The organism is Shinella daejeonensis, from assembly GCF_024281235.1.
Lineage (GTDB): Bacteria > Pseudomonadota > Alphaproteobacteria > Rhizobiales > Rhizobiaceae > Shinella > Shinella daejeonensis.
This window is the reverse complement of the sequence record NZ_JAHWXY010000016.1, coordinates 1-45,915: the sequence shown is the minus strand read 5'-3', so window position 1 is coordinate 45,915 and position 45,915 is coordinate 1. Positions and strand designations below refer to the sequence as shown.

Annotated in this window: 42 protein-coding genes and 3 pseudogenes; 20 read left to right on the top strand and 25 right to left on the bottom strand. The window is 60.6% G+C overall.

The window, feature by feature from the left end; translation table 11 throughout:
• Positions 1-95: pseudogene (locus KYK29_RS21365) on the bottom strand (electron transfer flavoprotein subunit beta/FixA family protein); the annotation flags it as partial.
• Between the two features lie 249 nt (positions 96-344).
• Between KYK29_RS21365 and KYK29_RS21360 the strand changes: the two are divergent.
• The 3 genes from KYK29_RS21360 to KYK29_RS21350 are packed head-to-tail and all read left to right on the top strand — an operon-like array spanning position 345 to position 4,105.
• A complete protein-coding gene (locus KYK29_RS21360; RefSeq protein ID WP_254692901.1) occupies positions 345-1,457 on the top strand; it encodes an NAD(P)H-dependent flavin oxidoreductase in 1,113 nt (370 codons plus the stop codon).
• Between the two features lie 19 nt (positions 1,458-1,476).
• Entirely contained in the window at positions 1,477-2,919 is a 1,443-nt protein-coding gene (locus KYK29_RS21355; protein ID WP_254692900.1) for an NAD(P)/FAD-dependent oxidoreductase, read from the top strand.
• A gap of 25 nt (positions 2,920-2,944) precedes the next feature.
• The gene (locus tag KYK29_RS21350) at positions 2,945-4,105 is read left to right on the top strand and encodes an NAD(P)/FAD-dependent oxidoreductase (RefSeq protein WP_254692899.1); all 1,161 of its coding nucleotides are present in this window, start codon (positions 2,945-2,947) and stop codon (positions 4,103-4,105) included.
• A 69-nt stretch (positions 4,106-4,174) separates the two neighbouring features.
• Here the strand turns inward: KYK29_RS21350 and KYK29_RS21345 are convergent, their stop codons facing one another.
• The 6 genes from KYK29_RS21345 to KYK29_RS21320 all read right to left on the bottom strand — a co-directional run bounded on the left by KYK29_RS21345 (position 4,175) and on the right by KYK29_RS21320 (position 8,312).
• A complete protein-coding gene (locus KYK29_RS21345; protein ID WP_254692898.1) occupies positions 4,175-4,666 on the bottom strand; it encodes a thioesterase family protein in 492 nt (163 codons plus the stop codon).
• An 81-nt stretch (positions 4,667-4,747) separates the two neighbouring features.
• A complete protein-coding gene (locus KYK29_RS21340; RefSeq protein ID WP_254692897.1) occupies positions 4,748-5,566 on the bottom strand; it encodes a substrate-binding periplasmic protein in 819 nt (272 codons plus the stop codon).
• A gap of 43 nt (positions 5,567-5,609) precedes the next feature.
• Positions 5,610-6,266, bottom strand: coding sequence for an amino acid ABC transporter permease (locus KYK29_RS21335; RefSeq protein WP_254692896.1), 657 nt, complete (start codon positions 6,264-6,266; stop codon positions 5,610-5,612).
• Complete coding sequence (locus KYK29_RS21330) at positions 6,263-6,907, bottom strand: amino acid ABC transporter permease (RefSeq protein ID WP_254692895.1); 645 nt, start codon at positions 6,905-6,907, stop codon at positions 6,263-6,265. The genes KYK29_RS21335 and KYK29_RS21330 overlap by 4 nt, the downstream gene beginning before the upstream one ends.
• Positions 6,904-7,644 (bottom strand): amino acid ABC transporter ATP-binding protein, encoded by a 741-nt coding sequence (locus KYK29_RS21325; RefSeq protein ID WP_254692904.1) that lies wholly within the window; start codon positions 7,642-7,644, stop codon positions 6,904-6,906. The genes KYK29_RS21330 and KYK29_RS21325 overlap by 4 nt, the downstream gene beginning before the upstream one ends.
• Before the next feature lie 167 nt (positions 7,645-7,811).
• Entirely contained in the window at positions 7,812-8,312 is a 501-nt protein-coding gene (locus KYK29_RS21320) for a MaoC/PaaZ C-terminal domain-containing protein (RefSeq protein ID WP_254692894.1), read from the bottom strand.
• A gap of 295 nt (positions 8,313-8,607) precedes the next feature.
• On the opposite strand from KYK29_RS21320, the gene KYK29_RS21315 reads away from it, so the two are divergent.
• Positions 8,608-9,261, top strand: coding sequence for a TetR/AcrR family transcriptional regulator (locus tag KYK29_RS21315; protein WP_254692893.1), 654 nt, complete (start codon positions 8,608-8,610; stop codon positions 9,259-9,261).
• 18 nt (positions 9,262-9,279) lie between these two features.
• Here the strand turns inward: KYK29_RS21315 and KYK29_RS21310 are convergent, their stop codons facing one another.
• The 5 genes from KYK29_RS21310 to KYK29_RS21290 form a co-directional block, all read right to left on the bottom strand.
• Complete coding sequence (locus tag KYK29_RS21310; RefSeq protein WP_254692892.1) at positions 9,280-10,725, bottom strand: amidase; 1,446 nt, start codon at positions 10,723-10,725, stop codon at positions 9,280-9,282.
• The gene (locus KYK29_RS21305) at positions 10,722-12,230 is read right to left on the bottom strand and encodes a class I adenylate-forming enzyme family protein (protein WP_254692891.1); all 1,509 of its coding nucleotides are present in this window, start codon (positions 12,228-12,230) and stop codon (positions 10,722-10,724) included. Before KYK29_RS21305 ends, KYK29_RS21310 begins: the two co-directional genes overlap by 4 nt.
• A 28-nt stretch (positions 12,231-12,258) precedes the next feature.
• Entirely contained in the window at positions 12,259-13,110 is an 852-nt protein-coding gene (locus tag KYK29_RS21300) for a polysaccharide deacetylase family protein (protein WP_254692890.1), read from the bottom strand.
• Positions 13,111-13,156: 46 nt separating this feature from the next.
• Positions 13,157-13,945: an SDR family NAD(P)-dependent oxidoreductase gene (locus KYK29_RS21295; RefSeq protein WP_254692889.1), complete on the bottom strand. Its 789-nt coding sequence runs from the start codon at positions 13,943-13,945 to the stop codon at positions 13,157-13,159.
• A 71-nt stretch (positions 13,946-14,016) separates the two neighbouring features.
• Entirely contained in the window at positions 14,017-14,406 is a 390-nt protein-coding gene (locus KYK29_RS21290) for a RidA family protein (protein WP_254692888.1), read from the bottom strand.
• Between the two features lie 209 nt (positions 14,407-14,615).
• On the opposite strand from KYK29_RS21290, the gene KYK29_RS21285 reads away from it, so the two are divergent.
• The 4 genes from KYK29_RS21285 to KYK29_RS22590 all read left to right on the top strand — a co-directional run bounded on the left by KYK29_RS21285 (position 14,616) and on the right by KYK29_RS22590 (position 18,076).
• Positions 14,616-15,434, top strand: coding sequence for a citryl-CoA lyase (locus KYK29_RS21285; RefSeq protein ID WP_254692887.1), 819 nt, complete (start codon positions 14,616-14,618; stop codon positions 15,432-15,434).
• A 44-nt stretch (positions 15,435-15,478) separates the two neighbouring features.
• Positions 15,479-16,270 (top strand): aspartate/glutamate racemase family protein, encoded by a 792-nt coding sequence (locus KYK29_RS21280; protein ID WP_254692886.1) that lies wholly within the window; start codon positions 15,479-15,481, stop codon positions 16,268-16,270.
• A 54-nt stretch (positions 16,271-16,324) separates the two neighbouring features.
• On the top strand, positions 16,325-17,377 hold the full coding sequence (locus tag KYK29_RS21275) for a tartrate dehydrogenase (protein ID WP_254692885.1): 1,053 nt from the start codon (positions 16,325-16,327) through the stop codon (positions 17,375-17,377).
• A gap of 441 nt (positions 17,378-17,818) precedes the next feature.
• The gene (locus KYK29_RS22590; protein ID WP_367881016.1) at positions 17,819-18,076 is read left to right on the top strand and encodes an ABC transporter permease subunit; all 258 of its coding nucleotides are present in this window, start codon (positions 17,819-17,821) and stop codon (positions 18,074-18,076) included.
• Here KYK29_RS22590 and KYK29_RS21270 read toward each other — a convergent pair.
• The 3 genes and pseudogenes from KYK29_RS21270 to KYK29_RS21260 all read right to left on the bottom strand — a co-directional run bounded on the left by KYK29_RS21270 (position 18,073) and on the right by KYK29_RS21260 (position 19,661).
• Positions 18,073-18,966, bottom strand: coding sequence for a DMT family transporter (locus KYK29_RS21270; RefSeq protein WP_367881015.1), 894 nt, complete (start codon positions 18,964-18,966; stop codon positions 18,073-18,075). The two genes, KYK29_RS22590 and KYK29_RS21270, sit on opposite strands and share 4 nt — an antisense overlap.
• Before the next feature lie 61 nt (positions 18,967-19,027).
• Positions 19,028-19,183, bottom strand: a pseudogene (locus KYK29_RS21265) (pyrroline-5-carboxylate reductase dimerization domain-containing protein); the annotation flags it as partial.
• A 130-nt stretch (positions 19,184-19,313) separates the two neighbouring features.
• A complete protein-coding gene (locus tag KYK29_RS21260) occupies positions 19,314-19,661 on the bottom strand; it encodes a TrbI/VirB10 family protein (protein WP_254692884.1) in 348 nt (115 codons plus the stop codon).
• An 80-nt stretch (positions 19,662-19,741) separates the two neighbouring features.
• On the opposite strand from KYK29_RS21260, the pseudogene tnpA reads away from it, so the two are divergent.
• Positions 19,742-20,157, top strand: a pseudogene (gene tnpA, locus KYK29_RS21255) (IS66-like element accessory protein TnpA).
• A 104-nt stretch (positions 20,158-20,261) separates the two neighbouring features.
• On the opposite strand, the gene KYK29_RS21250 reads toward tnpA, so the two are convergent.
• Both KYK29_RS21250 and KYK29_RS21245 read right to left on the bottom strand, forming a co-directional pair.
• A complete protein-coding gene (locus tag KYK29_RS21250; protein WP_254692883.1) occupies positions 20,262-21,536 on the bottom strand; it encodes an ABC transporter substrate-binding protein in 1,275 nt (424 codons plus the stop codon).
• Positions 21,537-21,585: 49 nt separating this feature from the next.
• Positions 21,586-22,938 carry an aminotransferase family protein gene (locus KYK29_RS21245; RefSeq protein WP_254692882.1) on the bottom strand — a complete coding sequence of 451 codons (1,353 nt, stop codon included), beginning with the start codon at positions 22,936-22,938 and terminating at the stop codon, positions 21,586-21,588.
• Positions 22,939-23,034: 96 nt separating this feature from the next.
• Here KYK29_RS21245 and pdxR point away from each other — a divergent pair, with 96 nt between their 5' ends.
• Positions 23,035-24,573 (top strand): MocR-like pyridoxine biosynthesis transcription factor PdxR, encoded by a 1,539-nt coding sequence (gene pdxR / locus KYK29_RS21240; protein ID WP_254692881.1) that lies wholly within the window; start codon positions 23,035-23,037, stop codon positions 24,571-24,573.
• A gap of 271 nt (positions 24,574-24,844) precedes the next feature.
• Positions 24,845-26,605, top strand: coding sequence for a serine hydrolase (locus KYK29_RS21235; protein WP_254692880.1), 1,761 nt, complete (start codon positions 24,845-24,847; stop codon positions 26,603-26,605).
• A 416-nt stretch (positions 26,606-27,021) separates the two neighbouring features.
• Here KYK29_RS21235 and KYK29_RS21225 read toward each other — a convergent pair whose 3' ends face one another.
• Positions 27,022-27,909: a LysR family transcriptional regulator gene (locus tag KYK29_RS21225; protein WP_254692879.1), complete on the bottom strand. Its 888-nt coding sequence runs from the start codon at positions 27,907-27,909 to the stop codon at positions 27,022-27,024.
• Positions 27,910-28,036: 127 nt separating this feature from the next.
• On the opposite strand from KYK29_RS21225, the gene KYK29_RS21220 reads away from it, so the two are divergent.
• The 5 genes from KYK29_RS21220 to KYK29_RS21200 all read left to right on the top strand — a co-directional run bounded on the left by KYK29_RS21220 (position 28,037) and on the right by KYK29_RS21200 (position 32,200).
• Positions 28,037-29,164 carry an alkene reductase gene (locus KYK29_RS21220; protein ID WP_254692902.1) on the top strand — a complete coding sequence of 376 codons (1,128 nt, stop codon included), beginning with the start codon at positions 28,037-28,039 and terminating at the stop codon, positions 29,162-29,164.
• 27 nt (positions 29,165-29,191) lie between these two features.
• Positions 29,192-30,064 carry an arginase family protein gene (locus KYK29_RS21215; RefSeq protein ID WP_254692878.1) on the top strand — a complete coding sequence of 291 codons (873 nt, stop codon included), beginning with the start codon at positions 29,192-29,194 and terminating at the stop codon, positions 30,062-30,064.
• Between the two features lie 115 nt (positions 30,065-30,179).
• A complete protein-coding gene (locus tag KYK29_RS21210; RefSeq protein ID WP_254692877.1) occupies positions 30,180-31,154 on the top strand; it encodes a quinone oxidoreductase family protein in 975 nt (324 codons plus the stop codon).
• Positions 31,155-31,203: 49 nt separating this feature from the next.
• Positions 31,204-32,094, top strand: coding sequence for an aldo/keto reductase (locus tag KYK29_RS21205; protein ID WP_254692876.1), 891 nt, complete (start codon positions 31,204-31,206; stop codon positions 32,092-32,094).
• On the top strand, positions 32,048-32,200 hold the full coding sequence (locus tag KYK29_RS21200) for a LysR family transcriptional regulator (RefSeq protein ID WP_437437285.1): 153 nt from the start codon (positions 32,048-32,050) through the stop codon (positions 32,198-32,200). Before KYK29_RS21205 ends, KYK29_RS21200 begins: the two co-directional genes overlap by 47 nt.
• Positions 32,201-32,215: 15 nt before the next feature.
• Here the strand turns inward: KYK29_RS21200 and KYK29_RS21195 are convergent, their stop codons facing one another.
• Genes KYK29_RS21195 through KYK29_RS21180 form a run of 4 tightly spaced genes read right to left on the bottom strand, consistent with a single transcriptional unit; the run spans position 32,216 to position 35,160 of the window.
• Positions 32,216-33,319 (bottom strand): NADH:flavin oxidoreductase/NADH oxidase, encoded by a 1,104-nt coding sequence (locus tag KYK29_RS21195; protein WP_254692875.1) that lies wholly within the window; start codon positions 33,317-33,319, stop codon positions 32,216-32,218.
• Entirely contained in the window at positions 33,316-34,173 is an 858-nt protein-coding gene (locus tag KYK29_RS21190) for a siderophore-interacting protein (protein ID WP_254692874.1), read from the bottom strand. Before KYK29_RS21190 ends, KYK29_RS21195 begins: the two co-directional genes overlap by 4 nt.
• 17 nt (positions 34,174-34,190) lie before the next feature.
• Positions 34,191-34,613, bottom strand: a complete 423-nt coding sequence (locus tag KYK29_RS21185; RefSeq protein WP_254692873.1) for a GlcG/HbpS family heme-binding protein — start codon at positions 34,611-34,613, stop codon at positions 34,191-34,193.
• Position 34,614: 1 nt separating this feature from the next.
• Entirely contained in the window at positions 34,615-35,160 is a 546-nt protein-coding gene (locus KYK29_RS21180) for a MarR family winged helix-turn-helix transcriptional regulator (RefSeq protein ID WP_254692872.1), read from the bottom strand.
• A gap of 368 nt (positions 35,161-35,528) precedes the next feature.
• Here KYK29_RS21180 and KYK29_RS21175 point away from each other — a divergent pair, with 368 nt between their 5' ends.
• Positions 35,529-35,945 carry a hypothetical protein gene (locus KYK29_RS21175; RefSeq protein ID WP_254692871.1) on the top strand — a complete coding sequence of 139 codons (417 nt, stop codon included), beginning with the start codon at positions 35,529-35,531 and terminating at the stop codon, positions 35,943-35,945.
• A 47-nt stretch (positions 35,946-35,992) separates the two neighbouring features.
• Positions 35,993-36,577 (top strand): DoxX family protein, encoded by a 585-nt coding sequence (locus KYK29_RS21170; protein ID WP_254692870.1) that lies wholly within the window; start codon positions 35,993-35,995, stop codon positions 36,575-36,577.
• A 237-nt stretch (positions 36,578-36,814) separates the two neighbouring features.
• On the opposite strand, the gene KYK29_RS21165 is transcribed toward KYK29_RS21170, so the two are convergent.
• The 3 genes from KYK29_RS21165 to KYK29_RS21155 all read right to left on the bottom strand — a co-directional run bounded on the left by KYK29_RS21165 (position 36,815) and on the right by KYK29_RS21155 (position 44,042).
• Positions 36,815-39,181 carry a membrane-bound PQQ-dependent dehydrogenase, glucose/quinate/shikimate family gene (locus KYK29_RS21165; RefSeq protein WP_254692869.1) on the bottom strand — a complete coding sequence of 789 codons (2,367 nt, stop codon included), beginning with the start codon at positions 39,179-39,181 and terminating at the stop codon, positions 36,815-36,817.
• Positions 39,182-39,813: 632 nt separating this feature from the next.
• Positions 39,814-42,327, bottom strand: coding sequence for a CoA transferase (locus tag KYK29_RS21160; RefSeq protein ID WP_254692868.1), 2,514 nt, complete (start codon positions 42,325-42,327; stop codon positions 39,814-39,816).
• Entirely contained in the window at positions 42,324-44,042 is a 1,719-nt protein-coding gene (locus KYK29_RS21155; RefSeq protein ID WP_254692867.1) for a GMC family oxidoreductase, read from the bottom strand. Before KYK29_RS21155 ends, KYK29_RS21160 begins: the two co-directional genes overlap by 4 nt.
• 161 nt (positions 44,043-44,203) lie before the next feature.
• On the opposite strand from KYK29_RS21155, the gene KYK29_RS21150 reads away from it, so the two are divergent.
• Together KYK29_RS21150 and KYK29_RS21140 are read left to right on the top strand one after the other, a co-directional pair.
• The gene (locus KYK29_RS21150) at positions 44,204-45,130 is read left to right on the top strand and encodes a LysR family transcriptional regulator (RefSeq protein ID WP_254692866.1); all 927 of its coding nucleotides are present in this window, start codon (positions 44,204-44,206) and stop codon (positions 45,128-45,130) included.
• 314 nt (positions 45,131-45,444) lie between these two features.
• Positions 45,445-45,888, top strand: coding sequence for a hypothetical protein (locus KYK29_RS21140; RefSeq protein WP_254692905.1), 444 nt, complete (start codon positions 45,445-45,447; stop codon positions 45,886-45,888).
• Positions 45,889-45,915: the final 27 nt, after the last annotated feature.

The window sequence follows — 45,915 nt, the reverse complement described above, 5'->3', positions numbered from 1 at the left end:
TTCACGTTGGCAAGCTCAACGCCCGATCCGTCCGTCTTCACCCGGATCTTCACGTTGTAGTCGACCACCCGTTTCACCGGGATCAGGATTTTCATGAGGCTTCCCTTTGACATCTCGCACATGCTGGAGAGCGCCGCAGGCAACTGCAGCAAATTCTTCCCAATACCATATAGTATTATATCATACTTACAAGTATTTTTTTCGCTCAGATGGTTTTCTGCGCGCGCAATCCGGTTGACACCGTACCATCAAGCCTCTTATTCATACTTACCGGTATCTTTTTTCGCCACATGGTATGTTGCGCGGCCGGACACGGCGAACGCTTAGGCACAGGGAGCCCTCAGATGAAGACAGTTACAACGGAAATGTTCGGGATCGACGCCCCCGTCTTCGCCTTCAGCCATTGCCGCGATGTCGTCGTAGCGACGTCCAAGGCAGGTGGAATGGGTGTGCTCGGGGCAGCATGGATGACGCCGGAGCATCTCGAACAGGAACTGAAGTGGATCGACGATCACATCGATGGCCTGCCCTACGGTGTCGATATGGTATTCTCCTCGACGGCGACGAAGGTGGATTTCAAGGAAAGCCCTCGGGAAATCATCCCCGCGGAGAGCCGCGAGTTCATAAACCGTCTTCTTGACGAGGACGGCGTACCGCCTCTCCCGAAAGACGAGGAGAAAGGCTGGTATGCCGAATATGCTCGCAACCTCGCCTTCAGCCCGGAGGCCAGCGAGGCGCTGCTCGATGTCGCCCTGCGGCATCCGGTCAAGTTGGTCGTTTCGGCGCTCGGCGTTGCTCCGGCTCACATCATCGACCGTGTGCACGAACAGGGTATCAAGTTCGGTGCGCTGGTCGGCAGCCCACGCCAGGCACAAAAGCAGATCGAGGCCGGTATCGACATCATTGTCGCTCAGGGCGCCGAGGCCGGCGGCCACACCGGCCAGATCAGCTCGCTTGTCCTCTGGCCGGAGATCATCGATGCCGTCGCCCCGACACCAGTACTCGCAGCCGGCGGCATCGGCCGAGGCCGTCAGATGGCGGCAGCCCTCGCCCTCGGCGCCGAGGGCGTTTGGTGCGGCACGATCTGGCTCGGCACCACCGAGAGTGAGCTGACACCGGACATGCGTGAAGTGCTTTACGAGGCGAAGGCCGAGGACGCCGTCATCACGCTTGGATATACCGGCAAGCCTTGTCGCGCGATCCGGTCCAAATACACCGAAGCCTGGCTCCGCCCCGACGCTCCCGCCACCCTCAAGAACACGCCGATGCAATCCATCGTTTCCGGCGAACCCTTCCGCCGCGTAGAGCGTGCGCGCCGAAAGGACTGGATGACTTATTCCGCCGGCCAGATCGTCGGCCGCGTCAACGAACCGACCACCGTGAAAAGCGTCATGTACGACATGATCCTCGAATATTCCGAGGCCATGGAGCGGCTGACCCAGATAAACGAAGCTTGAGACCGGAAGAACGCCCACCATGTCATCTCGCAAGATCGTCATCGCCGGAGCCAGCGACGCCGGCTTTAAAATCGCCCTTGCAGCGCATGCGGCAGGTCACGACGTCACCCTCGTCGACGAACACCCGCAGGCTCTGAAGGACATGTCCTTCGATGCGCCCTGGTTTTATGGGGCCGGCCTTCCCTCCGCCCTCATGAATGACAACTCGATCGCGCAGTCCGTACTGGAAGCCAGCCCCCAGCTCATGGAATGCATCGAGGCGGGCATCGACGTTCGCGTGTCCACCGTTCTCTGGGGCGCTTTCCGCAACGGCCCGAACTGCCTTCATGTCGGGAGGCCCAAGGTTGGACTGGTCACGCGGGAAGGCAACGAAATCCTCGAACACGATGCCTTGATCATCGCGACCGGAGTGCGGGATTTCGTTCCGTCCTTTAAAGGCTGGGAGCTGCCCGGTGTACTCGGTGGCAAGGCGGGGCTGGCGCTGCTGGACCTCTATCAGGTGTTCGAAGGCAAGCGGGTCGTCGTCCTCGGCTCCGACGAGCTCGCGCTTCGCGTCGTTCGATCGGCGCGCGAGCGCGGCGTCGAGGTGGCAGGCATCGTCGAGCCGGGCGAATCCGTTGTGGCCGGACCTGAGGCAGCCGCCTGGCTCGCCGCGCAAGACATTCCTGTGCATCTCGGACAGGTCATCGCGGAAGCGATCGGCAAGACGGCGGTCACCGGCGTCAAACTGGTCTCGCTCGACAATCGACCAAGCGAGGAGATCGCCTGCGATACGGTTGCAGTGGCCATTGCCACGCTTCCCAACATCGAGTTGCCGGCGGCCATGGGCTGCGAGATGCACTACGTTGCGGATGCCGCATCCTGGATTCCCCGGACTACCGCGCAGGGGGAGACCAGTCTCGAAGGCGTATTCTGGCTATCGGATGCCGGTGGCGGCAATGGCGACCTGCACACGGCAATCCTTGACAGGATCGGGGGCGCGGAGCGCGATAGCCGCGTGACCGCGGCGCCATCACGAAAAGTGTCTGCTACCGGCTATATCACCTCATGGATCGATGCCCTGCACAAGACGGGTGGGGACGACGTCGTCCTCTGCCAATGCGAAACCGTCAGCCGCGCCGAATTCTGCGGTCTCGCGCCGCCACAGTATCTAGGCAAATCCCTGCGCCATCCACAGACACCGCTCAATCATGGCGACGACGCGACCGCACCCCGCATCAATCAGGACTTCATGAAGCGTATGACCCGCGTGTCCATGGGGCACTGTCAGGGCAAGCGTTGCCGGGACGAGGCGATATTCGCACTCTCGCTCCGCTTCGGTATCGGGCTGGAGTCGATCCGCCCCGCAAGTTACCGCTTCCCGCTACGGCCGATCGATCTCACCCTTATCGCGGATGACGATGAAACCGATGACATTCGCCTGAACTGGCAGATGTGGCCCTATGAGACCCGCCAGGGCTGATCATTCCTCGATATTGGATACGAACATGCAAAGCTATGACATCATCGTCGTCGGTGCGGGGATCCTCGGACTTTCCACCGCGTATCGCGCGCAGAAGGCCGGTGCGAAAGTGCTGGTTCTCGACGCAGGCGCTACGGCCTACGAAGCCTCGTCACGCGCAACCGGCTATCTGAGCTTGCGCGGCGAGACGCCCGCTGAAAGTCCGCTCGCACAAGAAGCCGAGAAGCTTTGGGACGGATTGGACGATGAACTGGGTTATCCGACCGAGTGGACCCAAAAAGGCCGGATCTGGGCCGCACTTGACGAACATGAGTTCGCCGATTTGCAGAAGCTCTACCGGACGTTCCAGAAGACGGATGTTCCCTTCGAATTCCTCGATGGCGCGACCATGCGCAAGATGATCCCCTGTCTCAGCGAGCGCTGCCTCGGAGGCATCTGGACGAATCGTTCCGGTCACGCCAACCCGCAGCGGACCTCCCAGGCATTCGGCTGGGCATTCACCGATCTCGGTGGCGAAATCCGGGAATACACTCCGGTTCTGGAAGTTCTCGTTGAAGCTGGCAAGGTCAAGGGCGTGCGCACGCCCCAGGGTGAAATCCATTGCGGAAATGTCGCCCTTTGCGCGGCGGCACACAATCCACTGCTTCTCAAACCGTTCGGTATTCATTTCCCTCTTGCGCCGGTCCGTCTCGAAGCACTGGTAACGACACCGATGCCCCCTCTGTTCGAGCAGGCTTTCATCGGCAACGGTCTCTCCATCCGCCAGACGAAACGGGGCAATATTCATATGAATGGCGGGCCATATGAGTGGATCAACCTCGAAATCGGCAGGGAAGCCGCAAAGCCGACCACCCAGACCGTCCGCAACATCATGCGGCGCGCCATCGAAACGATGCCGGTCCTGAAGGGTGCTCAGTTCCTTCGTTGCTGGGCCGGGATCGTCGACATCGCCCCCGATCAGATGACCACAATCCATCGCTTTGATAGCCCGGAAGGACTGGTGACCGCAGCTTGCTCAGGCCACGGCTTTGGTATGTCCCCTGCCGTCGGTGTTGCAGCATCGGAGCTTCTCATGAACGGCGCAACGCGCATGCCGATCGAGCAGCTTTCGCTGGATCGTTTCAGGGACACGCCAAGCGATTGGCGGGAGCGCCGTAGATGGGAAGCGGGGCAGTACAACACCTGAACCCAACCGCAGAACGTAAAAAAGGCCGCGTGTCCGTTAGGGCGCGCGGCCTTCTCCTTTATCCATCAATCACCGGTGAAACTCCAGATCCTTGCGCAGGACGGCTCCCGTACCCTCCGGCAGCGGTCTATCCGCGGTGACCTGGTAGAGCGAAGCGATCTGTTCCAGCATCGCTGTCGAGGCCGGGCAGGATTTTCCCCGGGCAACATGGATCGACAAGTGCTCCCCTGTCGCCAGCAGGCGCCCCTTACCGTCACGGATGCGATGAAAAAGGTGTAGGCGCTTCTCGTCATAGCCAAGGATCTCCGAGCTCGCCTGCAACGACGCGCCCTGCCGGCATTCGTCGAGGTGAACGAGATGCGTCTGCAACGTATAGAAGGCGCCGTCCTCAGCGCGGGAAAAGTCAACACCGATCGTTTGATACAGTTTGTCGGACGCTTCGCCACAGACTTGAAGATATCGGTGCTCCGTCATGTGGCCATTGTAGTCGAGCCAATCCATGGGAACCTCACCCGTCCATGTGACAAGGGGAAGGAAGTCGGAAGCGTCGGTTTGCGTCATCGCGGGATCCTGGCTTGCAGAAAAAGGAAACCCCGGCCGGAAATCCGGGCCGGGGCAAGTCATATTTCAAGACCGTCGGGCTTACTTGACGAAATAGGGTTCACCGGTGTCGGCCAGGGAGGCATCGAAGCCGGCGGCCGTGACAGCGGCCGTCAGCTTGCCATCCTTGTGCAACCGGTCGATACCGGTATCCAGTGCCTTGCCGAGGCTTTCATTGCCTTTGGTGTAAAGGACGGCGGCCTGCGGCGGGCGAACGGTCGAGCCGACGCGCTCGTCCGCCGCCGGAATCTTGATCTGGATATCCTCGTAGGCACCCGCGTTCTTCTGGCTGTAGACGCCGTAGGTATAGCCGTCCACGGCGGCGTCGATCCGGCCGGCCGCGAGGTCCTGCGCCAGCGCCACACCGTTCGGATAGAGCTTCAGGTTTGCGCCGAGAAGTGCCTGCAGGTCCGGTACGAAGAGATAGCCCGACACCGTCCCGACCGTCTTGCCCTCGAGGCCAGCAATGGTATCGATGCCATCCTTGGAGAAAATCGCCGAGGGGTCGAGATAGGTCGGCGCCGACATGCCGAGAACGTCGACGCGCTTTTCGGTGCGGTTCCAGCCGCCGATGGCAACATCCGCCTTGCCCGACACGACGGCCTGGACGGCGGCCGACGGATCGACCGCCATGGGAACGACTTCCAGGCAATTCTCGTCGGCCACCGCCCTCACGACGTCGAAATCGATGCCGCTTAGCGAACCATCCGGATTGGTCTGCGAGAACGGGGGATAGTCGTAACCCGCGACGACGAGCTTACCCGGCGTGATCGTTACGACCTCGGTCTTGCAGTCCTGTGCAGCCGCGACGGAAATCTGCGTTGCCAGCGCGAATGCGGTCATCATCATAATATTTCGCATGTCAGTTCCCTCTGTTGGACATTGCCGGACCCGAACCCGCCATTCAGGCGTGGCGCGCGAGGCGGCGTTCGAACCAGCCGACAAGAAGCGTCGCTGGAATGCAGATACAGGCGTAGAGAAGGCCCGCGAGGCAAAGGATCGGCATGTAGCGGAAGGTGGTGGTGCCGATGATGTAGGCCTGCGAAAGAAGCTCGGGGAGCGCGATCGTAAAGGCCAGGGAGGATGCCTGCAGCATGAGGACCGCAAAACCAAGCAGTGCCGGCGCCGCCACCCGCAATCCTTGCGGAACGAGGACGAAACGGAGTTGATCGGCAAAACTCAGGCCCAGCGCGTCGGAAGCCTCGATTTGGCCGCGCGGCACGGCCTGCAGCCCGGCCCGGATAATTTCGCTGGTATAGGCTGCCGTGCTCCAGCTCAGCGCGGCGACGGCCGCGGCGAAGGATGTCAGGCTCACCCCGACATTCGGCAGGCCGAAATACGCGAACTGAAGCAGGATCAACGCTGGAGCGCCGCGACCGATTTCGACGACGGCAAGGCAGAACCAGCGCAGGAAGCGTGATTTCGCCTGTACCATCAACGCGAGAGCCAGGCCGGCGGGAATTCCGATTGCAAGTGAGGCACCGGTGACCTTCAGGCTGATTCCGAGGCCGTCCAATATCTGCGGGAGATAGGTTCCCCAAAAAGAGAGAATATCGCTCATTGCGCCACCTTCTGTCTCAGGCGGGCGTCGGCGATGCGCGCCACCAGCGCTATCGGAATGCTGATCAGGATGTAGAGAACCGCCGCGAACGCGAAGGGCGTCAGCCCGTCAAAGCTCTTGCGGGCGACAAAATTCGCCAGGAAAGCGATGTCCATCACGCCGACGGTCGACGCGATCGCTGAATCCTTGAAAAGACCGATCAGGTAGCTGGCGGCGGACGGCAGCGTCACACGGAACAACTGTGGCAGAATAATATCCTTGAAGGACGATACGGGAGGAAGACCCAGTGCACTGATCGCCTCCCATTGCCCCGCATGAATGCTGCTGAGCGACCCGCGGTAGATTTCCGCCATGTTCGCTGCGGTGACCACGCCGAGCGCAATGATCGTCGCCGGAATTGCGCCGATGCTGATGAAACCGGAACCAAGGCCGAAAAACAGCAGGAACACCCAGACAATCGGCGGGATGGAGCGCAGAAAGATGATGATCGCGAGCGCGAGGAAATGAAGGATCGGATTGCGCGAGATATGCATCGCACACAGCGGCGCACCCAGGATGAGCCCCATCGCAAAAGCGCCTATCGTCACCACGATGGTCCATGGCAAGCCGCTCAGGATGAGAATGGCGAAATCCCAGCTCATCTGTTCATAACCGCCTTGAGGAAGCGCTGCGCGCGTTCCGACTTCGGATTGCGCATGACCTCGGCACTTGGCCCCTCTTCGAGGATATGGCCATCGGCCATCAGAAGCACCCGGTCCGAAACGGTTTCCGCAAAATGCATCTCGTGCGTGACGACAACCATCGTCATTCCGCCTTCGGCAAGTTCCTTCATCACTGCAAGCACTTCGAGACCGACCTCGGGATCGAGTGCCGACGTCGGCTCGTCGAAGAGCATGACCTGGGGATCGAGTGCCAGCGCCCGGGCAATGGCGATACGTTGCTGCTGCCCGCCCGAACAGCGCGCGGGATATTGAGACGCCTTGTCGGCGAGGCCCACCCGCTCAAGAAGTGCATGCGCCCGCTTCTCCGCCTCCGCCCGGCTGCGGCCAAGCACGCGCTCCTGGGGCAGGCTGATGTTTCGCAACACCGACAGGTGGGGGAACAGGTTGAACGACTGGAACACCATACCGGCTTTCCTGCGCAGGCCCATCAACTCTGCGCGACGCAGCTGATGGTCGGCCCGGATGGTCAGTCCATCGATGGTAATTTCGCCGCCGGAGGCAGGCTCGAGCTGATTGAGGCAGCGTAGGAGGGTGCTCTTGCCTGACCCGCTTGGGCCGATGACTGCAACAACCTCGCCTTTGCGCATCGCGAAATTGATGTTCTTCAGCACTTCGTGCACACCGAACGACTTGCGCAGATTGCGCACCTCCAGAATGTTCGGAGCTGCTTCGGGAACCCTGGGACCCGCCTGTATTTCCGCGATCAAGACTCACTCCCTCCATAGCCGACCTGCTCAGTCCGCTGAGCCGACGCGATCTCTCACCCACCTGAACGAACAAGGCCGGGCCGACTGGCCGGACCTGCGGTCCGCCGTTATTGCGATCAGGCATCTACAGGCGGCCGCGCATGGAACATCACCTTCCACTCGCCCTGCTGGCAGATCTCATCGTTCTGATTGCGTACCTCGACCCAGAATCCAACGATGCCTCGCGCGGGATTCTTCGTGGGCCGGACAGATTCGACGCGCTGGTAAACGTGGATCGTATCGCCGATCTTTACCGGTGCCTTAAGATCCCAGGTCATACCCAGGAAAGCGATGGCCGTGCCTTCCTTCAGCCCAAGGCGAAATTCGAGGCCGGTGGCAATAGCGAAGACTGCAGGTCCGTGAAGGATCCGCGTGCCGAACGGCGTCTGACGGGCAAAAACCTCGTCCGTGTGGACGGGGTTGTAATCGCCGGTCATTCCCGCGAAGAGCACGATGTCGGCCTCGGTGACGGTACGGCGCGGCGTCTTCCAGTCCTGGCCTACCGTGAACTGCTCGAAGAACAGCGCGTTCGGTCCGATGTTCAGGGAAATGCTTTCCGCCGGATTCGAGGCGTCCATACTGAGCTCCATGTCTTTACGTAAAAGGCTTCGCGGGTATGCCGCTGAAGGTGCCTTGCCTCTCGGTCATACCATTTGGCTTATTTACATACTCATGAGTATTTTTGTCAATATCATTGGTTGACGAAAACTACCTTTAGGCATCTTTAAATTCATATAGGTCCGCGAACATACCGCGGTTGACTAGAGAGTTGGATTTTCCGAATATGCGGAATCCCTTCGGCTGCAGGTTGCGCACCCGAACGCCCTTCCATTTCACGCACGTCGTGCCCAAGAGACAGCCATTGGAATTCTGATGAAGACAACGCGCCGAAACGAACTCAAGGCCCGCAAGCAGGCGTATGTTCAGGATGAGATTTTGGCGGTTGCCGCCGAACTATTCGCGGAACGCGGCTTTCGAGCCGTCACGCTGGATGACGTCTCGGCATCGCTCGGCTACACGAAAGCGGTCGTCTACTATTACTTCAAAAACAAGAACCAGCTGCTCTGGGAGATCTTCAAAAAGATTCACGAAACCTGGTGGGAGGAGATGCAGGCGATCGTCACGCGAGATACGCCTGCCGACGAACAACTTGCCGCGATGATCCGCCAAATGGCGCTCAACGTCATGGACAAGCGCGAATGGACTGCGATCTACTTCCGGGATCAGTCTGAACTGACAGAGGAGCAGAGCGCGATTGTCATCGAGCACAAGAGGGAATTCGACCGGCTCTTTTCCAGCACCTACAGCCGCGGCGTCAAGGCGGGCATCTTCAAGGATATTCCCCCATATGTCGTGGTTACAAGCATCGTCGGCATGTGCACCTTCACGCACACCTGGTACAAACCGAACCGCGCGTTGAAGCCCTCAGATATCGCTGACCACTTCATAACCATGGTGCTCGACGGGTGCCGGAACCGGTCCCATCCGGAAATATCGCTCCAGGACGCCGGTGCTATCGCTCGATAGTGCGATAGAGCGTAGTTTTCAAATCGGAATTGGCGGCAGGAGATGGCCCCAGGGCGCCTCAGACTCGATCTGTGCCGACAGGCGCATGAGATCCGCCTCGCCGCCGAAAGGCGCGATCAGCTGTACACCGATGGGCATCCCCGCTGCATCGCGATGTAACGGGATGTTTGCGGCGGGCTGACCTGATGCGTTTATGATCGCAAGAAAGGTCGTATACAGTCCGGCCTTCCTGCGGAAGCTACGGAAGTCATCGCTCATCGAAAGCTCGCCGAGCCGTAGCGGCGGTTTCGTCAGGGTCGGCGTGAGGATGAAATCGAACCCTGCGATATAGTTTTCCAGCGTACGACCGATGCCATGGAACCGCGTGACCGCAAGAGCGTATCGCTCGGCCGGCATCGTACGGCCCATCTGGTATGCGTCATGGATCGCAGGCTCAAGCAAATCCCGCGGGTCGCCGTCCGGCCTACTGCGGAGGACGCCGCCTACCGTCACCGCGACATTCGTCGCCATGACGTCGATGATGGCTTCGATGAAGCTCGCATACTTAATCTCCGGCAAATCCGCATCGATGACCTCGTGTCCCAGACTGGAGAGGGTCTTCGTTGCCTTGTCGAGCGCCGCGATGCACTCGGCTGCAATGGGAATATCATCCCACGCCTTCGTCCAGCGTGCGATGCGCATGGGACGGTTGAAGGCGCGGTCCAGAAGCGCCAGATATGAATCCGGGCGGCCCGGCGCGGCGTAAGGTTGGCCGCGTTCCATCCCGGCGATCGAGTCCATTGCTGCCGCAGTGTCGCGCACGCTGCGGGAGATTACTCCGTCAACGGCAAGTCCAGCCCAGCCCTCCCCACGAAGCGGGCCGTAGGGCACCAAGCCTCGTGACGGTTTAAGGCCATAGACACCACAGCATGCCGCCGGAATCCGAATTGAGCCGCCGCCGTCACTGCCATGAGCAACAGGAACAATGCCCGCGGCAACGGCCGCCGCGGCTCCGCCGCTCGATCCACCAGGTGAACGCTCGAAGTCCCAGGGATTTCGGGTCGGCCCACCGTAAACCGCCGCCTCCGTTGTCGGCGCCATGCAGAATTCGGGAACCGTTGTGCGTCCATAGGGTAGGAACCCCGCTTCGACAAAGCGGCTGGTCAGGGTCGCATCGATTGCCGAGCCCGACCCCTCGAACAGTCGTGAACCGACGGACCCCTTGAGCGTCCTCGACGCCAATCCGGAATCCTTCAGCAGGAACGGGATGGCGCCAAACGGTCCTTTCCGATTGGCGGCTCGCGCCAGCGAAAGGCCTAGCTCGGGATCGATGTAGCAAAGCGCATTCAGCATCGGCTCGAAACGGGCTCCGATCTCGAGCGCCGCCTGCATCAGTTCGACAGGGGAGACCTCACCCTTTGCAAGCCGGTCAGCCAACACGAGTCCGTCAAGACTACGATATTCCTCAAGGTTGATCACGTTCACTCACTCCCGATCATCGTCTTCAAGGCGGCCTTGTCGACCTTGCCGGTCTTGCCCAGGGGAAAAGTGTCGATAAAGCGCACCGTGCGCGGCACTTTAAAATCGGCAAGCCGGGATTCAGCATGGGCAACGAGTTCGTCCACCGAAACGTCCGCCCCGGCCCGGCGGATCACGAACGCCACGGGGACTTCCCCGAAAATCCTATCTGCGCCGCCCACAACGGATACATCCTGGACAGCCGGATGCGATATCAGGGCCTCCTCAACCTCGCTCGGCGAGATGTTCGCCCCACCACGGATGATGATGTCCTTGATACGGCCGGTGATGAAGAAGAACCCGTTCTCATCGCGATGTCCAAGATCGCCTGAACGGAAATAGTCGTCGACCATTGCTCCGGCTGTCTGCTCCGGTGCCCCATAGTATTCCTTCACGGTCGCCGCCGCACGGACGAGGAATTCGCCCTGCTCGCCCGGTGCGCAATCGCTGCCATCAGGGCGCACGATCCGGTAGCTCAGCCCAGGCGCCGCCTTGCCGACCGATCCTTCCGGCACGATTTCGTCATCGCGGCTATAGTGGCCGAATACCGGGGTCGCTTCCGTCATCGCATAATAATTCTGCAGCGATTTGCCAAATCGCGTGGCAAACCTGCGACGCATTTCGAGAGGCAACGGCGCGCCGGCGCAGATGATCTCCCGCACGTTCGACAGATCGAAATGCTTGTCCTGCTGTTCGCAGAATTCAAGCATCATGGAGTACATCGTCGGTACGCCGTGGTAGATGGTTATCCGATGGGCGACCAAAGCCTCCAGTGCGTCCCGGGGATGGAAGCGCCGCAGGAGGACGACTTTTCCACCTGCTTGCAGCCCTACGGCCGCTCCAGTGGAGAGACCGTAGAGAAATCCGAGGGGGAGCGTCACAAGCGTTACGTCATCCCGTCCGAGGTCCCACATTTCAGCCAGGGCGCGGGCAACGCCCACCTGGGCCGCATGGGTGAGCAGAATCGCCTTGGGTTGCCCCGTGGTTCCGGACGTGTAGATGATCAGGAAATCGTCGTCCGGCATTACCGCTGATGCTGCGGGGAGATCGACGCCGCCGGCAGGTTCGTTGAGCAGATCGATTGGTCGGCGCCGCTCGACGGGAATTGCAGCCGCCACGCCATCTCCGGACACTTCGTCATGGAACAACATTCTCGCCCCGGAATGAGCGAGAGCATATTTCAGTTCGCTCTCCGAGAGGTTCGGGTTCATCGGAACGTAGATCGCTCCGATCCGCGCCGCTGCGTAGTAAAGCAGCAGCATTTCGGGCCTGTTCTGCGCGATTGCGGCCACCCTGTCGCCCTTGGCGATGCCGAGCCTCATCAGGTGGCGAGCGGCGTTCTCGGATAACGCCACGACATCCTCGAATGAAAAGTACTCATTCTCGAACACCAAGGCCGTTCGGCCAGGATCGGGCGACATCCGATCGCGGAGTGCGATGAAAACATTCTGCGGCATCTGGCAATCGGGCATTTGGCGGCTTCCGCTGATGGAACAGTTGCTAATTTTCACGAGGTTTGGAAAGCGAGGCATCTGCCTCCCGGGCTGCTTCGCCGAGGGTCAGGAACCTGACTCCCTCGCAATCCCGCATGTGGTCAATGAGCGTCGCCAGCATGCGGATGCGCGGCCCTCGCCCAATGAACTGGGGATGCATCGTCAACGTGAAAACGCCGTCCTCCACTTCCTCGTTGCAGTAGTCGAATTCGCCGCGCCAGATGGCACCGACCTCCGCCGGATCGCGCAGGCCTTGATAGAGCGGTTTGTTCAGGAACGCGAAATAGGGAAAGTCATCCAGTTCCCATGCCACCGGCATTTCGATGAGCCGGGTTTCCGGTCCCGGTCGGAAGCCGTCATCGTCCAGCTCGTCTCCCGAGCGAGCGCGGTAGGGACGAAAGTCGTCGGCCATCATGGAGCTGTCGTAGATCAGGCCGCGCTCGATCAGCAGTTCGACCGTGTCGGGCGAGAGATCCCAGGCGGGCGAACGATATCCGAGCGGGACAAAATCAGAACCGAGCACCTTGCACAGCCTTGCCAGGGACGCATCGAGATTCTTCGCCTCCTGTTCTCGACCCAAGCCGACCGGCGTTTCATGAACGTAGCCGTGCAGGGCGATCTCGTGGCCTGCATCGCGGATTGCCATCGTCTCCGCCGGATAGGAGACGGCGGTATGCGAAGGCACGAAGAAGGTGGCTTTCACGCCCGCCCCGTCGAGCAGTTTGAGCAATCGCGGCACGGCCACGCGCGCGCCGAATTCGCCACGCGACACGGGCGTTGCCGAGGTCGTCCGGAAGCTGCTCAGCCAGAGCGAGACAGCATCGAAATCGAAGGTGAGGCAAACTGTGGTCATGAGCATTCCTGATCCGGACGAGGAAGGGCGGCCCGCAGCCGCCCTTGTTTTCTCATTTCGCGGTCCAGCCGCCATCGACCGTCATGCACTGACCGGTAATGTAGTTCGCCCGCTCCGAGAGCAGGAAAGTGATCATCGCCGAGATATCCTCGGGCACACCCTTGCGCGCCATCGGCACACGGACAGGCAGCCAGTCGGTTTCGACACCAACGCCAGCCATGACCGGAGCATCCTCGCCGAGGATACGTGTGGAGTTGTCCCGCAATGTCGTTGTGATCACGCCGGGGCAAACTGCATTCACCGTGATGCCATCTTTCGCGTAGTAGCAGCCAAGATGCCGGGTCAGACCAATGACCCCATGCTTGGATGCAGTATAGGAAGCACCGTCCGCCATGCCGGTAAGGCCACCGATAGAGGCAACGTTCACGATGCGGCCCGCCTTTTGCTCCACCATATGACGCAACGCGGCGCGGCAGGCATAGAAAGTACCCCGGAGGTTCACGTCGATGATCTGGTCCCAGAGCCTGTCGCTCGTCTCGATACCCGAAGCAAAACCATCGAAAATGCCGGCATTGCAGACCAACCCGTCGATCCGGCCATATTCGGCGTTTGCCTTGGCGACGAGGGCGTCGACCTGATCGACGAGCCGCACGTCGGTCTGCTGAAAACTGACCGAGCCGGGGGCACCGCTCGCCTCGGCGATCGTCTCTTCCGCCTTGTCGGCCAGGATGCCGCCCATGACGACATTCGCGCCGGCGCGGGCGAGTTCCAGCACGGTGGCCCGGCCGATGCCGGTCTCGCCGCCGGTGACCACGATGATGCGTCCTGAAAGCTCGGACATTTAGAATTCTCCTTCCGCGGGGCAAAGCCCGCAATCATGCAACAGTTGGCTTTGGTTGATGGCGCGGTCGCTCAAGGAGCAAACGCGAGAACTTCAGCTTCCGCCAAGAGGCGAGGATCATAGAGGCCGGCCTCAACCATGACACCGGCGGGCGGGCAATCCTGGTTCAGATAGCGGGCACGCACGGCGCGAAACGTTGCCAGAAACTCCGGATCGAAACTTTTAACGTAAGTCGTCACGCGCGCCACGTGCTCGAAGCCAAGCCCTGCGGCCAGAAGCGTCGCCCCCAGGTTTTCGAACAGCGCGACAATCTGGGCTTCCGCCGAGGTTGTCACGGGCTCGCCGCTGGCGTCGGTGCCTACATGGCCGGTAGAAACGAAGACCTTGGCGCCCTGCCCCAAAATCCCCTGCGACACGCCAGGCCACGCGGCTCCGGGTGGGTTGATCGCTTCCAAGGCCATGTCCTCTCCTCTCCAATCTACAAGCACACCGATTCAGCCGGAACCGGCGCCACATCCTTCTACATACTAGCAAGTATGTTAAACATTACCAGTGGTATTTTTTTATTTGCATGAGTTTTGTTTGTGCGTTATCTCCTTCCTATCTGCCCGTCTCACGGCCCCGCAGCCGGAGCGATCGGCCAATTTCTCAACCGTCAGGGAGCCGGACCATGGCTGCATCATCCCCCTCTTTCTGGGTTTCCTCCATCAGCAGGATCACGCCCGAGGACATCTATATTCGTGGTTATCCCATGCAGGAGATCATCGGCAGGCTGAGTTATCCTGCGATCAGTTTTCTCCTGGTCCGCGGCTGCATCCCGACACCCGGCGAGGCACGGATGATGGATGTCATCCTGTCATCCATTCTGGATTACGCCCTGCAGAAGTCCGGTACCGTCGCCGCGCGCGCCATCGTGTCGGTCAACCCTCAGATGACGGCAGGCCTATCGGCCGCAATGCTTGGCGCAGGTCCCTATGCAGTCTCTCCTGAGGATGCCGGCCGTTTTATTACGGAAGGCGTCGCCAAATGGAGGGCGTCCGGCCTTGGCATGGAGGAGCACGCGGAAACCCTTGTCGCGGAACTTCGTGCCGCCAAGCGCCGCATTCCTGGTTTTGGTCACCAGGTGTTCCGCGGTGTCGATCCGCGCGCCGAGAAGCTGAAGAATTTTGCCCAGGCGCAGGGCGTCTGGGGAGAGGCGAACGAATGGTACGCCGCCGTCCACGAAGCATTCCGCAAAGCGACCGGTAAACATGATCTCGTGATGAACGACGTGGGCATGCTGGCTGGGATCATGGGCCAGATGGGTTTCACACCCGCCGAAATGACAGGCCTCGCGCTCCAGTCCACATTCCCGGGCGTGATCGCCCACATTTCCGAGGAACTGCAGTCGGGAGTCATCAATCGTATCGTACCGGACAGCATCGCCGAGTACGACGCAACACAGCGTTCGCTCGATGAAGACCTTGCTGCCGCAGGCTGGCCAGCCTGAAGCTTCACTCGTCAGAACAATCGAATTTGAGGACTGGGATCATCATGCGCCGGATCAATTTCATCAATCCCTTCGGTTCCGTCTCCTATGACGGGATCATCAAGAAGACCCTCGGCCACTATTGCGCCGAGGGGACGGAAATGGTCGTCACCCATCTCGAAAACTGCCCGCCCGACATCGACTTCTTCTATAACAAGCACATGATCGAACAGTCTCTCTATGAAGAGGTCATGCGCTCGGAGGAGACCGGATTCGATGCGGTGATCATCGGCTGCCTCTACGATCCCGGTTTGCGGGTGGCGCGCGAACTGGTCGACATTCCCGTCATCGGTCCGCTGGAAGCTTCGCTTCAGATGGCATCGAACTTCGGTCATTCGACAATGATCCTCACGGATCACCGGAAAGCTGTCCCCTTCCACTATGACGAAATCCGGCTGCGCGGACAGGGCGCGACGGTAAAGGGCGTCGATGCCATCGACTGGTTCGTGAAGGACATGATCAACGATCGAGGCGCCGTGGCACAGGATGTCGTTCGCTTGTCGACCGAAGCGGCGAACAGGTTCGGCGCCGAGACGGTGATCATGGGCTGCACCATCATTGCCGCGATATACCAGGAATATCTGATGGAGGGTGGCGAACCTGCCGAAGTGCCGATCCTCAACCCCAACCTGATGGCGCTGAAAATGGCGGAGGGGTTGGCGGACTTGCACAAGAAGGGCGCTTATACCCTCGCCCGCTCCGGCTACTACATGAAGCCGACGGGACACTTTGCGGAAGAATTCAAGCGTGCGCGCAGGATTTGGAACCAATCCAAGCCGGATTTCACCCAAAACTGACATGGTCGGCACTTTGCGGCGATACCGTTGCGAGCAAAACGAAAGGGCGTCTGAATGAAACGGTATAAGATCGCATTGATACCGGGCGACGGCATCGGGGTCGAGGTCGTGGCGGCAGCTTTGGTGCCGCTCCGCACCGTCGCTGCCAAGCACGGTTTTGCACTGGACGAGACTACCTTCTCCTGGTCCTGCGAGACTTGGCTCGCAAGCGGGCGGATGATGCCGGAGGACGGTATCGACCAGCTTCGCGCCTTTGACGCGATCCTCCTTGGCGCAGTCGGTTGGCCCGCCAAGGTTCCTGACAATGTTTCATTGCATGGATTGCTGCTCCCTATCAGGAAACAGTTCGATCTGTACGTGAACATGCGCCCGCATCGGCTGCTGCCCGGAATTCAGGGCCCCCTGCGTAAGACCAACTTCGACATTCTCTGCATCCGAGAGAACACCGAAGGCGAATATTCCGGCGCCGGCGGCCGCGTGCATCAAGGCACGGCAAACGAGGTTGCGGTCGAGACCTCTATCTTCACCCGTACAGGCGTTGAGCGCATCTTGCGTTACGGCTTCGAACAGGCACGCAAACGCACCGGGCGGCTGGCTTCGGTTACAAAGTCGAACGCTCAGAAGCACTCGATGGTCTTCTGGGATGAGGTAACCGAGGAACTTGCGGCGGAATACCGTGACGTCACGGTCTCCCGCTATCACATCGATGCGATCTGCGCGCGGATGGTGACCCATCCCGAGACGCTGGACGTTGTTGTCGCGTCGAACCTTTTTGGTGATATTCTGACGGATGTGGGCGCCGCGATTCAGGGCGGACTAGGCTTTACTGCTTCGGCGAACATCAATCCCGCAGGAGGCGTGCCTTCGATGTTCGAACCGGTGCACGGCTCGGCACCTGATATCGTCGGCCATGGAAAGGCAAACCCGATCGCCACCATCTGGGCTGGATCCCAGATGCTTGAGCATCTCGGCGAAAATACCGCCGCTGATGACATGATGCGCGCAGTGGCTGAGGTGACAGGAGGCAGTCTCTCCGCCCTGACCCCGGATTGCAATGGACATGGGACGACCACGAGCGTAGCCGACGCAATTTCGGCGGCGATTTAGAGACGGCTTCCACCAGTCCCGTGGACGATCTCCGATGCATCAGCTCAGCGATAGGGTCGGCATCTTGCTAAGGCTCTTGAATGGATACGAACCTGCGTCCCAAAGATGAGACAGCCTATACCCTTGCTTTTTCTGTACAATTTCCGCGGCCACCGGTAATATGGAGTCTCGCACAAGAGCTAAATCCTGAGATCACCCGAGCGCACAGTCGCCTGGATTGAAACTTCCGATCGGGGATCGCGATACCTGTAATCCCGCTGATCAGCTTATAAGGACGCTTCCTTCCCTCTCGAGGCGGCCTATCCGGTTGCTCTCCGGTAGGCTTATCGAGCCTGGCCCTCAAGGTCCCGACCTACGCCCAGCTCAGTGGATATCGCAGCGCGACCTCGTCGAAGATACATGCGTACTTGGCGCTCTTCCCGATGACCGGTTCTCCCTCAGATAGAGCCTATTCTTTTCGGTCTTGGAACGGTACCCGCCCTCATCTCGACGATCATCTACGGCATCGCGCCCATGGTCTGCCTGACGATCCTGGCAATGACTCAAATCCCGCGCGAAAGAATTGAACTCGGAAAAGCCGTAGGCGCCGCAAACAGCGAAATCCTGCGGAAGATCGAGCTCCCGTCGGCGCTGCCGACCCTTCTCGTGGGTGTGAACCAGTGCATCCGAACCGCCATTGCACAATGGCGGTTCGGCTAGGATTTGCGGGGTGATTTGGGACCGCCCGCTCGCCGCAGGCGACCATATTTCATCCGCGCCGTTGCGAGCGCCAGGCCAACGAGCACAAGAGCCATGCCCATCACATGGTAGGGATGAATCTGCTCCCCCAGAAAAAGCGTGGCCATGACGGCTGAGGAGATGGGGGTGAGGTACATGGTCAGACTTGTGGCCGAGGCTCCGACACGCCGAACCGCATACTGCATGGCGATATATGCAAACACCGATGACACCAGCACCATGCCGGCAAGCGTTGCCCAGTCGGCAAGCCGGGCAGGCACGGGCGCCCCTGTGGCGACTTCCCAGCCGGCGAAGGGAAGGAGAATGACCGCTCCGGCAAACCCCATCACACCGAGCGCCGCCGCGGATGGCAGCGAGCCGAACCTGCTGCTGCGCAATATCAGGGTGTAACCGGCCCATGACATCGCGGCCAGTAAGATTCCCACGTCACCCGGATTGAACGCAAGGGAATATGCCGCCGAAACATCGCCATTAAAGGCGATCGCTGCGATTCCCATTGTGGCGAGGCACATGCCGATGAATTCTCGCGCCGCAATTCGGCGGTCATTGATCAAGGCATCCATTGCCAAAACGAAAAGCGGGGATGTCGCGTAAATCAAAGTGGCGTTTGTCGCGCTGGTATGTTCGAGCGACAGGTAGACGACGCCCCCACAGATCACCATTCCCAATGTCCCGGCCAAGAGCCAGAGACCGGTATTTCCGCGAACGAAAGCCAGGCATTCCGCCCGGTATCTCCAGAGAAGGGGAAACAGAAGCACGACGGTCCCCGACCAGCGCAAGAAGGCAGTCAGGAAAGGAGCGACATGCCCCGCGATGCTGCGGCCGAAAATCAGATTGGTGGAAAGAAGGATCGGCAGGCTCGCCAGAACGAACCAGTCGAGCGCTTGTCTAGATGAGGCCGGCTCCAGTTTTCTACTCTCCCAGTTCGCGGGACCGCTTCTTTGCCGCGTCCACCGCAGATGTGAGCAGGCTTTGCAAACCGCTCTCCGGGCGCATTAGCACATTCAGCGCTGCTGCCGTAGTGCCATTCGGGCTCGTGACCTGTTCCCGCAAGGTTACAGGCGTTTCCTCCGGCGCGGGCGCGCAAATCGTCATTCGGCTCTATGGCGATGAGCTCGTGTTGTGATGCGTCGCCCCATCTACGGAGCATCGCAAAGCCCATGTTGCCGGCGCCGACAAGCGCTATTTTTGACATCCTTTATTCTTCGTTTGAAGCAAGCGATTGAAGAGATTGCCATTCTTCGTCGCTCATCGTGACCAGACCCTGTGAATTCGCACGTGCGCGCAGACGCCGATCGCCGGGCATACGCTCCTGACCTGCGTCAACCAGTTCCGCAATCAGCGCCTCTACTCTCGTCGCCAAGGGAGGAAGGACGGCGGCACCCTTTCGCGAATCAATGACAATAATGGTCTCGCCGGTCCGAGCAGTTATCGCGCCGGGATGATCAGCCCAATCGACTTCGTAGGAAAAGTCTGCCCCGGCCAGACCAGCGCCCGCAACAAGGTGCGGATTTTCGCCGAGAATGCGCCGTTCGACAGTACGCATCCGGGGAAGGACGCCTTGCTGTTTGAGAATTTTGGTGAGGCTCCAGCTATATCGACGTCAATATAGCCAGTGTTTTACCCATGGATATCATTCGCAGCGGCCGCCGGCAGATCAGTCGGCTGGAGATTGTAGAGAAAGGTCGTCGCCGGCACTTTAGTGACGAGGTCAAGCTGGCGATTGTCGCGGAGAGCTATAGTGGGCCTCAGCAGGTATCGGCGACGGCTCGTCGCCATGGGATTACGTGCTTTCAGTTGAATAGCTGGCGCAAGGCGGTGCGGGAAGGACGGCTTGGGGGTGAGCTGGTTTCATCCCCGTTGTTGCGGATTATGATGCGGCGGCCGAGCATCCTGTTCCGGTTGCTGATCTGGAGCCTTCGGCGTCTGGTGCTGGTCGCATGGAGATCGTGATCGCGAACGGCCGACGCGTTGTTGTCGACAGTGACGTCGATGTGGACGCGTTGCTGCGGATCGTCCGTGGCCTTGAGAGGCTGGAATGATCCCGATCCCGTCAGGTGTTCGGGTGTGGCTTGCGACTGGCTACACGGATACGCAACTCTCAGCAATCGAGGCGCCGGGTGTGCAACACCCGGCGCCTCGATTCTTATTTTGCGGCTTCGACCGCCTCAACGAGTGCTTGAACTGCCGCCTCGGCCTCGATCTCGCCGTTGAAATGCGTCGTGACGATATCGGTGATCGCGCTCTTGATCGCCGGTGTATTGCTATGTCCCAACGCCATAGAGCCGATTAGCGTTTTGCTTTCGGCCGCCTCGCGGACCTGACGAATGCCCTTCTTGGCGCACTCGTCGAAGCCTTCGTCGGAAACGTCGATGCGCGCGGGGACGGAACCCTTGATCTTGCTGAACCCAGCCTGGAAGCCTGGAGAGACGACGGCGCTCGCCATCGCTGTCTGCACATTTCTCGCGGCCTCGTCCGGCATCTTGAACATGACGAACTGGTCGCTGTCGAGCAGCACCGTCCCGGTCGTTCCGGGTGTCTGGAAGCATACGAAATCCGTGCCAGCGGCCTTGCCCGCGCTCATGAACTCTCCCTTTGCCCAGTCTCCCATGATCTGGAAGGCTGCTTCCCCATTGAGCACCATCGCTGAGGCGAGATTCCAGTCGCGGCCGGAGAAGTTGTCATCGACGAAGCCGCGCAATTGCTCCATCTTCTGGAAAGCTTCCAGCATCTTGTCGGATCCGAGCACTTCAGGATCGAGATCGACGAAGGCCCGGACATAATCCTTCGCGCCCAGGGAGGCGAGAGCGGCGCTGTCGAAGAGAGTGACGTCCTGCCAGGGCTGGCCACCGTGAGCGAGACCTACCTTTCCGGCAGCCTTCACTTTCTCCATCGCGGCGACGAACTCTTCCCAGGTCTTCGGCTCTTCAATATCCAGTTCATCGAGAAGCGCCTTGTTGCCCCAGACCCAGTTGGTGGCGTGGATATTGACCGGCGCGGCGATCCAGACGCCATCCGGCTTCGAGAAGACCTTGACGGCATCGGGGATGACATCATCCCATTTCTCTTCGAGAGCGATCGCATTGAGATCGGCCAGATAGTCACCTTGCCGCGACCATTCGATGAGATCGAAGCCGGTCATCTGCGCCGCCGTGGGCGGATTTCCGGCGTTCACGCGAGCGCGAAGGGTGGTCATCGCGGCCTCACCGCCGCCGCCGGCTACCGGCATATCCTTCCACCCGAAGCCCTTCGCCTCGATTTCTTCCTTCAGGAGATTGAGCGCTTTCGCCTCACCGCCCGAAGTCCAGTAGTGCAGCACTTCGACGTCCTCGGCCGCCGCGCCGGCGGGCAGCGCGGCTGTCAGTACAATAGCGGCGAATACGCCGGTCAACGGATATTTGTGTGCCTTCACGTTCTGCATTGCCTTCTCCCAGTTTGTTGGCCCGTTGGGTGTTGCGTTCCCGGTATCCTCACCCGCCGATGCCGTATCGGGGGGTGACTTCGCGAATGGCCTGCGCCAGTGCGTCCGTGCATTGGGCGAGGTCGGTTTCCGTCGCGATCAGCGCGGGCGCGATTTCGATCGCGGTCCCGATGGGGCTGACGATCACGCCCAGTTCGCGCACCCGATCCGCAATTTCCATGACCATCCGGGTGTCGGGTGCTGCATGCGTTTCACGGTCGGTGGTAAAATCGATCGCCTGCCAGAAGCCACGGCCACGGATCTGGCCGACGGCCGGATGCTCGCCGAAGGCGGCCGACATCTCGGCCTGCCATGTCTCGGCCAAACGCGAGGAACGCTCGATCAAGCCGTCCCGGCGCTTGATCTCGATGACCTTCAGGGACGCCGCGCAGCTCACCGCATGGCCGGCATAAGTGTGGACATGACGGAAATGACCGATGGCGTTCGCGATCTCGTCGCGCGTGATGACGGCGCCGATAGGAACGTATCCGGCGCCCATGGCCTTCGCGACGTTGAGGATATCGGGCTCGATGCCGATCTGCTCGGCGGCAAACCAGGTGCCGGTCCGCCCGAAGCCCGTGATGACCTCGTCGAGGATGAGCAGAACGCCGTAGCGGTCGCAAATCTCGCGGACGCCCTGCCAATAGCGCAGCAGCGGGATCTGCACGCCATTGGCCTGTTGGAAGGGCTCGCAAATGAACGCGGCTACATGCTCCGGGCCTTCGAGCTTGATCTGGCGTTCGAGATGAGTCAGGCAAACGTCGGTATAGGTTTTCTCGTCCAGCCCATAGGGATTCCGATAGCACATGGGATTGGCCACGAAGCTGTGTCCGGGCGCACGGGGCGCGGGGTCGTCACGCACCGACAGCCAGTCGGTGCAGGAGCGTGCCTCCAGCGTCGCACCATGATAGGCGTTCCACCGCGAGATTACCTTCCAGGCTCCGGGCTTCCTGCCACTCTGGTTCTGATAGTGACGGGCGATCTTTATCGCGGTTTCCGTGGCTTCCGAACCGCCGCTGGTGAAGGCCACGCGCTTGAGCCGCCCGGGCGTCAAGGATGCGAGTTCCCCAGCCAGCTCCACGGCGGGTACGCTGATGTTCAATCCCGCCCCGGCATAGTGCATTTCCACTGCCTGACGGCGCATTGCCTCGCCGATTTCCTCGTTCCCATATCCGAGCGAGCCCGCACGCGTGGAGGTGCTCATCATGTCGAGAAGTTCGCGGCCATGCTGATTGACGACACGCAGGCCTTTGCCGCTCACCATGACATTCGGTCCACGCTCGTGAAGCAGATCTCGTGGAACCAACGGAAACATCAGATGCTCCAGGCTCTTGTTGGTAAGCGCATCTGCATTGGACGTCATTTTGGCTTCTCCCTTGTTGCCGCCGATCCCCGATGGAGCTCTGGCCAATTCGTACCGCCATGCTAGGATGCAACTGTCCCCTGAAGGAGAGCCAGTTTGAGGCAAAGGAAGCATGCCAGTTTTGCACCGGGCGAGGTTCTTCTGGATTCGATCCGTCTGGACCGAGATGCGTCGGAGCCGTTGTTTCGCCAGTTGTATGGCCAGCTTCAAGCCATGATTCTCGACCGGCGTTTACCCGCCGGCACGCCCCTGCCGTCCACCCGGAACCTTGCAAGCGACCTTGGAATTTCCCGCAACACGACATCAACGGTTTATGAGCAGCTTGAGGCCGAGGGCTACATCGAGACCCGGCAAGGCGCCCGCGCAGAGGTGAGGCAGCTGCCCGACACCAATTTCGATCGGGGCCGACCATCGGTCACGGCCATTGCGGATGCCTTATCGCATCGTGGGCGCGCGCTTGCGGCCGTCGATCATCAGGGTGGCAATGCGGCTCGCATGATCCTGCAGCCCGGCCAGCCCGACGCCCGCGCCTTTCCCTTTGCGCTTTGGCGCCGGCTGATCTCCCGGCAGCTCCGCCTCCAGCCCGACAGCGATTTTGGTTATCAGAGCTTCGGTGGAGATCGATCGCTGCGCGAGGCCGTCGCGGGCTTCCTTAGCGCCGCCCGTGGCGTGAGCTATCACGCTGATCAGGTGCTCATCACGTCTGGCGCACAGGGTGCGTTCAATCTTCTGGCACAATGGCTGACGGATCCAGGCGACGTGGTCCTCATGGAGGACCCGGGCTATACCGGCGCGCGCGCTGCCTTTCTCGGGGCAGGAGCAGAGATTGCATCAATGGCTGTCGTCGATGCGCAGTGGGATATCGACGCAATCGCCCGCCATGCGCCGCGCGTGATTTATCTCACCCCGGCATGCCAGTTCCCCTTGGGAACGTCCATGGACATCGAACAACGATTGAGGCTGCTTGCGCGCGCAGAAGAGGTCGGCGCCTGGGTCATAGAAGACGATTTCGATCGCGAGTTCAGCAATCTCACGCGCCGCATTCCTCCCCTGCAAAGCGTGGATCGTTCTGGCAAGACCATTCTGGTGGGGAGCTTTTCGAAGACGCTCCTGCCGGACTTGCGATTGGGGTATATCGTCTTTCCATCCCCGGTTTCGGAGGAACTCCGCCGCACCAATTTCCTGATCGGAACTATGGCCTCCACCGTTGTTCAGCGTGCCTTGGCGGAGTTTATCCAGGAGGGCCATTTCGCACGGCATGCACGGCGAATGACGACAGTGTACAATGAAAAGCGCAAGGCGCTCGTTGCGGCGGTTGAGGCACATCTGGGGCACTGGCTTGGCCGCATCGACCATGGCGGTGGTCTGCAATGCGTCTGGACTTTCCGAGTCTCAATGGATGATGTCGAAGTGGCACGCCGCGCCGCCGATGCAGGCTTGTCGCTCACTGCGCTCTCGTCACACTATCAGGCCAGCACGCCGCGCAGCGGATTGATGATCGGTTTCGCATCGACCGATCCCAGGCGATATTCGGCGGCGATGGCGGCATTGGATGATATCCTGATCGATGTACGGCAGCGGTGCTTGCCGTCCATGAAGAACGGCGAGCACGTCAGGCCGGCTACCAGCAAGTGAGGCCGAGGAGCTTCTCGCCGAGCGGATTGAGTGTCGCCGTCTCCGCGTTGTGCTTTTCCCATTCATGCGGATTGCCTGTGATGTCATTTCAGGCAGGTAAAATTTCTGATTTGAATTAATTTTCGAGCCGATAACCGGGAGGTCACGGTGTCGTCGGTCACCTTGAAAATAGCGGGATGATATCCGATTTCGTCAACCTTGCTGCGTAAAACGTAAAATTGGTTCTCTTTTTCGCTGGTAGGCTCCCCCTCCTGTTGATGGAGGAGAAGATATGCGAGAAATCACAGCGGTCCTTTTGGCGACATGCATATTGTGGCCGATGACGAGCCATGCGGCTGATCGAACGGATTTGACAGTCGCTGACTTTGTTGGCGCACAACAGCCTTCGAAGCTCGTTCAAAACTCGTTATTTCTTCCGCCAGCCAATGCGCAAGATGCCATTATGCCCTTTACGGGCACCATCACACTTTCCGAAACAGTGATGGCAACTGACCCTGTTAAATTCAAAAGCAACAACATACTTGGCAAAGACCCCGCCATTTTCCCCGCTGCCGTGTTGTCGTTCATAACGCATGATGGCGATCTGGTCCCGACAACGCAGGATGTCCTGCGCTATGGATCGACACCAGACGGTAAAAGCTTTTGGGATATTATCGTCCAAGCGGGCAAGGTTTGGTCTGAGCCAGGTGACGATGGCTGGTCTCGCGCATCGTTTCCGTTTTCGTTGATGCATTCGATCGAAGGCGAAACCCACAATGGGGTCGCGATGTTCCTATATAAGGATGGCCAGGTTTCAGGCCTCCGTTTTCAGATCGTGACGCAGACAGCGCCATTCTACGTCGAGGACTATTTCACGGCGACAGGCAGAGCCGACGCGGTATTGAAGTCCGACAGTATCCCGAATGAAGCGGAGGTGAAGGCCACATACGCCCAGTCCATCGCCGATGCAGAAAATCTGAGCACCTGGACGGATCTCGAAGCCAAGGTCGGGCAAAAATCAATCGCAGTATTTGACACCGATATTAGCGCCGAGAAGGTCGTTGCCAACGGTATCGGTATTGATGGAACATTCTACCTGAAATCCTGCCCAACAGTCGCAGGCGAGCTACCGTATTGCGACCGCCAACGGTTTGGCGTCTGGTCGGTCACAAAATCTGCCGGGAATGCGGTCGCGATGCTGCGCCTTGCTGAGAAGTTCGGCCCTGGTGTTTTCGATGAAAAGATCGTGGACTATGTCACCGAAGCCAAGGATGCCCCCGGCTGGGAGACGACGACATTTGGCGACCTTCTGAATATGGCAAGCGGCGTAGGATATGGTTCGGCTGAAGAAAAGCCCTACAAGATGGGTGAACCTTACCCTGACGCATATTACAAATGGTACGAGGCCCCATCCGCTGGTGAAAAAGTTTCTGCCTTGCTGGAAGGTGCAAAACCATATCCTTGGGGACCCGGTAAGGTTGGACGATACCGCGATGAGGACATGTTCCTTCTCGGCGAGGCCATGACGCGCTACATCGCCAAGAAGGGTGAGCCTTATGCTACGATCTGGGACATGGTCACCGAAGAAGTCTATAAACCCATCGGCATCCATTACGCGCCGATTAATAAGACCATGGAAACGGATCCAACTAATGATCAGCCATTGATGGCGTATGGTTACTATCCGACGATTAGTGATTTGGTGAAAATCTCAAAACTTTACCAAAACGGCGGCAAATTCGGCGACAAACAACTGCTTAACGCAGAAATTATCGCTAAGAGCGCTCCTGGCGAGACACCTGTCGGTCTTCATACCGGTAAACATCAACGGCCATTTTATCAGAATGCATTCTGGCGTGGACAAATGGATTCGCAAAATGGTTGTAGCTTTTACTATCCGACAATGACCGGCTTTGGTGGCATCCTCGTTCCCCTTTTCCCAAGCGATGTTTTTGCGATTCGGATCTCTAAGGATTGGGAAAATGATGCCGGATCCAATCGGATGGATAGCCTGGAGCAGGTAGCCGATAACGTCAGCGATCTTTGCAGGTGATATTCATTGTATCCTGCCCTTGAATAACCGGGGGCAGGATACCGCCCGTCTGGGTTAAGCCGCCCACCCCGGTTTGATCAGCAGCCACTTTCCGAAGGTGGCGAGGGCAGCCCCGCCACATCGACTGGCCCCCCCTTTTGGCGGGCACGGACGAGGCATCGACGCAGGCTCGCGACCAGTCGATCCGACCTGCGAGGTTCAGTCGGTCGAGCATGTGGCGGTGGATCTTGTCCCACAGACCTGCATCCTGCCAGTCGCGTAGCCGACGCCAGCAGGTCATACCCGAGCAGCCGGCAACCTCGCACGGCAGGCGTTCCCGCCCACGCGCCACGAGGTGCGGACTCGGAGAACACGCCGGATTTGGGAAGGATTGAGTTTGTAGTGAACATTGACAGCCTCCGCTTCCGAGCTGTCTTCTAAGCAAAGCGCTGTATCATCCAATCGATAAAGACGCGCAGCTTGGCGCTCTGGTGCCGGCCCGGCGGATAGACGAGGTGAAACGGCAGCACGGGCCTGGACCAGTTTTCGAGAACCGGAACAAGCTCTCCGCTATCGAGGAAGGGCTGCACGAAGCGCTTGAGGTTCTGGCCGATCCCGAGACCTTTACGCATCATCTCGATCTGACCCTCCCCGTCATTGGCGGAGAAACAGCGGCAGTCCAGTTCCAGTCGCTCGCCATCCTTCTCGAAGATCAGCGGCGAGGCGCGTTCCGTGGCGGCCGAGAAATAGCCGACGATCGAATGACCGATGCGCAAATCGTCGGGCGTCGCCGGTACGCCATGGCGTTCGAGATAGCCGGGCGCAGCACAGGTGACATAGGCAAGCTCCATCAGCCGCCGCGCGATCATGGCCGGATCGGTCAACTCTCCGGCCCGGATGGCGCAATGGACACCCTCGCCGATGATGTTCACCGTCCTGTCGCTGATGCCGAGCGCCAGCGTCATATCCGGGAATTGTCTGGCAAAATCAGGCAATGCCGGGATCAGAAGCGTCTGCGCGAACGAGTTCGGCACGTCGATGCGCAGATGTCCGCCCGGCTTCAGGCCCGCGCCGCGTATCGCATTGTCGGCCTCGTCGATCTCGCCGATCAGCCGGGCCGCACGTTCATAATAGGCGGTGCCTTCGGCGGTGACGGCAACGCTTCGCGTGGTCCGTTCGATCAGTTTGACGCCAAGATGGCTTTCCAGATCGGTGACGAGCTTGCTGACCGTGGAGCGCGGCAGGGAAAGCTGGTCGGCGGCCCGGCTGAAGGAGCCGGTTTCGACGACCCGCACAAATGCCCGCATGGCGAGAAGCTGGTTCATGAACACCTTACGCAGATCGATTTTAGGCGATTATACATGAGCGTGGAAAGAGATGCCAGATTTCCGGTATTTTGCTCTGAAAGAACGCCCTTATCTGAGAGGCTGGATAAATTGGACGTTGGACACCATGAATCAGCTCTTCACTTCTTTCGATCTTTCCGGCCACCTTCTGCGCAACCGTGTGGTCATGGCGCCGCTGACCCGGTCGCGGGCTCCGGATGATATCGCGACCGAAATGGTCGCGCTTTACTACGCCCAGCGCGCCACCGCCGGCCTGATCGTCAGCGAAGGCACGCCGATTTCGAAGGAAGGCCAGGGCTATCTGTTCAACCCCGGCATCTTCACGCCGGAGCAGATCGAGGGCTGGAAACTCACCACCCGATCCGTTCATGCCGTTGGCGGCAGCATCTTCGCGCAAATCTGGCATGTCGGACGGGTTTCGCACACCAGCATCCAGAAGGACGGTGAGGCCCCGGTCAGTTCTTCGGCAAGACGTGCGGTGGGGGCGATGGCCTATGGCTATGACAAGAAGGGCCAGCCCGGTTTCGTCGAAGCCTCTCCGCCGCGCGCCTTGAGCACGGATGAGATTGCCCGCGTCGTGTCCGACTACGCGCAGGCGGCCGCCAATGCGGTCGAGGCCGGGTTCGACGGCGTCGAGATTCACGGCGCCAATGGCTATCTGGTGGATCAGTTCATCAATCCGCTCGCCAATGACCGAAAGGATCACTACGGCGCTTCGACCATGGAGAACCGCCTGAGGTTCGCGCTCGAAGTCGTGGATGCCGTTACCGCGCGCATCGGCAAGGAACGCGTCGGAATCCGCCTGTCGCCCTATGGGCAGGCGTACGACATGCCGCTCTTCGATGATATCGACGGCACCTATGAGATGCTGGTGAAGGCGCTTGGCGAGCGTGGGATCGCCTATGTGCATCTCATGGATCATACGCGCTACGCCATGGGTGAAAGCAAGGATGAAGCCCTGTCGAAACGGTTCGACCACCTGCTGGCCCGGTTTCGTCCCCTTTTGCCTCGCACCGCGATCATCCTTGCCGGCGGCATGAACCGCGACCGTGCGGAAGCCCTGATCGAGACCCGCACGATCGACCTTGCCGCTTTCGGCCAGCCCTTCATCGGCAATCCCGATCTGGTCGACCGCCTGCGCAATGGCTGGCCGCTGACGACACCAGACCGCGACACCTATTATGGCGGCGGCGCAAAAGGTTACGTCGACTATGCACCCTACCGCGCGGCCTGATCGGCGTTCACGAAAGGAGCCTGAACAATGGCCATCGATCCGAAGAACGTGCTGCGGCTGAACCTGCCGCAATGGCAGGGCAGCAACCGTCCCGACTACCGTATCGGTGGCCGCGTGCTCGCCGCCATCGCGCCCGATCCGCAAGGACCGGAAGAAACCGTGCCGGTTCCCGCACCCACCAGCGACAAACGCCCGGTCGAAGGCGGGATCGCATCCCGTCAGGTGCTGCTTGAGCAGGCTGCGGCAGCCCGCGCTGCGATCGAGCGCCATGCGCCGGAAGCCATCGTGACGCTCGGCGGCGACTGCCACATCAGTTTTGCGCCTTTCGCCTGGCTCAGCGAACGCTATGGCGACGATTTGGCGGTGCTCTGGGTCGACGCCCATCCCGACATTATGGGGCCGGAGCAGATGGCGAACGCCCACGCCCATGTGCTGGCGATGCTGATGGGCGAGGCTGCGCCCGACTTCACCGACATGGTGGCGCGCAAGATCGAGGCGAAGCAGATCCTCTATGTCGGCCTCACCGAAACGACGCCCTATGAAACCGGCTTCATCGAGAAGCACGGCATCGCGCGGTTAAGCCCCGAGGAACTGGCAGGTTCGCCGGACAAGGTGCTCGAATGGGTCCGTGCCAGCGGCGCAAGGAAGATCGCCGTTCATTTCGACGTCGACGTTCTCGACCCCGCGCTCTACGATTTCCTGCTGTTCCACGATCCGTCGCTGGCGCCGGGCACATTCGACGGCGTCACCAAGGGCCGGATGCGGTTTGAGGATGTCGCCGGCATTCTCAACGCGGTGCGTGCTGAAGCCGACATCGTCGGCCTCTCGATCGCCGAGTTTACGCCGTGGAACATGATCGAATTGTCCAGATCGCTGCGCACATTGCCGTTGCTGGGCTGATCCCTGCCGGATGGTTCCGAATGTCGGGACCATCCGCTTGCCCCAAAATCGAAACCTGTCCTCGCGGAAGAGCCGTTCTCTTCCGATCGGGAAAGCTTGTCCTGAAAGGTATCCCATGAAGGCCATCGTGCTCAACCGTCCCGGAAATCCGCCGGAAATGGTCATTGAAGACCGCCCGAGGCCGGTGATCAAACCCGGCTATAGTCTGGTTCGAATGCGTGCGGCCACGATCAACCAGCTTTCCAACTTCCTGCGCACGGCATCCTTCGGCAATGTGCCGGCACCGCTGGTTCTGGGTAACGAAGGTGCAGGCGTCATCGAGGAGAGCCGGGCTTTCGCAGCCGGCGCCAAGGTCGCGATCTATGGCGGCAAGGATCTCGGCATTGTTGAGGACGGGCTGTTTCAGGAATGGGTGCTTGTCGAGGATCGACGCCTGTTTCCTCTTCCTGAAACCCTGACCCTTGATGAAGGTGCGACGCTGAGCGTCAATTATCTGACAGCGTATCGCGCCTTGACCAAGGCGGTTCAGGTCGAGGCCGGGCAGACTGTCGCCATATCCGGGGCCACAGGCTCGGTTGGCAATGCGCTCGTCCAGACCGCGAAGGCGTTGGGCGCACGGCCGATCGCACTGGTGTCGTCGAGCGAGAAAGCGCGCAGAGCCGAAGCGGCCGGCGCATCAGACGTCATCGACCTGTCAGCCGTCAAGGATGTTGCCGCGAAGGTGCGGGACCTGACCGGCGGCAAGGGCGCAGACTTCGCCTTCGATCCTGTCGGCGGCCCGCTGATCAATCTGCTTCTCCGCAGTCTGGCGCGTCGCGGGACGCTGGTCTCCATTGGCTTCACGGCCGGCATGGAGGCCACCATCGATGTGGCTGACCTTCTCTCCCACGAGAAGCACATCGTGGGATACAGCCTGCATGGCGAAACGGACGAAGACATCTATCCTGCGCTCCGCGTGCTCGCCGATCTCGCCGGCCAGGGAAAACTAAAGCCCATCATCGATACCGCCGTAGAGTTCGCGGACTTCGAGGCCGGATATGAGCGGCTGACGTCTCGCAAGGCGGTGGGTTCGATCGTCATTCATCTGTGAGCGACCACCGGGTCGCTTTCGCGCTCGTCCTATCGAAAGGATTTCCAACATGACAAACCCGAACGCCGGCACAGCCGGCACATTTGCAATCGGCGGTGAGATCGAGGTTTCTCGGCTCGGCTTTGGAACGCTCCATATGGCGGGAGCAGGGAGTTGGGGCGAACCCGAGGATCGGGCCGAAGCCCTTCGCGTCCTGCGTCGGCTGCCGGAACTGGGCGTGAACTTCATCGACACGGCCGATTCCTATGGGCCGGACATATCCGAACGGCTCATTCGCGAGGCGCTTCATCCCTATCCCGGCATGCTCGTCACCACCAAGGCGGGCTCGGCCCGGCCAGGCCGCGACGAATGGGTTCCGCTGGGACGCCCGGAATATCTGATCCAGCAGGCCCATAAGAGCCTGCGCAATCTTGGCGTCGAGCGCATCGACCTTTGGCAGTTGCACCGCATCGACCCGAAGGTGCCGGCGGACGAGCAGTATGATGCGATCAAGACGCTGATCGACACCGGCATCGTGCGCCAGGCCGGCCTCAGCGAGGCGAAAGTCGCCGACATCGAAGCGGCATCGCGCTTCTTCAAGGTCGCAACGGTCCAGAACCTCTACAATCTTGTCGATCGCACCTATGAGGACGTTCTGGAATACTGCGCGGCCAGAAATATCGGCTTCATCCCCTGGTTCCCGCTCGCCTCGGGCGAACTCGCCAAACCCGGCTCCATCCTCGACGCCATCGCCAGGAAGCACGGGGCGACGCCCGGTCAGGTGGCGCTCGCCTGGCTCCTGAAACGCAGCCCGGTTGTACTTCCCATTCCCGGCACCTCAAAGGTGCGCCATCTCGAAGAGAATGTCGCGGCGGCCGGAATTCTGCTTTCCGACGAGGATTTCGATAGCCTGAGTGAGGCAGGGCGGGCCATCTTTGTCCAGCGTCAGCACGAGGATTAGAGCGCTGGAGGAAGGATTGGGCATCCTCCTGTTTAAGCGCAACACACGAGGGGTCCGGCTCACCGGAGCCGGACCCCTCGCTGCTCGCCTTACGGGTGGCCGTTGATACCGGGCTGAGAATTCAGGACGCTTTTGCAAACAGCCCTTTGCTGCCCTGCGGCGCGCTTCCGGCATATTGGAAAGGTGCACGGACCGTGGCCCCCAGCTCGGCCGCGGCATGCCAGGGCCAGCGCGGATTATAGAGAATGCCGCGTCCAAGAGCGATCAGATCGGCCTTGCCCTCGGCGAGCGCTGCTTCGGCCTGTTGCGGCGTGGTGATCAGCCCAACGCCGACCACAGGCATCTGCACATGCTGGCGGATCGTCTCGGCATAGGGCAATTGATAGCCCGGCACCAGCGGCGGCAATTGCTGATGCTCAGGATCGAGACCGCCGCCCGAGACATGGATATAAGAGCACCCCCGGGCGTCGAGGGCCTTGGCCAGTTCAATGCTGTCATCAACGTCCCAGCCGCCCTCGACCCAGTCGGTCGCCGAAATGCGGATGCCGACAGCGACATTTTCAGGAACCGCCGCCTTGACCGCGTCGAAAATCCGCAGCGTCAGGCGCATGCGGTTCTCCAGGCTGCCGCCATAATCGTCGGTGCGCCGGTTGGTGATCGGCGACATGAACTGGTGCATCAGGAAACCATGGGCTCCGTGAAGCTCGATCAGTTGCAGCCCCATCCGTGCCGCCCGCGCCGCGGCGTCGCCAAAAGCCGTCACGATACGGTTGATCCCCTCAAGGTCGAGTTCATCCGGTAGCGGCCCGTCCTTTGTCAGCGGCAGAGCGGAAGGAGCGACAGTGCGCCAGCCGCGCGTATCGTCGGGACCGAAAGCCGGCCCCTTGGCGAAGCCGGTCGAGGCCTTGCGTCCGGCATGCGACAGCTGGATGCCGATCGGCATCTTCGAATGGAGCCGCACCGAGCGGATCACCCGCGCAAGCGCGGCTTCGGTCAGGTCATCCCACAAGCCGAGATCGCCATAGGTGATGCGGCCTTCCGGTGTGACCGCGGTCGACTCCAGGATCAGGAGACCGGCCCCGGACAATGCGAGCGTACCAAGATGCATCATATGCCAGTCACCCGCCTGACCGGCTGCGGCCGAGAACTGGCACATCGGTGCAATGACGATCCGGTTGTCAAGTTGCAGCGGGCCGATGCTGGCCGGGGAAAACAGATGCGTCATGCCTTGTCCTTCTCATCAAAACTGTCGTGAACGCCGGCTGCGCCGCGTCGCCAGTAACCGGATGCCCGGATCCATTTCGGATTGGCGCCATAGTCCTCAACCAGCATCTGGCGCAGGCGTTTGGCCGAGGAGGACTCGCACGCGATCCAGCTGTGAAAGTCGCCGTTCGGAAGGGAAATGGTCTTTAGTGCAGCAATCAGTGGATCGGTTTCGGGATTGCTCTCGCTGCGATGCGCCCAGTGGATGGCGGCATCGGTCTGCGTCTCGAGCACGATCCGGCCCGCCTCGTCCTCAATCTCCGCCAGCACGATGGCGCGAGCGTTCGCTGGAAGTTCCGCCAGCCGCCGGGCGATGGCGGGCAAAGCGGTCTCGTCACCGATCAGCAGGTGCCAGTCGAAATTCACCGGCAGGATGAACGAGCCCCGTGGCCCGCCAATCACCAGCTTTTGGCCCTGCGTCGCCTGTCGCGCCCAATCGCTGGCCGGGCCGCTGTCATGCAGCGCGAAATCCAGTTCCAGCACCCCGGCAACCGGATCGTAGCGGCGCGGCGTGAAATCCCGCATTGCGGGGCGCGGCTGGTCTTCGGGAAAGCTCAACCCGTTCTCGCCCAGCACCGGCAGCGGCGGGGCAGCTTGTCCCGGCGCGGGAAAGAAGACCTTCACGTGATCATCGAAGCCGGGGCTATGGAAGCCTTCGAGTTCGCTGCCGCCAAGCGTGACTCGCACCATTTGTGCGGTCAGGCGTTCGACATGCTGCACTTCGATGAGCCGGAAGCGAAGCTCATGCCTCACCCGTTGCGGTCGCCGCTCCGTGGCAAGATCTGGTTTGGAAGCGTTGGGAAATGTGTCGCTCATGTTGTTTCCTGTCGATGTCAAAGGGTGCTGAAACCATCGGCGATCAGCGCCGCCGCGGCCTGATCGTTCTTACCGGATGAACCGCTGACGCCGATCGCGCCGATGACTTCGCCGTCAAGGGTGACCGGCATCCCGCCCTGCAGGGGAAGTAGTCCCGGAGTGGTGGCCATGGAGGGCAGGTCCGAATTGATCATGTCTTCGAAGAGTTTCGACGGCGCCTTGAGAAAGGCCGCCGTGCGCGCCTTGCCGATGGCCACTTCGCTGGTGACGATGGCAGCGCCGTCCATCCGGGCGAACGCAAGCAAATTGCCGGCGCGATCGACAACCGCAATCGCCAGCCGCATCCCGTTCTCACCCGCGTGATCAAGGCCGTTCGCCAGGAGCTTTTGTGCCGCTGCGAGCGAAAGGTCGCGCACCGTAATGACGTGTTCGTTCTGCATTTCATTCACTCCTGCTGTGGCGCCCTTCAGAGGAGGCGGCGGAAGGCGGGCATGGATGGTTATCGGGCGGCTCGCTGTCGATTGCCCGCCCATTGGCGATGACACGCTCCAGAAAGCTCGTGAACAGCGCGATTTCTGCGGTTGAGAATCCTTTCAGATGCCGGTTCAGCTCATCGATGGCGATCGGTCGCAGACGAGGATAGAGCGCCTCTCCGGCGGGACTTAGAAAAACGTCGGTAACCCGTCCGTCCTGTGGCGAGGGTGCGCGGCGGACAAGGTCCAGCTTCTCCAGCCGGTCGAGCATCCGCGTCATTGCACCGCTGTCATAGCCGAGGGTTCGGCAAAGCTCGGTTGCAGTATTGCCGATCCCGCCTCCGATGCGGATCAGCACCACCCATTGCGCGCCGGTGATCCCGAATGCCCTGGCACGCCGGTCAACCGCATGGGTCATCTGCGCCGCCGCATCGTGCAGTGTGCGGCCGACGTTGCGGACCGGATCATAGGTCTCTTCGGAGACCGACGCATGAAGGACTTCATCGGACGTCATCAAAACAGTACCACCTCAAAATCACTGCCTAGGCAGATAAATGAGTAGCAAGGGATAGGATTGCAAGTGGGGAGCGGAAATCACAGTCAGTTATTGGAAAGCGTTTTAGTTGAGGTCAGCCGGAATGCGCACAGGGCAGGAAGGTATGGCGGGTGTGGTCGGGGGATGACAGGGATCGGGGGAGAGATCATGTAGTTTCCACTCAGGTGATTGCGGTGAAGCGTTGACGCTGGATTAACCGCCGGCGACATCTTCCAGTGTGGCGTATCGAAGTCGCACCTCGAACTTTAATATGACAAATACATTCCAGTTTCGTATTCTCAGAAAAGATTATGTGCTGTAGTGATGCGTCGGCATCGCTTGAACTGATGCGAAGCCTTTCGCTGAAGGCTTTTTGGCAGAGGAGGCCATCATCATTCATCCGGTCGCGGGGAGGTCTGGCCGGTTTCAGCGGCGTGACGACGATGGCCTGGTCGGAAGATATGCGGCATGATCCACTAGAGACCTATGCGTTCCGAACTGAATTCGGGATCGCCGCCGAAAATAGACCGCTTGATGCGACATCGAACCACCGTCGAGAAAGTTTATCAGACTTGGAAAATTCACTTTTGCAGTTTCGCAAGGCGAAGCGCGCAGCCGATGAAAGCATGCGGCGCGCCCAGGACGTGCCGGAGCCGCATTCCACGGACAACACGATTTTCATCGCGCTCTGGGAGGCCCACCTTGCCGATCGGGAGGCGCTGTTTGACGCCATGCGGCGACTTGATAGAGCGCGGGAAGATTAAATTCAGCCTGCCAATGCCGATAGTGTCGCTGAACAAGAGGATGATGCATGAGTAACCTACCGGAAATGACGTCCAGCCCGCGCGAGCGGCTTATCCTGCCGTTCATGGCGCCCTTCTATCACGGCTTTGCTCAACCCGTAGGGTGGGCGGTGTTCCGAGTGACCATCGGCGGGATGCTGATGGTCGAGGGGTGGCCCAAAATCATCGCACCCATGGCTCAGATCGGCTTTGTCGAGAACGTGCTGGGCTGGCCGGCAGGATGGTTTTTTTCGCCGCTGCTCGCAATCATGCAGTTCGTCGGCGGTTTTATGATCGCGGTCGGCTTTTTGACCCGTCCGATAGCACTTGCAAACGCGTTGATGCTGGCGACCACTCTCTGGTTCCACATAGCCAACCCGTACGGGGATGCTTTCCTGACCGGGGAAGGCGTGGCCTTCCTCAAGGAGAACCTGCAATATCTGACAGCCGACGGCCAGCAGCACTTGCTCGGCGACGGCGGTGCCGCCTTCCTGCACCAGGTGCAAAGCAAGGCGGAATTCAATTCAACCTTCTGGGCCGCAGGTGCGGCAATCATCGCCGCCTTCGGCGGAGGCAGGCTGTCGATCGACCGGTGGCTGGGAAAAGAATTCTGACTTATTCAGCGATGGAGAAATATTCGATCGTGGGATCTAGAGCATTTTCGGTGAAAACAGGATCACCTTTAACGCTCTATCCCTTTGTTTTTACGCAATTCCGGACGCAAAACCGCTTCACACTTTTGCTGGAATTGCTCTAACGCCGGACTTTCTTCCCAAGCCTCTCCGTCGTCTTTTATCTAAAAGATAATTCGATGACAGTCAGTCGTCTGGCACACCGCTGGCCACCCGGTGCTAAGGCAGTGTATAGGCGATGATATAATCACCGCGATCGGGAGACTGGCGCGCGCCGCCTGCCGAGATCACCACATATTGCTTGCCGGTGTTCGGAGACTTGTAGGTGATCGGCCCGCCCTGGCTGCCAACCGGCATCCGGGCCTTCCAGACTTCCCTGCCGGTCGCCGTATCCCAGGCGCGCAGATAGTAATCCTGCGTGCCGGCGAAGAACAGCAGCCCGCCCTGCGTGGCGAGTGACGGTCCAAGCGTCGGGAGGCCGGCGGGGATCGGCAGCATCATCTTGAGACCCAGCGGGCCGGTGTCTTCCACCGTTCCGACCGGCACCTGCCAGGCGATCTTCTGCGTCTTCAGGTCGATCGCCGTCATCGTGCCGAAAGGTGGCTTCTGGCAGGGCACGCCGAGCGGCGACATGAACCTGTCCTTCAGCACCGAGAACGGCGTGCCGCCGAGCGGCACCTCGCCCATGCCGGCATTAGGAGCCTCGCCACCCGAAGACAGCGCACCGCCTGCCTGCTGCGATACCATCTGGACCCAGAGGCCGAGCCGCATGTCGTTGACGAAGATCAGGTCGTTGTTGGGATCGGCCGAGATTCCGCCCCAGTTCATGCCGCCGAGCGAGCCGGGGAAAGAAAGCGAGACGTCGACATCGGGAACCGTGAATAGGCCGTCATAACGCATGCCCTTGAACCAGATGCGGCAAACGAGCTGGTCGAAAGGAGTAGCACCCCACATGTCGGCTTCGCTCAGGGTCTGGGCTCCGATTTGCGGCATGCCGACCGAGAAGGGCTGGGTGGGGGAATAGGGCTCATTCGGGATCGTTCCGGGTCGCACCGGGCGTTCCTCGACCGCGGTCAGCGGCTCGCCGGTCAGCCGGTCAAGCACGAAGATCTGCCCCGCCTTGGTGCCGACGACCAGCGCCGGCACGCGCGTTCCGTCCGCCTTCGGAAAATCGATCAGCGTCGGGGCCATCGGCACGTCGAAATCCCACAGGTCATTGTGAACGGTCTGATAAACCCATCTGCGCGCACCCGTGGTTGCGTCGACAGCGAGAACCGAAGCGCCATAGGTGAGATCGAGGCTGGTGCGGCTCGCGCCCCAGAGATCGACGGAGGGGCTTCCCACCGGCATGAACACGGTGTTCATAGCCGGGTCGTAGGACATGCCGGCCCAGACATTGGGTGTCGAGCGCCTGTAAGTCTGGCCGGGATCAAGCGGTGCGTTGGGATCGTCGCTGCCGGGATCGAAATGCCAGCGCATCTGGCCGGTGACGACGTCGAAGCCGCGCACGACGCCGCCGGGCATATCCACCTTGACGTTGTCGGCGACACGTCCGCCGACGACCACCGTCGTGCCGGCGACGGTCGGCGCGGACGTCATGGTGTAATAGGCGATGTTGCCGAGATCGCCCATGTTTTCGGTCAGATCGATGACGCCCTCACGCCCGAAGCCGGTGCACAGCTCGCCATTGTCAGCTTTGAGCGCGACGAGCCGCGCATCGATCGTGTTCATGAAGATGCGGCGCTCGCAAGTATCGCCGGAGGCGAGCGCAACGGGGGTCACCGGGGTCGAGCCGGGCGTCGTCGGCTGCTTCAGCGGGGCGTTGACGTCGAAATAGGCCATGCCGCGGCACCGTTCCCAGATGCCGCCGACATTGGCGTTGAAATCCCTGCGCCAGATCTGCTCGCCGGTGTCGACGTCGAGCGCGATCACATTGTTCTTCGGCGTGCAGATGAAGAGCCGGTCGCCGATCTGCATCGGCGTCAACTGGTCTTCCGCGCCGGAGCCGGTCGATTGCGGGATGTCGCCGGTGCGGAAGGTCCAGGCGACTTCGAGCTCACCCACATTGTCGATATTGATCTGGTCGAGCGCGGCGAAGCGCGTGTGTTCCGCGTCATTGCCGTAATGATCCCAGTTCTTCTGCTCCGATTGCGGATCGACGGCGATCCGCTGGGCGACGGCGGACGCGGCGGAAACCTCCGGATGGATGCGGAACATCGAGGCGAAGCCGGCGATTGCGACCACGGCCAGCACCGCGCCGGCGACGAGCGCGGCAACCGTCTCGCTGCGCTTCCGGGCGAGCAGCGGCACGGTGAAGGCGACGGCCGCCGCGCCGACCGTCATCGCCATAAGGCGAGAGACAAGGCCCCAATAATCGAGGCCGACCTCCCAAAAAGACCAAAGGACCGTGCCCAGAAAAGCCAGCCCGAACAGCCATGCACCGGACATGCGTGCGCGTCCGATCTGGATGGCAGACGCCATGAGCAGGAGGCCGGCAAGGAGGAAATACCAGCTTCCGCCGCGATAGATAAGCACCCCGCCGCCAATGACGAAGAACAGACCGGCTGCGAGAATGATCAAAGCCAACAGGGCCAGCCAGAAGCGAACGATTGGAGAGGGAGAGTCGGATCTGTCGACCAAGATTGCGCTGCCTTTTATTATCCCAAGAGCCGGTGGAGTGTCTCACACCAAGAGGTTCGGATGCGCAGTCTATCGCGTTCGATATCTTGCGTGAAGGCACACTGTCGCTGTGAACACTCGGGACTGATATGTTCAGCCGCAGTCTGCTGGAGTCCCGATGACCATGCCGTTGTCGAGCCCGCAGGGTTTGACCGGTCTATCTGCCGCCAAATGTCAGGCGTATCTTCATTACTTTGTTATCAGACAGCGCTTCAGAAGCGCGACGGTATGCGCAAAAGTTTCTGGATGGCGCGTAAGCAAACGGCATATTTCTTCGGGTGACTTATGACACGCTACCTCGCGACCGGCGCGCGCTATGTCTATTTCGATCATGACGATTGAGAGCCGTTCGCACCAGGCCTCAAGAGGCTGGAAAATGCGACGACGGTAGACGAGCATCAGGTTCTTAGCCGCCCGCTCGTAGAGATAGAGATGCTCGAAGGCTTCCGGGATGGTCCCAAGCCCGTCGCCATCGCATGTCCCGACGGGCCGCGAGCGGCTTCGGTATCCTCCTCGGAACCCGAAGCCGCCGTTTCCTGCTAGCTCGGCAGATACTCCGCGCTCCATGTCTCGCTGATCGCACCGGAGGCGATCAGCCGGTCGATCTCGGCGTCCGTGTAGTTCAGGGCGCGGAGAACGGCGCGCGTGGAGGCTCCATACTTCTCCGCCGGAGCGACAGCCTTGACCCTGCCGACAGCCGGACGGATGGCGAAGGGGTCGAGTTGCGTGACGGTGTGTCCGCTCGGATGATCCGGGAAGATGGAGAAGGAATAGCTGCCCCGGTCGATGCCCGGCATGCCGTCGGCAATGCGGGCACTGCGGCTGCGGATCGTCTCGATGTTCTCGCAGAGCGAGGCACCGATATCGGCTTCCCGCAGGCGCTGCTGCCAGGTTTCCGCAGGTGCCGTCATGAAGGCTTTCGCCAGATAGGCCTCGCGGTCGGATGCCGCCATTTCGACAATCCCTCTCAGACCTTCAACCCTGCCGAAGCGCGGAAGATCGGCTTCCGAGGCGCACAAAAGAAGATGATTGCCGCCTGCCGTTTCGTAGAGCCGCGACAGGGCATGATACCCCTTGGTTTCGCGGCCGGACGGCTCATCGAAGGGGCCGCGCCCGGCATAGTCGTAGCAGAAGGGTATCTGCGCGAGGCCGGTCAGCGCCGACAGCGATGTGCGTGGACGACCGACGATCCCGGTTCTGGATTTCTGGTAGAGAGCGGCGGCAATGCCGAGCGCCGCGCCGAAACCGCACATGACGTCGATGGTGCCGACATGGGCATGTTCTTCCGGCGTACCCATCGAGCCGCCGAAACGCAGCATGATGCCGGTCGCCGATTGCACGAGATCGTCATAGCCGAGATAATCGGTGCGCGGGCCGGTGCGCACGCCGCCGAAGCAATCGAGCTGGCAGAAGATCGCCTGGGGGTTCAGCGCATTCAGGCTTTCGGCATCGAGCCCCATCGCTTTCACCTGACGGTCGGTGGCATTCCACACCACGACATCGACGGAGCGCACGAGTTCCTCGAAGACGACGCGGCCGTCGGGCGAACCGATGTTCAGCAGCACGGACTGTTTTCCGCGCATGTGCGACATGCCGAAGATCACGGTATTCCAGCAGTCATAGAGTGGCTTGGCCGGATCGATCTTGATCACCTCCGCACCGAAGCGGGCGAGATAGGCGACCGAATGCGGGCCGGCGATCACGTTGCACAGATCGAGAACTTTGACACCGTCCAACCATCCGCCGGGCGCGTCCTTGGCGGGAACCGGCAAGGAAGGACGCTCCATGCCGGCAAGCAGTGCAAGCGCCTCCTTGGTCGTTCCCCAATGCCTCGGGCTTGGCGTCAGCATGGCTTCGGCGCTCTCCTGTAGCCATGCCATCGGCCCCGGCTGGGTCATGCGGCCAAGAATCGGATCGTCTACCTCGATCATCAGACCCGCGGCCTTGGCGTGATCGTCGGCGATCCATTCCTTCAGCCAGCGCTGCGGCGCGCCCGGAAACAGCCCTTCCCCGAAGACGCGCTCCCATTCGGCCGCGGTCTTGGTCAGGAAAATGTCCTTCATACGGGCCGCGATCTTGTCAGCCCAGAATTTCGGGAGTGGATAGACGCCGAGCGAAACGTCCGACGACCATTGCGAGACCGGCAGATAGGTGTCTTCCTCCTCGCGCAGTCCCTCGGCCACCAGCTCATCGTAGATGCCTAGAGCTTGCAGGCAGCGCTTCGCATGGTTCTTGTGGCTGGGGCAGACGACATAGAACATCCGCCCGTCGGCACACATATAGCTGCGATAGAAGGGATCGAGGAACTCCTGGAGGTCGTCATAGGACATATCCATCGGCAGGCCTTCGCCGCGCCGGCGCTCGATCTCCCGCTCGCGCCGGGTCTGGTATCGCAGCGGATAATCGTCGATCAGAATGGAATTGTAGGAGAGGCCTTCCATGACGGCGCTTGCCAGCGGCACTTCGATATGATCGCCGTGCCCGGTACGCTCGCGCGCCTGAAGCGCCAGCACTGTCGCGGACGCAGCAAGCATCGTGCCGTAGGCGGAAGAGAGCGGCAGCGGCGAGAAGGACGGGTTGATACCCATGAGCACGCGATTGAGGCCCATATCCGTGAAGACGCCGGATGAGGCCGCGATCACCGTCTCGAAGGCCCGCCAGTCCCGGCGAAGTTCATCGTCGGAGGCAAAGCCGGGGATCGAAAGGGTAATCAGTTCGGGCCGCGCATTGCGCAACCCCGCAAAATCGATCCCGAGCCGGACAAGCACGCCGGGGCGGAAATTCTCGACGACAATATCGGCCTCGGCTACCAGCGCTTTCGCCTCATCCAACCCCGCTTCCGTCTTGAGGTCGAGGGTGACGATCAGCTTATTGCGGTTGAGGATGGCGTTGGCGGGATTGTCCCACAGCGGACCGCCGGGCGGATCGACATGCACGACGGTCGCGCCGAGATCGCCAAGGATCATGGCGACAGCCGGGCCGGCGATATACTGCCCGAAATCAACCACCCGAACGCCGGAAAGCGGAAGCGCGGAACGTACGATCGATGTCATTTCTCTTCTCTCCCCCCAAGAATTCTCAATGCGCGCGCATCGGCGACGATCCAGCCGGCTGCCTTTTCGGCGATCATCAGCGTCGGCGCGTTGGTGTTGCCGCTGGTGATCTTCGGCATGATGCCCGCATCGACGACGCGCAGGCCCTCGATGCCGCGCACCCTGAGACGACTGTCCACCACCGCCATCGGATCGTCGTCACGACCCATCTTCGTCGTCCCGACCGGATGAAAGATGGTGTTGGCGATATCGCCCGCCAGCCGCGCCAGTTCGTCGTCGCTCTGGAACTGCAAGCCGGGCTTCCATTCCCCAGGCTGGTATTTGGCCAATGCCGGCTGCGATACGATCTTGCGCACTTGCCGGAGACTCTCGGCAGCGATGCGGCGATCCTCTTCCGTGCTGAGATAGTTCGGTGCAATCGCCGGGGCGTCCGACGCCTGGCCGGAGCGAATGCGCACGCTTCCCACACTGGTCGGGTTGAGATTGCACACACTCGCGGTGAAAGCGGGTACGTTGTGCAACGGTTCGCCGAAGGCGTCGAGACTGAGCGGCTGGACGTGATATTCCAGGTTGGCGTGGACCTGGCGGTCGTCCGAACGGGTGAACGCTCCGAGTTGCGAGGGCGACATGCTCATCGGGCCGCTGCGCTTGAGCACATATTCGAGCCCGATCATCGCCTTGCCGAACAGGCTGTTGGCAAGCGTGTTCAGCGTCTTCGCGTTGCCGACCTTGAAGACGGCGCGAATTTGCAGATGGTCCTGAAGATTTTCCCCGACGCCCGGCAAGTCACGGACAACCTCGATGCCATGACGCTTCAGCAATCCGGCCGGGCCGATCCCTGACAGTTGCAGGATTTGCGGCGAACCGATCGCGCCGGCGGACAGGATGACCTCCCTGCCGGCACGGACCTCTGCGCTCCGCCCCTGCCGCTGGATCACGACGCCGGCGCAACGCTTGCAACCGGAACCAACTGTTTCAAGGATCAGCCGTTCGACATGGGATTGCGTCCAGATCGTCAGGTTTGGGCGGTTCTTCGCGGGGCGCAAGAAAGCCTTCGACGTGTTCCAGCGCCAGCCGGAGCGCTGGTTGACCTCGAAATAGCCGACGCCCTCGTTGTCGCCGCTGTTGAAATCGTCGGAGCGAGGAATGCCGGCCTCGACAGCCGCCTCGGCGAACGATTCGAGGATATCCCATTTGAGCCGCTGCTTCTCGATCCGCCATTCGCCGCCGTGGCCATGCATGTCGGAGAACCGGCTGTTGCCGCCAGTCGTCGGATTCGCACCACCATCCAGCCGGTAATGATCCTCATGTGCCTTGAAATCCGGCAAACAATTCTGCCAGGACCAGGCATCATCGCCAGTCGCCGCCGCCCAGCCGTCGAAGTCGCGCGCCTGGCCACGCATATAGATCATGCCGTTGATGGAGGAGCAGCCGCCGAGCGTCTTGCCGCGCGGGTAGCGCAGCGACCGCCCGTTCAGGCCGGCGTCCGGCTCGGTTTTATACAGCCAGTCGGTGCGCGGATTGCCAATGCAATAGAGGTAGCCGACCGGAATGTGAATCCACGGATAGTCGTCCTTGCGCCCTGCTTCCAGCAACAGGACCCGCATCGCCGGATCGCGGCTGAGGCGGTTGGCGAGCAGGCAGCCGGCGGAGCCGCCGCCGACAACGATGTAGTCAAAGGCATCCTGCGAAGGAAGGGCAGCGCTGCGCGTCATTGTGCTGCCCACCTGTTCAGACGGAATAACGCACCATCATAAGCTTCGACATCTCGCCGTGACATGCCAACCCTCCCTGCCTACCGTGTTCAGAGCCATAGCGGAGGTTCAGCAGGAAAATCCAATGACAAATGATAGAAGGCATTATAAATAAAACTAATATGCTGCAGTCGATCGACCTGAGAACATTAAGGGCATTCGTCACCGTCGCGCGGGAGGGCAACGTCACCCGCGCCGCGGAGCTATTGCATGTCACGCAGCCGGCCGTGACGCTGCAACTGAAACGTCTTGCCGCAGAGACCGGCCTCCTCCTGTTCCGGCGAACCTCCACAGGCTTGGAGTTGACGCAGGAGGGCGCGCTGCTGGCTGCCAAGGCCGAGCAGGTGCTGGCGGCGCTCACTGATTTCGGCCAGACAGCCGGACATCTATCGACACGCGTTCGGGGGAAATTGCGGATCGGCACGATCATCGACCCGGAATTCACCCGCTTGGGGGCGTTTCTGAAGGCGCTGATCGAGAGCGGGCCGGGCATCGAAACCACGCTCCGTCACGGAATGAGCGGCGATGTGCCGGAGGGGCTAAGGCGAAATGAACTCGATGCCGGCTTCTTTCTCGGCGACCCAAGCGACTACGACCCTTCCGCCGATATGATAGAGGAGAATACGGCGCCGCTGTTTCATGCCCGTGAGCTGGCGCAACTGACCTATCGCGTCGTCGCTCCGCCAGCGCTCGCCGGTTTCGTGCGCGGCGCCGATTGGTTACAACTCGCATCGCTTCCCTGGATCGGCACACCGCAAGCCTCCGTCCACAATCGATTGCTGTCACGCCTATTCGCCGATTTAGGCGTCCGGCAAAATATCGTCGCCCAGGTGGATCAGGAGACGTCCATGGTCGCCATGGTCCGGACGGGGGTTGGATTGAGCCTTTGCCGAGAGTCGATTGCCCTTCATGAACAACAGGCGCACGGCCTTGTCATCGCTGAGAACGTCAAAATCTCCACGACACTGAGTTTTCTCTGCCTGGAGGCTCGCACCCAAGATCCGACGATACTGGTAGCCTTGGATGCGATCTGGCGGGCGTGGGGCTGATTTTCGTGGGCTCGTGGCTACGGTTTCCAGTAGAACGGCGTTGTATACGCACCGGGATAGGACGGGCTCTTGATGGGATCCGAACTGTTGGCCCGACAGGTTCTGGCGGGCCCGAAGAGCCCCAACGGTTCTCGGTGCCTTGGTTGTGGCGTGCTCGATATAGCTCGATGAGCATCTCGACGTCGAGCGCAGCGATGGCCCGTCCGCCAATCGGCGGAACGGCTCTTCGAAGAAGACGGTTCTGACTGGCACGTCGAAAATGACGTTGGCCTACCGCATCAAGGTGGAATATCTGCCCTTCGGGCGGACCATTCTTGAAGGCGGCATTCAAGCCCTTCACCCTCAACCCGTCGATGTGCAACCTCATGACGAAGGCGCTGACCATGGCCGTACGCGCCGGCAATTCCGAGCACGACGCGGTGAAGGGACATTTCAACATCGTGAGAGAGCTGGTCCAGAAGGTGGTGATCGCGCCCTCCCCCGACGGCAAGTCCGCGGACCTGACGATCCACGGCCGGCTGGCGACGATCCTCGCCTCGATGAAGGCGTTCCACGAACACAGCAAGGCGATGCGCGCGGATTTCACAGACGACTACGCCCGCCGGGTTAGGGCGAGCGCGTTCAAAAGCCAGAAGGAGAAGATCGACTTCCAGGCCCGCTTCCGCGCCGTCCTCGCTGATGAGGAGGCTGACTGGAAACGGTTACAAGTCTCACTGGTTGCGGGGGCAGGATTTGAACCTGCGGCCTTCAGGTTATGAGCCTGACGAGCTACCGGGCTGCTCCAC

What these genes read in the sequence shown, in the direction of transcription:
- KYK29_RS21185 (WP_254692873.1), bottom strand. Translation starts at nt 34,613, where the DNA reads ATGCAGAACGAACACGTCATTACGGTGCGCGACCTTTCGCTCGCAGCG.
- KYK29_RS21180 (WP_254692872.1), bottom strand. Translation starts at nt 35,160, where the DNA reads ATGACGTCCGATGAAGTCCTTCATGCGTCGGTCTCCGAAGAGACCTAT.
- KYK29_RS21345 (WP_254692898.1), bottom strand. Translation starts at nt 4,666, where the DNA reads ATGACGCAAACCGACGCTTCCGACTTCCTTCCCCTTGTCACATGGACG.
- KYK29_RS21215 (WP_254692878.1), top strand. Translation starts at nt 29,192, where the DNA reads ATGGCCATCGATCCGAAGAACGTGCTGCGGCTGAACCTGCCGCAATGG.
- KYK29_RS21295 (WP_254692889.1), bottom strand. Translation starts at nt 13,945, where the DNA reads ATGTCCGAGCTTTCAGGACGCATCATCGTGGTCACCGGCGGCGAGACC.
- KYK29_RS21330 (WP_254692895.1), bottom strand. Translation starts at nt 6,907, where the DNA reads ATGAGCTGGGATTTCGCCATTCTCATCCTGAGCGGCTTGCCATGGACC.
- KYK29_RS21350 (WP_254692899.1), top strand. Translation starts at nt 2,945, where the DNA reads ATGCAAAGCTATGACATCATCGTCGTCGGTGCGGGGATCCTCGGACTT.
- KYK29_RS21225 (WP_254692879.1), bottom strand. Translation starts at nt 27,909, where the DNA reads ATGAACCAGCTTCTCGCCATGCGGGCATTTGTGCGGGTCGTCGAAACC.
- KYK29_RS21220 (WP_254692902.1), top strand. Translation starts at nt 28,037, where the DNA reads ATGAATCAGCTCTTCACTTCTTTCGATCTTTCCGGCCACCTTCTGCGC.
- KYK29_RS21160 (WP_254692868.1), bottom strand. Translation starts at nt 42,327, where the DNA reads ATGACATCGATCGTACGTTCCGCGCTTCCGCTTTCCGGCGTTCGGGTG.
- KYK29_RS21260 (WP_254692884.1), bottom strand. Translation starts at nt 19,661, where the DNA reads ATGCGTACTGTCGAACGGCGCATTCTCGGCGAAAATCCGCACCTTGTT.
- KYK29_RS21205 (WP_254692876.1), top strand. Translation starts at nt 31,204, where the DNA reads ATGACAAACCCGAACGCCGGCACAGCCGGCACATTTGCAATCGGCGGT.
- KYK29_RS21155 (WP_254692867.1), bottom strand. Translation starts at nt 44,042, where the DNA reads ATGACGCGCAGCGCTGCCCTTCCTTCGCAGGATGCCTTTGACTACATC.
- KYK29_RS21340 (WP_254692897.1), bottom strand. Translation starts at nt 5,566, where the DNA reads ATGCGAAATATTATGATGATGACCGCATTCGCGCTGGCAACGCAGATT.
- KYK29_RS21170 (WP_254692870.1), top strand. Translation starts at nt 35,993, where the DNA reads ATGAGTAACCTACCGGAAATGACGTCCAGCCCGCGCGAGCGGCTTATC.
- KYK29_RS21355 (WP_254692900.1), top strand. Translation starts at nt 1,477, where the DNA reads ATGTCATCTCGCAAGATCGTCATCGCCGGAGCCAGCGACGCCGGCTTT.
- KYK29_RS21305 (WP_254692891.1), bottom strand. Translation starts at nt 12,230, where the DNA reads ATGCCCGATTGCCAGATGCCGCAGAATGTTTTCATCGCACTCCGCGAT.
- KYK29_RS21360 (WP_254692901.1), top strand. Translation starts at nt 345, where the DNA reads ATGAAGACAGTTACAACGGAAATGTTCGGGATCGACGCCCCCGTCTTC.
- KYK29_RS21285 (WP_254692887.1), top strand. Translation starts at nt 14,616, where the DNA reads ATGGCTGCATCATCCCCCTCTTTCTGGGTTTCCTCCATCAGCAGGATC.
- KYK29_RS21300 (WP_254692890.1), bottom strand. Translation starts at nt 13,110, where the DNA reads ATGCTCATGACCACAGTTTGCCTCACCTTCGATTTCGATGCTGTCTCG.
- KYK29_RS21335 (WP_254692896.1), bottom strand. Translation starts at nt 6,266, where the DNA reads ATGAGCGATATTCTCTCTTTTTGGGGAACCTATCTCCCGCAGATATTG.
- KYK29_RS21175 (WP_254692871.1), top strand. Translation starts at nt 35,529, where the DNA reads ATGCGAAGCCTTTCGCTGAAGGCTTTTTGGCAGAGGAGGCCATCATCA.
- KYK29_RS21195 (WP_254692875.1), bottom strand. Translation starts at nt 33,319, where the DNA reads ATGACGCATCTGTTTTCCCCGGCCAGCATCGGCCCGCTGCAACTTGAC.
- KYK29_RS21190 (WP_254692874.1), bottom strand. Translation starts at nt 34,173, where the DNA reads ATGAGCGACACATTTCCCAACGCTTCCAAACCAGATCTTGCCACGGAG.
- KYK29_RS21275 (WP_254692885.1), top strand. Translation starts at nt 16,325, where the DNA reads ATGAAACGGTATAAGATCGCATTGATACCGGGCGACGGCATCGGGGTC.
- KYK29_RS21315 (WP_254692893.1), top strand. Translation starts at nt 8,608, where the DNA reads ATGAAGACAACGCGCCGAAACGAACTCAAGGCCCGCAAGCAGGCGTAT.
- KYK29_RS21280 (WP_254692886.1), top strand. Translation starts at nt 15,479, where the DNA reads ATGCGCCGGATCAATTTCATCAATCCCTTCGGTTCCGTCTCCTATGAC.
- KYK29_RS21320 (WP_254692894.1), bottom strand. Translation starts at nt 8,312, where the DNA reads ATGGACGCCTCGAATCCGGCGGAAAGCATTTCCCTGAACATCGGACCG.
- KYK29_RS21150 (WP_254692866.1), top strand. Translation starts at nt 44,204, where the DNA reads ATGCTGCAGTCGATCGACCTGAGAACATTAAGGGCATTCGTCACCGTC.
- KYK29_RS21290 (WP_254692888.1), bottom strand. Translation starts at nt 14,406, where the DNA reads ATGGCCTTGGAAGCGATCAACCCACCCGGAGCCGCGTGGCCTGGCGTG.
- KYK29_RS21245 (WP_254692882.1), bottom strand. Translation starts at nt 22,938, where the DNA reads ATGACGTCCAATGCAGATGCGCTTACCAACAAGAGCCTGGAGCATCTG.
- KYK29_RS21250 (WP_254692883.1), bottom strand. Translation starts at nt 21,536, where the DNA reads ATGCAGAACGTGAAGGCACACAAATATCCGTTGACCGGCGTATTCGCC.
- KYK29_RS21235 (WP_254692880.1), top strand. Translation starts at nt 24,845, where the DNA reads ATGCGAGAAATCACAGCGGTCCTTTTGGCGACATGCATATTGTGGCCG.
- KYK29_RS21210 (WP_254692877.1), top strand. Translation starts at nt 30,180, where the DNA reads ATGAAGGCCATCGTGCTCAACCGTCCCGGAAATCCGCCGGAAATGGTC.